The following is a 55,096-nucleotide window of genomic DNA, read 5'->3' on the forward strand; positions in this document are numbered from 1 at the left end:
TGTAAAAAGGTGAATTGGCTATTCATCTGAGTGCGTGAGAAGAGAGGGCGAGCAATCGCTCTCTTTTTTATTTTGTACAAGGGAAACTATAGAGAGTGTCGAACTAAACGGAAAGGAGGGATAATCGTGAAGAATATCGGAAAGAAATTAGAAATACTTAAAGCTATACATAACGTTTATATTGAAGAATTGGACCTGTCTGGTGGCGCTACGATTAAGTTACTAAAAGCTGGGATATTTAAAATTAGTGATATGGATTGGGATAGATTGCAGTACACTAAAGGTATTGGCAAAGCAACTATTTCTGAATTGTCAGCAGCAATCGAAAAAATGTATGCAGAAAATATTCCAGAAATTTAAAGTGATATGATGTGCAAAAATTAAAGCCTCCCACAAATAAAAATGTGGAAGGCTTTTTGTTTACTTTAAATTATCAATAGCGTATTGAGCTTCTTCTGGAGTGAATTTTTCCCCGTATTCTGAAATCAATTGATCATAAATAGCCGAATTTGACATATCCATCATTTCTGCGTATGATTGAGCTTTTTTCAATGCGTTTTCTTTCCAGTCAAAAACAATATTATCGATAGCGTATTGAGCAGCGTCTGCCGGGAAATTCTCTCCGTATTCCGATGTTAGTTGGTCGTAAATACCTGCCTTTGACATATGCATAGTTTTAGCATATGACTCTGCTTTTTTTAACGCTGACTTATGTTCTCTAGGGACACTTTCTTCTTTAGCCTTAGCTTCTGCTTGGGCTTTGGCTTCTGCATCTGCTTTTGCTTTAGCCTCTGCTTCCTCTTTAGTTTTCTGTTCAGCTAAAGCTTTTTCTTCAGCTTCTTTTGCTTCACGTGCAGCCTTTTCTTCCTCTGATTCTTCTTTTGGTTTTTCTTGTTCATCCTCCTGAGTAGAAGATGTTTCAATAATTTCTTCGTCTTTAACTGTCTCTGATGGCTCGGAAGTTGAAATAAACGCTACGAACGAAACTACCATAACAGCTAAAGAAATACCTGTGAATTTCAATTGCTTTTTACCTTTAATGCTATCCTTTTTAACAAATTGTAGAATCGCTAAAACAGCAAATACAAAAATTGCAATTAAGCTTAAACCCCAAATAATAAAAAATAAGCTATTCATAATATCCCTCCTTTTCACCATTTTAGGTAATAAATTGGTAATTGTACATAATAAAAAACAGACAACTTTATTTGTCGTCTGCTTCCTCTATTGTAGTGAATAATTCTCCGATATCTTTTACCTCTAAAGCTACCATGATTTTTTCCATAGCTTCTTTTGGGTACATCTTTATTTTGTTATTAACAATCTCACTGATCAAACGTGTGGTAAGTCCTGTTTTTTCAGCTAAATCTTTTTGACTCATATCACGCTCTGCTAGAAGTACTTTTAATCTCGATTTTAAATACATTCCCACACCTACTCTCATACGAATTAGTTAATTAAATTATAAATCAATAAATAAAATTACGCAATTAGTAATTGACATTATGAATGAAGTAATTTACTATATGAGTAACAAAGTTATTTATAAAGTAATATTATTATTTTTAAGTAAATAATAATAACGAAAGGCGGAATTGGGATGAGAACAAAAGAAGAAAAACAATTAATGCAGTTACGCTACTTAATCAAAGAGTTTTATCCACATGCAAATGACATCTATTTGGATGAAGTGGAAGAAAGAATTTACTTCACAGATTTATATGACGGCTACGAAATGCAAGCACGTATAGATCGCGAGCAAGAAGAAGTGACGTTCCAATATCAACAAGGTGAAGATTGGTATTTAGCTGATACGGCATCGTTTGAAGAGGTTAATGAAGTCAACGAAGTCCCGATTTTTTAAAAACTGAACAGTTGGTATTAAGTCGATTAGTACCAGCGATTGAGTTTTTAAAAATTTACAAAGTGAGGTTATTCAAAATGATTAAAGTAAAAGTATTGTTTGTAGATGATTCTGGATTAAAGGATCGTGAGGAAGTGTTTTCTACAACAGATAAAAAAGAAGCTGCTCTAATGACAGTGGAGAAAATGACAATCAAAGAAATAAAATATCTGCTTAGCTTTGAATTTATGAAAACAAACAATGAACAAGAAGATTATTGTAAAATCTGCGGTACTTGTTTAACGGTTGACGATGACCACAAATTCTTATGTACAGAATGCGAAGCCATTTAAAAATTGAACAGGGAGCATCTTCGATTGGTGCTCTCGATTGAGTTTTTAAATATTAGTGAGGGAGGCGGAATTGAAATGAAGTTCAAAATCGGCCAATTAGTTCAAGTTAAAGCGGGTTTCGGTAGCAACGCAGGAGAGTTAAGAATCATCGTTGGTTATGAAGCAGATAAGCAAGTATACATTTCAAAGAAAGCTACCAAAAAAGGCAACATTGATAAACGTTCATCGGAATGGAATATGAAGTGTCCTGAAAGTCGGCTAGAAGAAGTGGAAATTTAAAAATTGAACAGGGAGCATCACCAACTGGTGCTCTCGATTGAGATTTTAAATTACGCGGAAAGTGAGGTGATTTTATGTCTATGAAATTTGTCAGTAGCAACAATCGTCTTCCTGTAGCGAAGCTTTTAACGGAACAAGAGTACGTGCAATTAATGGAAACATATGCAGCACATAATCGCTCAATGGGTTTATCGATGCGAGAGAAATATTCAATTGGCAACATCGTTAAAGTTAAGCGCGGTCAGAATGGTAATTTGCATGTGCATTATGCTGACGGGGAGTGGTGGCATTATACACCATCTCGTAATTGGTACTAATAACTAAATGGAAGAAAGCGAGGTGAAAACGATGGTATTTGAATACTTAGAGCAATATGTAACATTTGAATCAGTAGCAGATATGGACGTTGCAGTTGAACAGCATATTCAGCAACATTATTTCAATTTAACGGAATCAGAGCGTACCATCGTTTTCGCGCTTGCTAGCCGTTCTCTTATGTATCCAGGAGCTTCGCATCTAAAAGCAGAGACGATTGCGGATCAAGTTGGTGTATCGACTAAAACAGTTTATCGAGCAGTGAAGAAGTTGGTTGAGTTCCGCATCATCGAAAAGGTTGCTGGTACAAAATTAAACGGCATCAAAGGGGCTAGTATTTATTGCATTTTACCTTATGTCCCATCGAGCGTGTCTCAACGAGTGACAGTGGTTGAAGTCAACAACGACGAGGTTTGCCGACAACAATCCGAAAATCAACCATCTAATTCTTTTAATCTTTTAAGTTCTAAACAAGCAAGTAATAATTTATGTGATTTAGAAAATGAATTGGCTTTACAAGCAGAAAAGAAAAAAGAATACATGAATGAGTACCAGAAGCTGCTATTTGATTTCATGCATTCGTTGCCATTGGTAGATAAGTTGAAGGATGAATTACACAGAGTTGTGTTAGCTGTACAAGTAAATTCTGTAGAGGACTTTATCAAAGCTAAAAATGTTCTATTTAAAATTGCTATGGATATTAAAGAAGGTACTTTAACGGTATCGAGTACATTACGTGCTGTGTTTGTGGGCTCGTATAGAAAGGCTGTAGAACGTTTAAATAAGAAGGTAATCAACTCATCATCCGTGCAGGACAAAATGCACAGCGAGCGTCCAGTACCTTTCTATGATTGGTTAAATGAGCGCGAAAGCCATGCATCTGTTGTTAATAATCATTCACCAATTGAGAATTGGTTGACGTGGTAAAGGGATTTTATGTGCCCGATGCAGTACCCGTTTGATTGCTCGGCGAGAATGAAGGTGGGCAGTGATGAGTTATTGTCGTATCAAGGCTTACACATCATTTTTGAAATGCCTGCTTCATGCAACTCTTACTTGTAGTAAGAGAACCGTGGCGCAAATGGTTTTAGAAGTCGATTTGAAAGTGGTGTGAAAATCATTAAAAAATTTCTTTGAAAATTTTCGAAACGAAAAAGAAAACGAAAGGGGATTGTGTTGCTTTTTGAAATTTTAACATCTTCCTTGATGGGTGGAATTGCACTCAAAGCGTATTCTGCCCGAAAAGGCTTATCCACAAATGATAGCGGAAAGATTCAACGCATTATGTCATTGTCTGGACTTAATATTAAAGACGGAAAAGACACTTTGACCACTCAACTTGTTAAGAAAAAACAGTATGAGTGGGGTTGGGAATACAAATATCGCATTCCACTAGGGCGGTCGTTTAGCGATTACGAAGCAAAGCAAAAGGTATTAGAAGATGGTTTGAACAATCGTCGTAAGCACATTACATTTAGTGATTTATGGCAATTAGATTTAGATCATTCTATCATCCCACAACTGCAAGAACTTCATAAGAAAAAACTAACCGAACAAAAAGAAATCGAGCTATCGTATGACGGTTTATTAATCGTTAGAGTGTACGATAAACCACTGGCGAAGGAAGTGACATTTGTAGCAGGGGAAAGATGGAGGGTACCTGTAGGGCTTACGAGAGCACGCAATGAGTTCAAATATCACGACTTCGAAAAGATACCTCATCTTGTACTTGGTGGAGCTACTCGCTATGGAAAATCGAACTTTATAAATTCACTCATTAACAGCCTTTTGCAGAGTGATCCAGACCAAGTTAACTTTTATTTAATTGATTTAAAAGGTGGCGTGGAGCTATGCGATTATGAAAATATTAAGCAGACTGTTTCCATTGCTTATGAGCCACAAGAAGCCCTCCACAGTTTGCAACAGGCTTATGGCAAGATGCGTGAAATACAAGGCAAACTGAAACGATTAGGCAAAAAGAATGTGCAAGAAGCGGGTATTAAAGAGCGTCATTTTGTCATTATCGATGAAGTCGGAGAACTGAATGCTGCAGAAGCTGTTACACGTAGCGAAAAGCTTTTAAAACAAGAATGTCAAACAATCATGAGTCAAATAGCAAGGCTCGGTGCTGGACTTGGTTTTAGATTGGTCGTTGCTACACAGTACCCGGTGGGAGACGTTATACCACGTCAAGTAAAGCAAAATGCCGATGCGAAGCTATGCTTTAGGGTACAATCAGCAGTTGCATCACGTGTTGTTTTGGATGCTGAAGGTGCTGAAATGCTGCCGATGGTCAAAGGTAGAGCTATCTACCAAACAGCTGATAAACGAGAAATACTACAAACTCCATTAATCACTCCAGAAATTATCCAATCCATTATACAACCTCATATCATCGAGAAAGGAGAGCGCGTTGAAGAAGCAGCTATCCAACCGAGACGAACAGATACTGTTACTTTTGAAGAAATTTGATTTCATGACGCGTGACCAACTTAATCGATATTTCAAATTAGGCAAAAAAAGAAATACTAACCGGATACTCAAAGAACTATCTGATTACCTAATGTGCATACGAGGTGAGCATCAAAGTGTATATTACCTGAGTAAAATTGGCCGTGAGTACGTCGGTTGTGATAAAGTGCGCCGTAAAACAAGTCGAGTGCAGCATACCGTTATGCGTAATGAATTTTGGCTGTTCTACAAGTGTCCGATAGATTGGAAGAATGAAGTCAAGATTTCGGATGCAAATACCTCTGTTGTTGTAGATGCTATGTTTTCGAGGAATGGATTTCGGCATTTCTTTGAAGTTGACAATATGCAAACGATGAAAAAGAACCGAGAAAAAATTAAACGCTATAAAGAGCTAATGCCAGGCATCGTGAAGCAAATTGGTTATTATCCGACACTTATATGGCTTACTACGACTGAGTTAAGACGTAAGCAACTAGAAGGTTCGTGTGAAGGGCTAAAATGCCAAGTGTACACACTAGACGATATTAAATGAGGGGGAATCGAAATGTTCTTTAAAAATAAAGTGAGAGTGATTACAGCTGGAGAACAAACGGATTTTACAGAGCGCTTTGAAGCATTAGATAAAATTAGAGAAGAGTCTAAATATGCTACTCATAAAGATGTGTTGATTATGAGTGGGATTCCGACGGTCGGAGCTGTTGGTCTATTCGCGTATAACAAGGCTGCTAATACGCTTCTTGTAGCAAATAGCGCGGCAACGGTACAAAGTATACAACAACCGATTCAAGCGCCTGTAGAACATATTACACCTCTTGTCGATTCATACTCTTCTATAACTATTCCAGTTAATGCGTCTGTTCAAAAAACTGGGCTAATCGCAGACACGTCGTTGGAAATGCTTGCGACGAATACTAGATCCAGTCATACAAATATTAGTAGCAATATCGTTCCCGATAGCCAGCGTAATAATGGTTGGGGCCTGCTTCTTTTTTATGATCGGAAACGGTGAGAAGGCGTGGTCGATGATTATGAATGCCGGGCTTGGCTATGTGCTAATACAGCTATCGCCACTGTTTTTAGACATATTACGTGTTATCGGAGAAGCTGTTTAATATAAATGAGCCTAAACTAAAAAGTTAGGCTCATCATATCTATTTATGCTATTATAAGACACGTTGATAAATTTGAACTGTAATTGAAAGGATGATATAGATTATGAGTTACGAGCGTCCGAAAACCGTATCTCTATATACTTTAGGTTGTAAGGTAAACCATTACGAAACAGAAGCGATTTGGCAATTATTTAAAGAGCAAGGCTACGAGCGTAACGAGTTTGAACAACAAGCTGATGTTTATGTGATTAATACATGTACGGTAACAAACACAGGCGATAAAAAATCTCGCCAAGTCATTCGTCGTGCTGTCCGTCAAAACCCCGATGCTGTTATTTGTGTAACAGGCTGTTATGCACAAACATCACCAGCGGAAATTATGGCGATTCCAGGTGTCGATATTGTCGTGGGTACGCAAGATCGTCATAAATTGTTAGGGTTAATCGATCAGTATCGTGAAGAGCGTCAGCCTATTAACGCTGTACGTAACATTATGAAAAATCGTGTCTATGAGGAACTAGACGTTCCTGCGTTCACAGACCGTACACGTGCTTCTTTGAAAATCCAAGAAGGATGTAACAACTTCTGTACATTTTGTATCATTCCTTGGGCGCGCGGGTTAATGCGTTCGCGTGATCCGCAAGAAGTAATTCGTCAAGCACAGCAATTAGTCGACGCCGGTTACCTAGAGATTGTGTTAACAGGTATTCATACAGGTGGCTACGGTCAAGACTTTAAAGACTATAATTTAGCTCAATTATTACGTGATATGGAAGCGAATGTGAAAGGGTTAAAACGTTTACGTATTTCTTCCATTGAAGCTTCTCAGTTAACAGATGAAGTGATTGAAGTATTGAAAAACTCGAATATTGTCGTCAACCATTTGCATATTCCAATTCAGTCTGGTTCAGATACAGTATTAAAACGTATGCGTCGTAAGTATACGATGGAATTCTTCTCAGAACGACTGCGTAAATTAGAAGATGCATTACCAGATTTAGCGGTAACATCGGACGTCATCGTTGGTTTCCCGGGTGAAACAGAAGAAGAGTTTATGGAAACGTATAATTTCATTAAAGATCATCAATTCTCAGAATTACACGTATTCCCGTTCTCACCACGAACAGGGACACCAGCAGCACGTATGCAAGATCAATTTGTCGATGAAGAAGTGAAAAATGAACGTGTACATCGCTTAATTACATTAAATGATCAACTGGCAAAACAATATGCTTCTCGCTTTGAAGGGGATGTATTAGAAGTAATTCCAGAAGAACGTTTTAAAGACGGCGACAACGAAAATCTGTATGTCGGCTACACGTCTAACTATCTAAAAATCGTCTTCGAAGGTACGGAAGATATGATTGGTAAACTGGTTAAAGTGAAAATTACAAAAGCAGGCTACCCATACAACGAAGGACAATTTGTGCGTATGCTAGATATGGTAGAAGCTTAAATTGAATAGCAACAAAGGGTCCGTCTAACAGACATTGAGACGGAATTTTCGCCACCTCCTATGACTGAGTTGCTCAGTCATAGGTAGGTGGCATTTTTATGCAGCATTTATTCTACCGTAATATGTATTAAATTCGTGTCGAGTTTTAATCGCTTTTTTAGTTCATCTGTAATGTGAAAGGAGAACTGTTGTCCAGCTTTTACATTTGCTAATTCGTAACCTTGTGCGGTATTAACCGTCCCGTCTAAGGCAAGGGGCTCCCAATTTGTGGTGTCAAAATTTAATACATGGTCAATGTAGTTTCCGGTAATTCTGCCTTTAGCAACCCATTCTTCTGGTAAAAAATCGCTCCCAAAAAACATTTCAGATAGCAAAATGGTAATATTCCCTTTTGAAATCGTTAATTGTCCATTTTTAGGGATGGATTGTTCGTTTACTTTTAAATCATAGGAAAACTGATTTTGTGACAATGCCAGCATTTCTTCATCTGATAAATTGTCCATTATTTGCTTTAGCGTTGTGACTAAATACTGATGTCGTTCGTTTAAAATTTCATTTTCTGTTCTTAATAATTCGATTTCACTTTCATCCACTTCTACTATATCTACTATGTTTTTAGCTGGTTCTTCTTTTTGTTCATTACTACAGCCTACTAATGAAAATAGCATGAGTGTGATGACAGGAAGTAATAATTGTTTCAACATTTTTATCCTCTCTAATCATTTTTTAATTAGAAATGTTCCACGTATGTAAGTATAGCATATATTTTGGAATAAAAATGGAAAAAACTTATGTAAGCGTTTAGTGAAATCGTTATAACAAAAGCACTTGCCTCTATACGTTGTGCTTACATAGGCAAGTGCTAGATTAAGTGGCTGTTTCAAGCTTGTAACATTACTTTTTGACATAATGTAGTTCGATAAATTGATTATATACTTTGCTTCCTGTTAATTGCCAAATGGAAGTGTAGTTCCCTTCTGGAAAGAGTGGGATGCCTTCTCCTAATAAGACAGGTGCTACTGTTACAATCATTTCATCGATTGCATGAGCTTCTAAAAATTTGGCGATTAGTTGCCCACCCCCCACAATCCAAATGTCCTTTCCTTCTTGTGATTTTAAGCGTTCTACAAAGGCATTTATATCTTCATTTGTAAAAGTTACATCTTCTGATGGTAGGTGATGTTGGGAAGTGAATACATAGCCTGGCTTATTCGGATAGGGGTACTCTCCGTTCATTTCAGCCATTACCCAATCATACGTTTTTCGCCCCATGACAACCGTATCAATCGTTTCATAAAAAGAGCCATAGCCGTTATCGCCTTCACCTTCTACCTCCATTAACCATTGTAATGCTTCCTCTTTTGTTGCAATATAGCCATCTAAGCTTTGTGCAATAAACATTTTAAACTTTCTCACTATAAAAACTCCTATCTTATAAAAATATTCTACTAATGAAGCTAATCGTAAAGGTAATAACTAACGTGATCAGCGATAAAAACAATACGAAGCTCATCCAGCCAATGAGGTAGGCGTTGTACTGAATGAATGCAAAAACGAATTGGTTTGTATCTAAGCCGATAAACAGGGCTATCAAGTTAATGACAAAAAGTAACAAAGTCATAGTTATAAATCCACTAAACGCTCCTCGCAAATCAGCAGGACTTAATGAAATATGTGTGCAAATGCAAATCGCTAAAAGTAAGAATATCCAAAATCTGATTGATGTAAAATTTTCTACTACAAAGATTGTAGAAATGACTTCGAAAGAGGATTTTACAATCATTATGATATGTTCAATAGTAAGTGCAGATGGTTCAATGGATTTGGTGAAAGTAGAAAATTCAGCGTAACTAGCTGGTAATAACATATACAACAATAATGCAAGTGCCAGTAAGCCTGAAAATAAAGGACCAATGCTAATAAAGAACACGCCAATTCGTTGATAAAGGCTACCGCTATTATAGCGGTGTGCTACATAACCTAATGTGCTAGCGTGCTTATCCTTTGGAAACCATTGAACATCTACTACTTTGTGATTAAAAATTTTACACATCATATAATGACCGAATTCATGAACAGGTGTGCCAATCCATGAAGTAAAAAGAAAGCCTTGTTTACCGAAACTTTGTTGAATAAATTTTACGGATTGCCGTTCAATGATATGAATACAAAATCCGACAATGATAATAATCCCGAACAAGGAACTTAATTGTAGAACAGTGAGGATGATTAAATCCAACATTAACGTCATACTCGCTCTCCTTTCTAGCTATATAAAGCTATTTTGAAGTGGGGAAAGCACAAATTTTACTTATTATGATAATACGTTAAGGCGCATTATAAAACCTTTAAGGATAGCTATTGTTGAAAAAATGAAAGAGTAGTCTGTCTTTTTGTGTCTTTTCGATTCAATGTTATGATATAGTTGTACGTACAACTTATAAATAAAAGGAGTAATTGGACATGACACAAAATTATGCTGCTATGATTGATCACACATTATTAAAGGCGGATGCGACACGTGATCAAATTGAAAAATTATGTGCGGAGGCAAAAAAATATGTATTCGCTTCTGTATGTGTAAATCCTACTTGGGTGAAATATAGTGCTGAATTATTAGCTGGTACAGATGTAAAAGTGTGTACAGTAATTGGTTTCCCGTTAGGTGCGTCTACTCCAGCAACAAAAGCATTTGAAACGAAAGATGCAATTGCTAATGGAGCCGATGAAATTGACATGGTCATTAACATCGGCGCATTAAAAAACGGGGAATACGATGCCGTTCGTGATGATATTCAAGCAGTTGTTGATGCGGCAAATGGGACGTTAGTGAAAGTGATTATTGAGACATGCTTATTAACGGATGAAGAAAAAGTCAAAGCATGTGAATTATCGGTAGAAGCAGGAGCGGATTTTGTGAAAACATCCACAGGCTTCTCTACTGGTGGGGCGACGGCTGAAGATATCGCATTAATGCGTAAAACAGTCGGGCCAGACCTTGGTGTAAAAGCATCAGGTGGTGTTCGTAATCTAGAGGATATGAAAACGATGATTGACAATGGTGCTACACGTATTGGCGCAAGTTCGGGTGTAGCGATTATGGAAGGATTAACAGCTCAATCTGATTATTAGTAGTTAATTTCCTTCAGATGAGGCGTGATGAATATACATGACAAGTACTTTCAAGACAGGCTAATACTTGCATCTTTTAATATTAATAGTTTTTGTTGACTGCTCTAAAACAATGCGTTATAATTTTTTAGTACACATCAATAAGCAGTATTGATGATGTATTGACGTGTGTTCGGAGGGAGGGAAAGAGAGATGTCAAAAACTGTCGTTCGCAAAAACGAATCGCTTGAAGATGCTCTTCGCCGCTTCAAACGTACTGTATCAAAAAGTGGTACAATTCAAGAAGTTAGAAAGCGCGAGTTCTACGAAAAACCTAGCGTAAAACGTAAAAAGAAATCAGAAGCTGCACGTAAACGTAAGTGGTAATTTTCCCTGTAAAAACCCTACGTTCATAACACGCAATTTTATGATTCACTGAGCAGACAAAATATATACGCCAACATTTGCAATTGCAAATGTTGGCGTATTTAGTTTGAGCAAAAGATGTCTAAGGCAATGTTTTATCCCGCGTTAACTGCCTGTAAAAGCCCGATTGGTTAAGGCAACAGAAGTTTCACTTTATGAGTCCTTGTGATTGCCTATAAAATTTCAGACAATCTGAAAAGCCCCGAAATCTTTTTATTTAATTTGCAGCAAATCATACATAGTTATACGTTTTATTTAACAAATACCAACGAAAAAAGAACTCCTTCTGCTCCAAGACAGGGTGAGCCATGTTTTATGCATAGAAATAAGTTATAATGAAAATGAGAAGAAATTCATTTTTTATGAAACTTTAATGCGAGTCGTTCGTAAATTAGGAGAAGCTATAAGAAGGGAGGTCGAAAATATGAAACAAACACGCGTTTTTAGCTGGCTATTTATGATGACGCTTTCATTTTTATTGATCATCCCGAGTTTAACGGCTTTTGCAAATGCGAAAGTATACCATGTCCCTATTGAAGATAATGTGGAAAAGGGACTGCTAGCATTTTTAGAAAGGGCTTTTAAAGAGGCAGAAGAACAACAGGCGGAGGCGATTGTACTTGAAATACATACGCCTGGTGGCTACACGGATGCTGCTGACAAAATCGGCAAACTGCTAGATCAATCCGAGATGAAGGTCATTGCTTATATCAATACAAAAGCCCATTCAGCAGGAGCTTTTATCGCGCTCCATGCAGATAAGATTTATATGTCCCAAAATGCAACGATGGGTGCGGCTGGGATTATTGATGGAGAAGGCAATACGGCGGATGAAAAAGCTGAAAGTGCATGGTTTGCTGCAATGCAAGCAGCAGCGTTATCATCTAACAGGGATCCGAAGTATGCGTTAGCCATGGCTGATAAATCCAAGCATTTCCCTCAATACCGTGCACCAGCAGGTAAATTTTTAACGTTTACGGCTGATGAAGCAGTAGAGGTAAAGTATGCAGAAGGGATAGCAAATACGCTTGAAGAGGTGCTGCAACAGGCGGGGATTGAAGACCCAGACATCATAGATTTGGAACCAACATTAGCTGAAAATATCGCGCGCATTATTACAAATCCGATTGTTGTGCCAATCTTGTTGTCGATTGCGAGTCTTGGGTTAGTATTAGAACTATATTCACCGGGATTTGGGGTGCCAGGAACGATGTCGTTATCTGCATTCGGTTTATTTTTCTTCGGTCATACTATTGCAGGTTTTGCAGGATATGAAACGATTATTATGTTTGTTATTGGGTTAATCTTGCTTATACTAGAATTGTTTGTTCCAGGTGGTATTGTAGGTATTATTGGTGGGGCACTAATGATTATTAGTTTGTTATTTTCAGGAGCAAGTGTCACACATATGGCATACTCAATTATTATTGCAATGTTTATTGCAGTGATGGGAATGGTGATTGTAATGAAGTTCTTCGGTAAAAAGTTGCATGTGTTTAATAAGCTAGTTTTAAAAGATGCAACAACAACAGAAGAAGGCTATGTGTCCAATACAAATCGTATCGAATTAATCGGTCGTATGGGAGAGGCGTTGACACCACTTCGTCCAGCCGGTGTGATTATCGTTGATAAAGAACGAATCGATGCGGTTTCAGAAGGCGGTTATATCGATAAAGGAAAGTCGGTAGAGGTCATTAAGGTAGAAGGCTCACGCATTGTTGTGAGGGAAATTTATAAAAAGATGGAGGAATAACGCATGTTTTTAGATGGAGGTATGGTCGGCTTAATTTTTATTATTGTAGTCGCATTTATCGTACTAGCAGTATTCTTTACGCTTGTTCCAGTTGCACTATGGATTAGTGCTCTTGCGGCAGGTGTTCGTGTAAGTATTTTCACATTAATTGGTATGAGATTACGTCGTGTAATCCCGTCCCGCATTGTCAACCCTTTAATCAAGGCACATAAAGCGGGATTAGATGTAACGATTAATCAACTAGAGTCTCACTATTTAGCAGGTGGTAATGTAGACCGTGTGATTAACGCATTAATCGCGGCACAACGCGCGAATATTGAATTGACGTTTGAGCGCTGTGCAGCGATTGACTTAGCAGGTCGTGACGTATTAGAGGCTGTACAAATGTCGGTAAATCCAAAAGTAATTGAAACGCCATTTATTTCAGGTGTTGCGATGAATGGGATTGAAGTGAAAGCAAAAGCACGTATTACAGTACGTGCGAATATCGATCGATTAGTCGGTGGTGCAGGTGAAGAAACAATCGTTGCCCGTGTTGGTGAAGGAATTGTATCCACTATAGGATCAGTGGATACTCATGCTAAAGTACTAGAAAATCCAGATCTTATTTCACAGACGGTACTTTCAAAAGGGTTAGATTCTGGTACAGCATTTGAGATTTTATCGATTGATATCGCAGATGTAGATATTGGTAAAAACATTGGTGCAGAGCTTCAAATTGAGCAAGCGCAAGCTGATAAAAATATCGCCCAAGCAAAAGCGGAAGAACGTCGTGCGATGGCGGTAGCGAACGAGCAAGAAATGATAGCGAAAGTACAAGAAATGAAAGCAAAAGTAGTAGAAGCAGAAGCAGAAGTACCGAGGGCTATTTCAGAAGCATTACGCTCAGGCAACTTTGGTATTATGGACTACATGAATTATAAAAATATTCAAGCGGATACTTCAATGCGTGATTCGATTGCGAAAGTATCGCAGGACAATCAAAATTCAGGTGACAAATAATCGAGGAAGGGAGTTGATGCTAAGTGGAAGGTCTAATCATTATGATTATTATCGGGATTGTTAGCTCTTTACTATCGAAAAATAAAGAGCAACCAGAACAGAAGCCGACAAAAGCGATGCCACCATTTAGTCAGCAAAAGCCCCCTCGAGAAAATACACAAAGGCGTTCTCACACATCAGAGCGCCCAAAAGTGAAATCACTAGAGGATTTTGCGAATGAAATTTTCGGGCAATTAAACGAAAAAGCGGAACAGAAGCAAGTAACGCATGAACCTATTGTGGAGCAAGTAAAACCTGTCGTACAAGAGGTTGTACGGGAGACACGAAAATCAACACGCCCTGAACTAGGTGCATCAAGACCAATTGTACAGCAGGCAAAAAAAGAGTCGCTTGTCGTTGTTCCACAGACGAAAGAACAGTTAATGCAAGCGATTATTACGTCAGAAATATTAGCGTTGCCAAAAGCAAAGCAACGTAAATAATACATGCCCCCTTTGTTGCATAGACTGTAATGAAAGGGGGCTTTTTTTTGAAATCATTAATGCAGTTAGATGACATGCTAGAATGGATTCAATTTCAGCAAATTCGATGGAATGGTACATACGATGTACATGAAGTGAGTGCTACTATTTTTAGTTGTTCAATCGGAAAGTTCCGCCTGACAATTGAAGGAGAGGGGCTACTCGTGCAATATTTAACAACCGAGGGCTTTCTTTTAGAAGTTAAGACAATACATCAGATTAAAATAGAAAAGCGGGTAGCGTAATGGATCGTCGCACAGTATTAGTAGAAGTTACGCAAGGGTCACATGTCAATCGTTTATTCCATCTTTTACATAAAGAACGTATCATTATACGAAATGTTCGCTTTTCGGAACACAATGTGACGTTCGAAATAAAAAGAAGTGACTTACCTACATTACGACGTATTAGACGTAACACAAAAGCACGCTTGAAGCTCCGCTATGATAAGACAGATGCCGTCCTGCAACTGACGACAAAAACATTGATCGGTATGTTATTATTGCTCGTTATACCCATTATATGCACGCAATTTATATGGCGTCTTGAAGTGACAGGCGCCACACCAGAAACAGGATATAAAGCAGAAAAATTTCTGCGTGACGAAATCGGCATTTCCGTTCCGCTTACGAAAAGTGACTTGCCGACAGACTATGAGCTGCGACAACGACTGATGGCGGCATTTCCTGAGTTATCTTGGGTACACTTTATAAAAAGTGGTGGAGATATTACAATCGATTTGCAGCTCGCACCAGAAACTGAGGTAAAGACGAAATCTGAGGAACCGATGCATTTAATCGCAAATAATAATGGTGTCATTACCCATTATTTTTTAAAGAGTGGTGTAAGGGTAGTTGATACAAATATGACCGTTTATAAAGGAGATACGCTTGTATCAGGTGTTTTAGAAGCAGGAGACAGGCATGTGGTTGTCGGAGCAGAAGGTGAAGTTTATGCAGATTATTGGTTCGAAACAGCGTTTACGTTAAATAAACAAGTAACGTATTATACACCGGTTGAAACATCTTGGAAAGTTGTAACGGATCAGAAATCTTATGCTGATGAAATAAAACTTCCTTCATGGATAAGGCAATATATGCGGATTGTAAAAGAGCAGTCTTATCAAAAACATGAACAGGTATTAACCGAAGATAATCTTGAAACGATTATACTTCCATTACTGCATAAGAAAATTTTACAAAGCTTACCGCCTAAGACGACGATTAAAGCAGAAAAAATTTTGCACGTTACGTTTGATGATGATACAGTTAAAGGGGAAGTCCTATTTTTGGTAAATGAAAATATTGCAACACCCTACCCTATTTATCAAGGAGAATGATCTATGTCAGGAAATATGTCGGAACTTTTAGTCGATAATCCAAATGAAGCGGTCATGCTTTTAGGAATGTCGGATGCGAATTTAAAATTAATTGAAGAAACATTTGAGGTACAAATCATTACACGCGGTGGAATTATTCAAATCGCTGGTGAGAATGATGCTAAAAAAGAATGCGCAACAGCCGTTTTACGCGGTCTTTTGCAAGTTATTCGCAAAGGTATTAACATTGATCAACGCGATGTCGCGACAGCCATTGAAATGGCTGGAAAAGGAACAATTGAATACTTTGCAGAACTTTATGATGAAGAGATTGCCCGTACGACAAAGGGAAAAGCAATTCGTGCCAAAACCATTGGACAACGTGAATATATTAAAGCGATTCGCCATAGGGATTTAGTCTTTTGTGTTGGGCCTGCTGGTACAGGGAAAACGTATTTAGCTGTTGTCATGGCGACACAAGCGCTAAAAAATGGACAGGTCAAACGTATTATTTTAACACGTCCAGCTGTAGAGGCAGGAGAATCACTTGGATTTTTACCAGGGGATTTAAAAGAAAAGGTAGATCCGTATTTACGCCCATTATACGATGCTTTGCATGATGTGTACGGCCAAGAGCAAACGCAACGCCTAATCGAACGTGGAACAATTGAAATTGCCCCGCTCGCTTATATGCGCGGTCGTACGTTGGATGATGCGTTTGTTATTTTGGATGAAGCGCAAAATACAACCCATCAACAAATGAAGATGTTTTTAACACGTCTTGGCTTTGGGTCAAAAATGGTCATCACAGGTGATAAAACACAAATTGATTTACCGAAAAATCAAGAATCAGGTTTAATCATTGCTGAGCGTACACTAAAATACGTCAAGGACATTCATTTCCAAATACTAGAGCAAGGCGATGTAGTACGCCATCCGTTAGTAGCCAAAGTGATCCAAGCGTATGCTGATCAAGAATTGTAATACCATTCCTTCTGCACCGAAAGTGAAACGGCAGGAGCAAGGCGATGTAGTACGTCATCCATTAGTAGCAAAAGTAATTCAAGCATATGCTGATCAAGAATTGTAATACCATTCCTCTGTACCGAAAGTGAAACGGCAGGAGCAAGGCGATGTAGTACGCTATCTGTTAGTAGAGAAAGTAATTCAAGCATATGCTGATCAAGAATTGTAATACCATTCCTCTGCACCGAAAGTGAAACGGCAGGTGCAAGGCGATGTAGTACGCCATCCATTAGTAGCGAAAGTAATTCAAGCGTACGCTGATCAGGAATTATAATATGTTAAAAAAGCAAAATCCGTGTAGGATTTTGCTTTTTTCATGAAATCGCCTGTAGAAATTGGTAAAATGAACGTATGGACACTATAGGAGGTGCTGCATGGAAAAACATTTAAAGCGTTTTATCGACTTAATGGGCTTCCGTTCATTTTTGGTGGCAGTAGTCATCGTAACTGGGACTATACAATTTACATTAATGCTTGATAATGTACGGGGCGTTACATATGATATTTCAATGGGAAGTTTAGCACCAGAAACGATTCGAGCCTCCAAGACGGTAGAGGATACAGAAAAGACCGAGCAAGAGCGGATCAATGCCGAAAATGCTGTCACTCCAATCTATGATTTTAATCAAGGAATCGCAGAACAAAAGTCAACTCTTATAACATTGTTTTTCGATTTAACAATTGAAGCAAGAAATGAAATAGCAAAAGAGGATGACCTTACACAAACAGAAAAGCTAGATTTACTAAAGGCAAAATTAAAAAGTGTGACAGACAATCAAGGCGGTTTATCGTTAACAGATAATGAATTACAAGCATTGTTAGCGGCATCAGAAACACAGGTGATGAATACACGTAATAAACTAGTGAAATATGTCGGGGATGCACTTGCTGAAAGTATACGTAAAGAAAACTTAGTAACTGCACGTGCAAATATCGAAGCAACTATTCGTTCCTCTTCCATTGATAACTCGTTATTATCAGTGGCGATTACATTAGGACGTGGGGCTATTGTTGAAACCGAAATATTAAACGAAGAAAAAACAGCTGTAGCTAGGCAACAAGCACGTAATTCGGTGGAAGCAACAAAAATATTACAAGGTCAGATTATTGTGTTAGAAGGGGAAATTATTGATCGTGAAAAATATCGTCAATTAGAATTGCTAGGGTTTGTCGATAGCCAATCGTCTTTAAAGCCTATAGGTGGATTAGGGATATTTATCGTATTACAGATGTTATTTATGCTGATTTTATTTGATCGTTCAACAATACCGTTTAAAGAAAAGCGTAATTATTTATTAGTGTCAGTCATTGTATATATTGGCACAATTATTATGATGAAATTAGTGAGTATCGTGTCCGATAACTTTGATGTTGTCGTAGCGTTTATTTTTCCAACAGCCTTGGCAACAATGCTAGTAAGGCTACTTGCGAATGAACGTGTTGCAAGTATTGTAACGATCCTTATTGCGTCTTCGGCAGGGATTATGTTCCAAGAAAGCTATGCAGCCATTTTACAAATGGACATCGCACTGTATGTTTTATTTGGTGGATTTGCTTCATTGTTCTTTATGCATAGCGTGGAAAAGCGATCACATATTTTGCAAGCAAGTACGGTCATTATGGCTGTCAACTTAGTGTTTATTGCATTTTATTTATTAATGACACAGTCTGACTATGGCTTATCGGAAATTGCATTTTATATCGGAGCAGGGGTAGTGTCTGGTTTATTATCTGGTGCATTAACGATTGGATTATTGCCATTCTTTGAATCGATGTTTGGTATTTTATCGACAATGCGCTTGATTGAACTGTCGAACCCAAATCATCCGTTATTAAAGAAAATTTTAACAGAAACACCGGGTACATATCACCATAGTGTAATGGTTGCCAACTTAGCTGAGGCGGCTTGTGAGGCAATCGGTGCAGATGGGTTGCTGGCACGAGTAGGTTGTTATTATCATGATGTTGGAAAGACACGTAGGCCCGCATTCTTTATCGAAAACCAAATGGGAATTAACCCTCATGACACATTGCCTCCTGATGCGAGTGCAGATATCATTATTGCCCATACAACAGACGGTGCTGAATTGTTGCGCAACCATAAAATGCCGCAAGAAATTATTGATATTGCGTTACAGCACCACGGGACAAGTTTATTGAAATTTTTCTTGCATAAAGCAAAAGAAGATGGGAAACAAGTAAATGAAGCAGATTTTCGCTACCCTGGACCGAAGCCACAAACAAAAGAAATTGCCGTTATCAGTATTGCTGATAGTGTCGAGGCTGCTGTGCGGTCAATGAAAGAGCCAAATGCGGAAAAAATTCACAAACTGATTCAATCGATTATTCAAGATCGTGTCCAAGACAATCAATTTGACGAGTGTGATATTTCACTAAAAGAGTTAAAAATAATTGAAAAGGTGTTATGTGAAACATTAAATGGCATTTTCCATACACGGATTGAATACCCGAAAGAGAAAACGGAGGAACTATGATTTTAAATATTGATTTTTTAGATGAAACAAATGAAGTGAAGGATGAGCATATCGCGTTAGTTGAAAAATTGCTGCAACATGCAGCGAAAGTAGAAAATATTGAAGAAGGATCTGAAGTGTCTATTACGTTTGTGACAAACGAAGCCATTCATGAAATTAATCGTGAATACCGCGATAAAGATCAGCCAACTGATGTCATTTCGTTTGCGTTGGAGGAAATGGGCGAGGGCGAAATACAAATTATTGGGGAGGGTATCCCGCGCGTTTTAGGCGATATTATTATTTCAACCGATCGTACACGTGAGCAGGCAGAAGAATATGGTCATTCATTTGAGCGGGAATTAGGTTTTTTAGCAGTCCATGGGTTCCTGCATTTACTTGGGTATGACCATATGACAGAGGAAGACGAGAAAGAAATGTTTGGAAAGCAAGATGAAATTCTTAGCTCGTTCGGCTTATCACGTGAGTAATGGATATTCGTAAGTTTATCAAGTCCTTTGGCTATGCTATACAAGGAATCGTTGCGGTGATGCAAGAGCAAAATATGCGATTTCATGTGCTAAGTGCTGTAGTGGTGATTATAGCAGGTACTTTAACAGGTCTTTCTGTAACAGAATGGATCATATTAGTACTAGTGATGGCACTTGTCATCGGTGCAGAAATGTTCAATACTGCGATCGAGCGTGTTGTCGATCTTGCTTCGCCTACGATTCACCCGCTCGCCAAACAAGCGAAAGATATTGCGGCAGGGGCGGTACTTGTATTTGCTGTAGCGAGTGTTATAATCGGATTACTCATTTTTTTACCAAAATGGTTTTAACTTCTTTCAGCGTGTGTTAAAAGTAGTTAGAAGCCTCCAGACGTGTGTTAGCCGAGGCGTAATTGATACTTATTTGAAAGGGGTTGTTCTTCTATGAACATGGAACAGTTATTAGAGCAATCAAAAATTGCACGTGAAAAGGCATATGTACCCTATTCAAAATTCCCAGTGGGGGCTGCATTACTAGCAGAAGATGGCACAGTATACCACGGGTGCAATATTGAAAATGCAGGATATAGTATGACGAATTGTGCAGAGCGTACCGCGTTTTTTAAAGCGGTATCTGAAGGCATAAAGAAATTTAAAGCGTTAGCTATTGTGGCAGATACAGACCGTCCATGTGCACCATGTGGGGCTTGTCGTCAAGTGATGAGCGAATTTTGTGCACCAGATATGCCTGTCTATTTAACAAACTTAAAAGGTGACGTACAACAAACAACAGTGGGTGAGCTATTACCAGGCGCATTCACACCGGAGGATTTAGATTATGCAGCTAGCAAACGATAAAGGGTTCAAATCGGGCTTTATCTCGATTATTGGCCGACCAAACGTTGGGAAATCAACGTTTTTAAACCGCGTGATTGGGCAAAAAATTGCCATCATGTCAGATAAACCACAAACAACACGCAATAAAGTGCAAGGTGTATTAACACAAGGGAATTCACAAATGATTTTCATTGATACGCCAGGAATTCATAAGCCGAAGCATAAGCTTGGCGAGTTCATGTTAAAGGTAGCAAAAAATACATTACGTGAAGTCGATGTTATTATGTTTATGGTCAATGCCGAACAAAAAATTGGCAAAGGCGATGAATTTATTTTAGAAATGCTAGAAGGCAATAAAACACCGGTCTTCTTAGTTATTAATAAAATCGACCAAATACACCCTGATGCGCTGATTGATATTATTGCAGATTATAAGGATAAATACCCGTTTGCAGAAATTGTGCCGATTTCGGCTTTAGAAGGAAATAATGTGGAAAATTTACTTGCAACGATTGACAAGTATTTGCCAGAAGGACCGCAATATTATCCAGCTGATCAAGTGACAGATCATCCAGAACGCTTTATTATTTCAGAGTTAATTCGAGAAAAAGTATTGCATTTAACGCGGGAGGAAATTCCACACTCGATTGCCGTTGTTATTGATAAAATTAAACGTGATGAGGAAAATGGAGATAAAATCCGTGTGCAAGCAACGATTATGGTTGAACGCGACTCTCAAAAAGGGATTGTGATTGGAAAACGTGGTGCATTATTAAAAGAAGTAGGGACACGTGCACGTAAAGATATCGAAATGTTACTTGGCTCCAAAGTATATTTAGAGCTTTGGGTTAAAGTGCAAAAAGATTGGCGTAATAAGCAAACGCATCTTCGTGACTTCGGTTTCCGCGAAGACGAATACTAAAATACCATTAAAACAGATGAAGGATTGCATTAGTCCTTCATCTGTTTTTCTTGTAGAAAGCAGCATTTTTTTATTGCATCAACTCGCATCCTAATAGGGCGAGTTGTATGCTTCTCATGTATAATAGAAACAGAAATCGAGTTAAGGACGGATGGATATGCTACATAAATGGGAAGGTATTGTACTAAAAGCAAGGGCGTACGGTGAATCAAATAAAATTGTTACATTAATGACGCGAGAGGCAGGGAAAGTGGCATGTATGGCGCGCGGTGCAAAAAAGCCAACGAGCCGTCTTGCAGGGGTTACACAGCCGTTTATGCACGGGTCTTTTTTAGTGCAACGAACGAGTGGGATGGGGACATTGCAACAAGGTGAGCATTTTAGTTCGATGCGTACATTGCAAACAGATATTATCGCAACAGCTTATGCGAGCTATATTGTGGAACTTGTTGACCGATTAGTTGAGGAAGGGCGAGAAGAGCCGTATGCGTATGAGGTGTTATTGCAAGCATTAAATGCGATTGATGAAGGCTATGACCCGGAAGCGATTACATTATTTGTGGATTGGAAGATGTTGCCGTATACGGGCGTACAACCAATCCTTCACTGCTGTGCAGGGTGCGGAGCGGTAGAAGGGGAATTTGCGTTTTCATTTACACAAGGTGGATTCCTTTGTCACAGTTGTTTTCATTTAGACCCGTACATTATCAGACTCTCTCCCACGCAGCTAAAGCTGATTCGTATGTTTTACAGTATGTCTATTGACCAAGTAGGTAAAATTGAACTAAAGCCACAAACGAAAAACTTTATAAAAAAAATTGTTACAACGATTTATGAAGAACAGACAGGCATTCGTTTAAAATCAAGAACGTTTATTGAACAATTAGAACGAACACCCCAACTTCAGCCGAGAAGTAAAAATGACGAAGAGTATTAGAAAACGGCGCTCTTGCATCGACATAAAACGATGAGAGAGCGTTATTTTTTTGGATAACAATGGTTTATCCTTAAAGGTGGGGAAATAACGAGCTATTTTATTATTCGAGCTGTGTAAGAAGAGGGATTAAATCTTCCTTTAGGGCATGCCAAAACCCTTCTTCTAATGCAAGCGTCTTAACATGAGTAGAGTAATGTGCATAATAGTCATACATTGTTTCAATCTGTTCCTTTGAAAATCGGAAGTGGTGATTGAAATGTTCTCGTTGTCGTTCATCGCTCAGATGCATATAAGCACGGATGATTAAATAAAGCTGATGATAGTTCTTGTTGGCTTTATCATAGGCTTCTTTTGAAAATGTACCAAGCGATGTTGTCACGTCACATTGCGCATAAAAAAATTCTTTTGCCTCTTTGTACTGCTCTAGTTGTAAGTTAGCCGTATACAATATATGGTGTTTTGAACTATGTTGTGGACATTCTTGATGTAAAGTGGCTGTTATTAATTGTCGTACTTGATCATAAGTATCAACGTCACTTTTCTTTGTTTCTCTTAGCTGAAAGAACATATTTCCCCCTCCTATTTCTAACAGTCCCGTTTATTTGATTATAACGAAGTATTGTTCGTTTGGTTATATATTTTATTGAATTTTCAGTGTTTTTATTGGAGGATAGTTGAAAAGTGGGGAGATTAAGTCTCTAGTGCAATTAGAAGAGTAAGTATTTTTCGATATAAGCTTTTACTTCTGAAATCGGCATGCCAAAAAAGTGCTCCTGCGGTTGTCGCTAGCGCCACAATCCTCGTCGCAAATCCGCATGCATCTAAAAAAGGACTTCGCTCACTGGCGTGAACGAAGTCCCTAGTGCAACTAGAAGAGTAAGTGTTTTTCGATATAAGCTTTTACTTCTGAAATCGGCATGCGGATTTGCTCCATAGAGTCGCGGTGGCGGACTGTTACTTGGCCGTCTTCTGCTGAGTCGAAGTCGTATGTGATACAGAATGGTGTACCGATTTCGTCTTGACGACGGTAGCGTTTACCGATTGATTGTGACTCATCGTAGTCTACTGGGAATGCTTTGCGTAATTCAGCCCAAACAGCTTCTGCTCCTTCTGATAATTTTTTAGAAAGTGGTAATACTGCTGCTTTGAATGGTGCAAGGGCTGGGTGGAAGCGTAATACGTTACGTACATCGCCGCCTTCAAGCTCTTCTTCCTCATAAGCGTCGCATAAGAATGCTAATGTGACACGGTCCGCGCCTAAAGATGGCTCGATACAGTAAGGCACATAACGTTCGTTTGTTACTGGGTCAATGTATGTGAAGTCTTCACCCGAATGTTCCATATGTTGTTTTAAATCATAGTCTGTACGGTCTGCGATCCCCCAAAGTTCGCCCCAACCGAATGGGAAGCGGAACTCGATATCTGTTGTCGCGTTTGAGTAGTGTGATAACTCATCGTCCTCGTGGTCACGAAGGCGCATAGACTCTTCTTTCATACCAAGTGCAAGTAACCAGTTTTTACAGAATTCTTTCCAATAAGCATGCCACTCAAGGTCTTCCCCTGGTTTACAGAAGAATTCAAGCTCCATTTGCTCGAACTCACGTGTACGGAACGTGAAGTTACCTGGTGTAATTTCGTTACGGAATGATTTACCGATTTGTGCGATACCAAATGGTGTACGTTTACGCATTGAACGCTGTACATTTTTAAAGTTTACAAAAATACCTTGCGCTGTTTCAGGACGTAAGTAAATTTCGTTTGAAGAGCTTTCTGTAACGCCTTGGTGTGTTTTAAACATTAAGTTGAACTGACGAATGTCTGTCCAGTCGTTTTTGCCGCAGTCTGGACAATTAACTTCTAATTCGTCCATTTTTGCTTTCATTTGGTCAAAGCTCATACCGTCAACGATAATTTCTTTCCCTGTTTTCGTTAAAGAAGCATCTTCGATTAATTTATCTGCACGATGACGCGCTTTACATGCTTTACAGTCAATCATTGGGTCGTTGAAGTTACCAACGTGACCAGATGCTACCCAAGCACGAGGGTTCATTAAAATGGCAGCATCAAGCCCTACGTTATGCTCAGATTCTTGTACGAATTTTTGCCACCAAGCTTTTTTGACATTGTTTTTTAACTCCACACCTAGTGGACCGTAATCCCAAGTGTTCGCAAGACCGCCATAGATCTCAGAACCAGGGAATACAAATCCTCGTTGTTTCGCTAAGCTTACGATTGTTTCCATTGATTTTTGTGTCATGAAAAATTCCTCCTTGATTATTGCCCGAAAAACAAAAACACTCGTCTCCGGGCGTCATATGTTGCCCGGGGACGAGTGTTTCCACCCGCGGTTCCACCCCGCTTGCTTGCTTGAGAGGGACATCGCATAGAAAAATGCGCACATGCCACTCAAACAAACCTCTTTCGAAACGTTAGCTCACGGGGTGCCGTTTCATTTTTCAGTTGTAGGCTTTCACCATCCCTACTCGCTAGTCGTTTGAAAAATTACTTATTTATCCCGTTCATCGCCTATTCAGTTTATACTGTACATATTGCAATAAAACACTTGAAGTGTCAATAAAGAACATTCTAGTTTTATTCTTCGCAATCATTCATGAAATAGTATATAATATTAGTCGAATAAGTATAACATTATTTGAGGCGGGTGAGTCCAATAGAACTCAATAAACGTCAAGACGCTATTTTACAAATCGTAAAAGAGAACGGCCCTATTACAGGTGAACAAATTGCTGAGCGCCTGAGTTTAACAAGGGCTACGTTAAGACCGGATTTAGCGATTTTAACAATGGCGGGCTTTTTAGACGCAAGACCACGTGTAGGATACTTCTATGCTGGGAAGAAAACAACGGTATCCTTAACAGAATCCATGATGAATTTGAAAGTAAAAGATTTCCAAGCTATGCCGGTTATAGTTTCTGAAAATCTAACGGTATATGATGCTATTCTACGTATGTTTTCAGAAGACGTAGGAACGCTGTTTGTAGTAGATAAAGATAAACATTTGCAAGGTGTATTATCTCGAAAAGATTTGCTACGTACAAGCATTGGTACACAAGATTTAACGAAGATTCCTGTTCATATTATTATGACGCGTATGCCAAATATCGCATACTGCACAAAATATGATTCACTTATTTTAGCCGCTAAAAAATTGATTGATCGTGAAATCGATTCTTTGCCTGTCGTACATGAAAAAGAGTCAGGACTTGAAATTGTAGGACGCTTAACAAAAACGAATATTACAAAGGCGTTTATTTCGCTTGCGGAAACGCATGAGTTGTAGGAAGTGACGTATGAAAACGTTGCGTTTTTTTGTTGTGTCGGATTCAGTCGGTGAAACAGGGGAGGTCGCTGTAAAGGCAGTAGTAAGCCAGTTTAGACCGACATTTGAGCATGTTGCCATTCAGCGATTTCCTCATATTCAAGAAGTAGATCATATTGAACAAATTGTAAAAATGGCCAGGAGACAAGATGCCATCATTATTTTTACGCTTGTGTTACATCAGCTTCGTAGCGTAATGATAGCAGCGAGCCAGCAAGAAGGGGTCACAGTTATTGATTTACTTGGGCCAATGCTTGATGCGGTAGAGAAAAAAATAAATACAAAGCCACTAGAAAAACCTGGTATCGTCCATCAACTAGATGATTACTATTTTAAAAAAATTGAAGCTATTGAGTTTGCAGTAAAATACGACGATGGTCGCGATCCGCGGGGGATTTTATTAGCTGACATTGTGTTGATTGGTGTTTCACGTACATCAAAAACGCCCTTATCGCAATATTTAGCCCACAAACGCTATAAAGTGGCAAATGTGCCGTTAGTGCCTGAAGTAGAGCCGCCGGTCGAATTATTTCATGTTGACCCGAAAAAGTGTTTTGGTTTAGTTATTTCACCAGGACAACTAAATAATATACGGAAAGAGCGGTTAATTGCCCTTGGTTTAACGGAGGGTGCTGTTTATGCACAGCATTCTCGGATTGAAGAGGAGATTCGTCACTTCTATCAAATAGCTGAAAAAGTAGGCTGCGAAGTAATTGATGTAACCAATAAAGCAGTTGAAGAAACAGCGAATTGTATTGTTGAAAAAATTGAACAGGGAAAAATCATATAACGATTATGCAAAACTTAAACCACCTCGACTCTAGGAGGAGGTTTTTTTAACGTGCTATAGTAAAAAAGTATGGAATTATTTTGGAATTTGTTTTATAATAATAAAATTGTGGTAAAAATATTCGCAAAGAGACAAAAGGTATGAAGAATATTAAAATTTTTGTCGAAATTTAGAGGGATTTTTCGTTTTATCTCGAATTGTGTTTAAGGACAAAAAAGAATGGTGATGACATGACTGGGAAAATACCTGAACATTTAATTGAGCAGATTCGTTCGCAGTCTGATATAGTCGACGTCATTAGTGACTATATGCAGTTAACAAGAAGAGGGCGTAACTGGTTCGGATTATGCCCATTTCATGGCGAACAAACACCCTCTTTTTCAGTATCTCAAGATAAGCAAATTTTCCACTGCTTTGGTTGTGGCGCCGGTGGCAATGCTCTTACATTTGTCATGGATATTGAAAATGTTTCATTTCCTGATGCTGTAGTAAAGCTTGCAGAACGTGTCGGCATTCAAGTTGATGTGCAACCACAGAGTGGAGAAGTGGTAAAAGGGCTCTCACCAGCAGAACAAAAAATGCGTGAGGCGCATGAGTTTGCAATAGAGTTTTACCATCACTTACTTATTAACACGGAAGAGGGCGAGCCGGCACTAAATTATTTATTAGAGCGTGGTTTTACACGCGAACTCATTGATACACATAAAATTGGTTGGGCGCTGCCTCAGTGGGATGCACTGACAACGCTGCTGGAACGCAAAGGTTTTACGTTAGAGGATATGGCAATAAGCGGCTTAATTATTCATAAAGAAAACGATAATCGATATTTTGATCGTTTTCGAGGTCGAATTATGTTTCCAATTCGCGATGAAAATGGAAAGGGAATTGCGTTTTCAGGGCGAATTTTAAATAGTGAGGCAGAAGAAGCGAAATATTTAAACAGTCCAGAGTCACCAATATTTCATAAAAGTCAAGTGCTTTACAATTTAGATAAAGCACGTGCATCAATTCGCAAAACACGCAAAATTATCCTGATGGAAGGATTTATGGATGTGTTGGCTGCGAACCGTGCGGGTGTGTACAATGCAGTCGCTACGATGGGAACGTCGTTGACACCACAGCATGTCCAAAAGCTTAAGCGCTTAGCGGAGCAAATTACGATTTGCTATGACGGGGATAATGCTGGTGTTGAAGGGGCGAAACGTGCTGCTGAGCTATTGCATACTGAAAAGATAAAAGTCGAAGTTGCAATATTGCCTGATAAAATGGACCCGGATGATTATATTAATCAGTATGGGGCAGAAAGTTTTACAAATCAAATATTAGAAAAGCCGTATGCGTATATTGCATTTATGATGATGCATGCAAGACGGGGGAAAAATTTTCAATTTGAAAATGATACGTTCCAATACATTCATGAAGTACTCGAGCATTTAGTCGGTAAAACGTCACCAATTGAGCGTGATTTATACATTAATCAGCTTGCGAAAGAGACGAATATTACGAAACAAGCAATTGAAGCCGAGTACCGCAAGTTTGAAGCGGAACAAGTGAAACATCATAAGCAAGCGCAAAAGAAAATAGAGCGTATTGAGCAACAATCGGTGACGCCTAACAAGCGATTAACTGCTACAGAACGTGCCGAGCGATTATTACTTTCACATATGTTGCATAATGTTTATGTTGTTGACAAACTCTTAAAGAGTGAAGACCCAAATCCGTTCATTCGGGATGATTATAAAACGGTTTTTGTGAAACTAATCGGTTTTTACGAGGAGTATGCATCACCTGATTACCATCGCTTTGTAGAATTGTTAGATGATGCTAATCTTCGGAAAATTGTCATGGAAGCTGCATTAGTTGAGCGAGACCCCGATCATAGTGAACAGGAAATTGCAGATTGTTTAAAGCATATAAAGAAACATCGTATTCAATTAGAAATAGATCAGTTAATTCATGAAAGTAAAGAAGCGGAGAAAATGTTTGATTACCTACGAGCTCGTGATTTAGTTACTAAACAAATTGAGTTAAAGCGGCAACTATCGAGCATGTAATCCGATTCGGTTTGCATAGAAGGAGGAAGGTTTATGGCGGACAAGTCAGAACGTTCGAAAGAAACAGGAAATGAACTTACTTTAGATGGGGTGAAGGCGCTTCTGAAAGCGAAGGCAAAACAAGATGGTGAAATTTCTATGAAAGAAATTTCAGATAAGCTTGCAGCATTTGATTTAGATACAGAAGAAGTTTTTAATTTCGCAGATGAAATTGAAAAAAATGATGTGCAAGTTGAAGGTAAGGAAGAGTTTGAAGAAGAAGCATTGTCAAAGCAGGAAGCAAGCGAAGAAGCATTTGATTTAAATGATTTAAGTGTTCCTCCTGGTGTAAAAATTAACGACCCAGTTCGCATGTATTTAAAAGAAATTGGCCGTGTTGATTTACTTTCCGCCGAAGAAGAAATTCGCTTAGCAGAGCGTATCGAGCAAGGTGATGAGGAAGCGCGAAAACGTTTAGCTGAAGCAAACTTGCGTCTAGTAGTATCCATTGCAAAACGTTATGTTGGTCGCGGTATGCTTTTCTTAGACCTGATTCAAGAAGGAAACATGGGGTTAATTAAAGCGGTTGAAAAGTTTGACCACCGAAAAGGATTTAAATTTTCAACGTATGCAACATGGTGGATTCGCCAGGCGATTACGCGTGCGATTGCTGACCAAGCACGTACCATTCGTATTCCAGTGCATATGGTTGAAACAATCAATAAATTAATCCGTGTTCAACGCCAGTTATTGCAAGATTTAGGTCGTGAACCGTCTCCAGAAGAAATCGGTGAGGAAATGGACTTAACACCTGAAAAGGTACGTGAGATTTTAAAAATCGCACAAGAGCCAGTTTCTTTAGAAACACCGATTGGGGAAGAAGATGATTCGCATTTAGGGGACTTCATTGAAGATTCTGAAGCACAATCACCTTCAGACCATGCAGCATATGAATTGTTAAAAGAACAGCTAGAAGATGTGTTAGATACGTTAACAGATCGTGAAGAGAACGTTCTTCGTCTGCGATTTGGATTAGATGACGGCCGTACACGCACGCTTGAAGAAGTAGGAAAAGTGTTTGGTGTAACACGTGAACGTATTCGTCAAATTGAGGCAAAAGCATTGCGTAAATTACGTCATCCATCACGTTCAAAACGCTTAAAAGACTTTTTAGAATAATGATGTCATTTTAATATGTACAAGAGTGTAGAGAACGTCGATCATTTGACTACGATCTACACTCTTTTTATTTGGTAAAAGAGTAGAGCCTTATACATGCTGTAAATGACCCATTTATGTATTTAGTCATATAAAAAAATCGGAATTTTTATGGTGATGTTACTTTTTGTGGATTTCGAATGACTATAGTATCCGTTAGAATAGTTTTATAAATTATATAAATTTTGGAGATGCATGCATGGCAAATCAACGCAAACAAATTATTATTAATGAAATTACATTTTGGCGAAAAAATAAGTTATTACCAGAACACTATTGCGATTTTTTGATGACACTTTATACAGGTGGTAATCATGAAAGTGAAGAACTTATCGGAAAGGCAAAGCAGTCTGTGAAAGGTAAGGAAAAGCAAAAGCGGCAATGGATGCTTGTCCTATTTCCATTACTAGCAATTATATTATTTGCGTTATTATTCACAATTGATACGGTATGGTTCACAGCGATTCCAGCCACAATACTTGCTATAGGTACGCTATTTGCAGCGTTTTATTATGCTAAAAAGAATGAACTGTTAACACCCGTTCTTTATATTAGTGGAGCACTGATACTATTAGGTCTTACAGTTAAATTGTGCTTAACGTATTTACCTAAAAATGATTTAGCTATTTATAGTGTACTGATAGGAAATAGCCTATTTTGGTTTTTGTCGGGATTAAAAATGAAGTTAATTTATTTTACTATATCGGGTTTACTCGGAATGGTGGCGATCATCATTTATAGTGCAATGAATATGTAAAATCAAACTATATAAATTTATGTATTTTATAAAATATGGGAAACTAATGCTCGCAGTGAAGCATTAGCAATTGAAAAGATTGAAGTCATGTTCTCAAACTCCACCTCTGCCATATAGCATGTATGTCTTTGTCTATTAGAGATGTCAGTTATTGACGTATAAATGTCAAAATTGTTACAAACAAAAGAAAAGTTCCCTTTTAGGGCTTTTCGTTTCTCCGTTAATGAAGTACAATAATGATTGTTGAAATGATTCTATATTTATAGAAGCAGTTTTTAAATGAGGGAGGGTATATACGCTATGAAAAACAATCCACTTATTCCTTACGTCCTAATTATGGCATTCGGTATCGGACTTATTTTCTTCATGTCATTACAAGGCGCTGGAAACAAAGATGAAGCAACTGAAGGTGAAAGCGGTGAAGCTACTGCAGAAATCGATGGTGCAGCAATCGTACAATCTTCTTGTATCGGCTGTCACGGTGGTGACTTAGGCGGCGGTATGGGGCCAGCTTTAACTGGTAGTCTAGATGCTGAGCACGTGAAAACTGTAGTAATGAACGGTCAAGGTACAATGCCTGCTGTTATTACAAACGAAGCTGAAGCGCAAGCAGTTGCTGACTATATTGCTGGTTTAGAGTAAGCATCAAACAATCAAAAGTGTAGATAAGCGCATTTTTCGCCAATATCTACACTTTTTTCATTGTCTATCATAAATCCTTAGTTGTAAGGCGACTAAGGGTTTATTTTTTTATATAATAAATGTTGGAATTGGAATTTAGTAAAGTGAGGGTAAACTATGAATGCACAAAAGCTTTCAAAACGTCTAGAAACGGTGGCGTCGTTTGTGCCAACGGGAGCGGTATTAGCAGATATCGGAAGTGACCACGCTTATTTACCTTGTAATTTAGTACATAAAGGTATTGTAAGCCGTGCGATTGCAGGAGAGGTTGTAAAGGGACCGTATGAATCAGCAGTTCGACAAGTTCGAACGGAAGGATTATCGGAAGTAATTACGGTACGTTTAGCGGATGGGCTAGCAGCCATTCATCCTGAAGATAAAGTGAATACTGTGACAATTGCTGGAATGGGTGGTCCGTTAATTGTATCCATTTTAGAGAATAATCCAGAAAGCTTACAAAGTGTCACGCGTCTTATTTTACAACCGAATATTCATGCAAAAGCGATTCGTGAATGGGCGATTCGAAATGGGTGGGCGATTCATGATGAAGCCATTTTAGAGGAAGATGATAAAATCTACGAAATTCTAGTGCTGCAGCGTGGACAGGAAAGTTATACGGAGGCAGAAATTTTACTTGGTAAAAAGCTAATGGCAGAAAAATCTCCTGTATTTATGCAAAAATGGGCACGCGAAATGGCAAACTGGGAGCGTGTATTACAATCTATTGAAAAAGCCGAGGCGACGTCAGAAATTGAAACTAAACGTGCTGAGCTGCATCATTTAATTGCACTTGTACAGGAGGCACTGACATGAAAACTGCAAATGGAAATGAAATCATTCAGTTATTTGAAAGTTGGGCGCCAAAAAAATACGCATGTATGCCAAACGATCCGATTGGATTAGCGATTGGCACATTGAATAAATCGATCAGTAAAGTATTAGTGACACTGGATGTGACAGATGCAGTGGTGGATGAAGCAATTGCAAACGAATGTGAATTAATCATTGCACACCATCCGCCGATTTTCTTTAAGCTAAGTCATCTGCGAACAGATAACCCGCAAGGAAAGCTCTTTGAAAAATGTTTGAAACATGATATAGCGGTTTATGCAGCACATACAAACTTAGATGTTGCACCAGGTGGCGTAAATGATTTATTAGCCGATGCACTTGGATTAGAAAATCGCCAAATTTTGGAGCACACATATAGTGAACAGCTCATGAAGTTAGCTGTATTTACACCAAAAACGCATGTAGACGAGATGCGTACAGCACTCGCAAAAGCTGGAGCAGGACAAATTGGCTTATATGATGCTTGTAGCTTTACATCAAGCGGTGAAGGACGCTTCCGTGCTTTAGAAGGAGCAAATCCTTTTTTAGGCCAAGTTGGTGAAATGGAAGTAGCTGATGAAGAGAAGATTGAAGTTGTTTTTCCTACAAGCGTCAAAAACAAAGTGTTAAAAGCGATGTTAAATACACATCCGTACGAGGAGCCAGCTTATGATGTGTGGACACTGGATTTGCAAGCGAATGAGCAAGGACTAGGGCGCATTGGCAGCCTGGCAAAACCTATGACACTAAAACAGTTTGCGGAGCATGTGAAAGTACAATTAGATGTGCCCGCACTACGTGTTGTAGGAGAGCTTAATAGCATGGTCCGCAAAGTAGCTGTTGTCGGTGGCGATGGCAATAAATATATCCGTACAGCTAAATTTGCAGGAGCGGATGTATTTGTGACAGGGGATATTGGCTTCCATATGGCGCAAGATGCAGAAATAAACGGATTAAATATTGTAGACCCTGGACATCACGTTGAAAAAGTGATGATCAAAGGGGTAGCTGAGAAAATGAGCTCGATGTGTGCAGACAAAAAATTACGTGTCGAATTTATTCAGTCTACAATTCATACAGAACCATTTCAATTTATTTAAGGGGCATGAATGATGGATGAAAAACAAGTCATAAATAACGGCAAGATTTGGATGATTATTGGCATTGCCATCGCTATTCTCGGATTATTATTTACAATTGCAATGAGTGTAGTGAGCAATCAAAATATTAACCGTTTAACAGAGCAGTGTGAAAAAAGTGGCGGTCAAGCCGAAGTAACAGAACATGGTTTTATTGTGACAACAAGTTATGAATTTACATGTGTTAAATAATGAAGTGTACGAGAAATCATTTGATTTCTCGTCTTTTTATTACGTTGATAAATCAGAATATTCTAACCTATTTTATGAATATTGACATAGAACAGTTTGAATGCTATTCTTTATCACGTTAACGATTTAGTAGAGTAAACGTTTGAAGAATTTTCTGTCTATTAAACTACATAGCGATTGAGAGGGATTTAGGGTGAAACGTTTTTTACAATTTGGTCTTATGCTTGTGGCGCTTGTAGCCGTTTTAGCTGCATGTAGCTCTGACGATAAAGGGACAAGCACAGGTACAACAGACAAAGAGTCAACTGAAAAAGAAACTGTAATCATTGGAATCGACGATAAATTTGCACCAATGGGCTTCCGTGATGAGAAAAATGAAATTGTTGGTTTTGATATTGATTTAGCACGCGCTGCTGCTGAAAAAATGGGTATGGAAGCAAAATTCCAACCAATTGATTGGAAAACAAAAGAAGTAGAATTAAATAGTGGTCGTATCGATCTAATTTGGAATGGTTACACAATTACAGATGAGCGTAAAGAGAAAGTGTTATTTACAAAACCTTATTTAGCAAACGCACAAGTAGCTATTACATTAGCCGATTCAGAATTACATGCTTTATCTGATTTAGAAGGTAAAAAAGTAGGGATTCAATCATTATCATCAGCACTGGATGCATTAAATGCGAACCCGATTAGTGAAAAAGTGGGTAGTGTAACAGAATTCGGAGATAATGTATTAGCGTTAACGGACTTAAAAACACGTCGTGTAGACGTAGTGATTATTGATGAAGTTGTCGCTGAGTACTATATGACATTAGAAGAAGGCACATTCAAAATTCTTGATGAATCACTAGCACCAGAAGAATACGGTGTAGGTGTGAAAAAAGGCAACGAGGATTTATTAGAAAAACTACAAGCAGCTTTAGATGAAATGAATGAAGATGGTACTGCTGCTGACATTTCAACTAAGTGGTTTGGAGAAGACAAAGTATTAAAATAATTTGAGAATAATGTATCGATAAGAGTTTCCATGTGAAACTCTTATCTTTTTGGGAGGACATTTCATGGCGGATTATTGGAGTTCCATCGTGTTACCGATGTTAGATGGGGCTAAAATGACGGTCTTATTATTTATCATTGCGATTATCGCGTCAATTCCACTCGGCTTTTTATTAACACTAGCTGTAAAAAGCAGCTTTAAGCCAATTGCTTGGTTTGCACAAACGTATATTTACGTCATGCGTGGAACGCCGCTATTGCTACAATTATTATTAATTTGTTTCGGGTTACCGATGATTCCGGGAATCGGGGAATATTTAGTATTAGATCGTTTTGTTGCAGCATGTTTAGGGTTTATTTTAAATTACGCTGCCTATTTTGCTGAAATTTTCCGTGGTGGTTTACTAGCAATTGATAAAGGGCAATATGAGGCGGCGCAAGTACTTGGTTTATCAAAATGGCAAACGACAACGCGCATTGTTTTACCACAAATGTTCCGTGTTGCATTGCCAGCTGTTTCGAACGAATCGGTTACATTAATTAAGGATACGGCGTTACTGTACGCTGTAGCCGTACCAGAGTTATTACACTTTGCTCAAACAGCAGTGAATCGAGATCTTACTATTATGCCGTACTTTGTGGCAGGGGCAATTTATTTACTTATGACGCTCGTATTAACAGTATTCTTTAAGTGGCTAGAACGTCGCTTTAAGTTTGAATAGAGGTGGAAACGATGGCATTAATCGAAATTACAGATTTAAAAAAATCGTACGGTACACTCGATGTACTAAAGCGTATTTCATTTGAGATTGAAAAAAATGATGTGATTGCCGTCATCGGTCCATCAGGCTCTGGGAAAAGTACGATGTTACGTAGCTTAATTCATCTAGAGGATATCGATGGAGGGAGCATTCGCATCGATGGCGAGTATTTAGTGAAAGATGGCGTGTATCCAAAATTAGAAGAAATCAAGTCGATTACAGGGAAGATGGGGATGGTGTTCCAGCATTTCAACTTATTCCCACATTTAACGGTGAAGCAAAACCTTGAAATTGCACCCAAAATGCTAAAGGCAGAATCGACTCAAGTGATCGAAGCACGTTGTCAAGACTTATTACAAAAGGTAGGTTTAGCAGATAAAGCGGATGCATTTCCGAGCCGTTTATCGGGTGGGCAAAAGCAACGTGTCGCGATTGCACGTGCGCTAATGTTAAACCCACAAATTTTATTATTTGACGAGCCAACATCTGCGCTTGATCCAGAGTTAACGGGTGAAGTGCTCAAGGTGATGAAAGATTTAGCGCAGGAACATATGACGATGATTGTCGTAACGCATGAAATGGGCTTTGCAAAAGAAGTGGCGAATAAAGTGATCTTTATGGACCAAGGCGAAGTTATTGAGGCAAATCATCCCGATGAGTTTTTTACAAACCCACAAAATGAACGTACAAAAGCGTTCTTAATGAAAAATTTGAAGTAATTCATAAGTAGAAGGGGATGTATGAAAAGTGAATGCCACTTTTCATACATCCCCTATTTTTAGTAAGGCATAATTTTTTCTACTGGTTTTGGTTCTTTGATTTTCGGTAAAATTTTGTTCAGTGTGACGGTACGAACAATTTCATGTGTCGTCGGATCATTTTTGTCGAATTTTTCTAGGAAGTTAATAACTTCCTTGACGATTGGTGTTGGTGTTGAAGCACCAGCTGTCACGGCTACCTTTTCAATATTCATTAACCAGTCGATTTTTAGTTCTGAAATATCGCCGATACGATAAGAAGGAGTACCAGCAATTTCTACAGAAACTTGCGTTAAACGGTTGGAGTTGTTTGATTTTGGATCACCTACAACGATTAACAAATCAGCAACGCCAGCTTGTTCGGCTACAGCTTCCTGGCGTACTTGTGTAGCTAAACAAATTTCTTTGTGTACTTCTACATGCGGGAATTTTTCTTTAATGCTATCCATTAAAAAGGCTACATCCCATTGACTCATTGTCGTTTGGTTTGTCACTAAAATATTAGGATTTGTAAGTGTTAATGTATCAATATCTTTCATTGATTGGACAAGGTGGACATGGTCTGGTGCAACGCCGATTGCGCCTTCAGGTTCCGGATGTCCTTTTTTTCCGATATAGATAATATCATAGCCTTGTGCCGATTTTTCACGGATTAAATCATGTGTGACTGTCACGTCTGGGCATGTCGCATCGATGGATACTAGCCCTTTACGTTTGGCGATTTCGCGAATTTCTGGCGACACACCGTGCGCAGTAAAAATAACTGTTCCTTGTTCTACTTGTTCAATAATATCTTTGCGGTTATCTCCATCCAGTGTAATAATGCCTTCTTCCTCAAATGCATCTGTTACATGTTTATTATGAACAATCATACCTAAAATATAGATTGGTCGAGGTAATGTCTTATCTAGCGCGGCATTACGGGCGATCACCATGGCATCAACAACCCCATAGCAATACCCACGCGGATTAATTTTAATAACTTCCATGCTTCAAACTCCTTTCAAGCTCGTCCTTTTATTATAACGGACCATAGAAATTAATACAAAGGAACGTTTCGAAGAATTAGAAGGTGGAAACGACAATAAGTGAAGGAGGCCTCATATGAAGACCTCCTTTACTTAGTAGTGAAGCAGTATGCGTATATAGGAAAGGACCTAGCCCCCTCTATTTGGAATGGGCTGTATCTTTTTAAGGTTGATAAATTTTAGGGAGCGATGGTTTTGTCGTATAATCAGTGGAACGTTTTGGTTTTTGTGATGATCCAACAAATCCTTCTGATTTACGAGGGCTTGCTGAGTCTGTAGATTGTTGCATGTCAGGCATACTTTGGAACCCTTTATAAAGCTTCATAAGTGCCGGTAAGTTTTTAAACATAGGCATTGCTTGTTGTACATAGGGAGCATATGTTTGAGCAGTTTTCATTAATTGACCTGTCGATTGTAAAAATTGCTCTATGCGAGAAGGTGCAGCTCCAGCTACTGCAGCAGCGGCAGCCGCTGCTACGGGTGCTCCAGGTGCTCCTAGAGGTACGGGAGGTACTGGGGATCTTGGTAATCCAGCACCGCCGCCGGGTATTCCAAAGAATCCGGGTGGTCTAATAGGCATCTGTGGGGGGTACATTGGCATTTGATACGGTATATTTCGATAAAACGGATTCGGATACATACTTTTCTCCTTTCGGTCACATTATTAATTGACGCAGTGCTTGATTAAAGCTATCATATGCAAATGATTGCCTTAACGTTCAGTAAATGTAAGTACACAAACTCGTAGACTTCTACATTGAATAGGTTGCTGTACAATTTTTATCTACTTAAAATGAATTTTTTAAGGTGGGGTATTCTGCTATATTTTATGCTCTAATTCATCGTAAAGTGCTTCCTATTCGTCCATTTGCTCATGGAATTTAAAAGTAAATTATTAGCTTTAAGTTTCTTGCTGCTTTGAGTTTTGTATGCAGTATGTTAATGGCTAGGAATGTCTCGTTTTTAAAATGTATAACTACCTCTAAGTTAGTGAATGTCATGTCCTCTATGTACTTCATGGATGGAGCTTTAAAATAACTTATTATCTCCCACCCTTCTTAAACTGTTGCGTTATGGAACAGTCTTAGCAATGAGGGATTGTCCATCGGTGTATAGTATTATCTTGTCGTTTAGTAAAATGAAATCTACACAACTCATTTAAAAAGTTCAGCAATGGTTACTATCCTCTTATTTATAGTTATTACAGCATATGTCGCTGAGATCGTAGAGGTTGGGCTTGAGTTGAATAGGGGAAGGGAACAATATTTCGCTAAGATGATTATACCGTATACGTGTAAACGGAAAGAAAATGATTGCTTTTACCGTCATAGCTACAGGTACGGACTGTGGCGCATCTATATGCTGATCTGTCTAGCGTGTTAAAATTGCTGTAAAATTCAAAATATAATGATTGAACACGCATTTGTTGCATTCCTAATGAATTTTAGAGTAAATTAAGTAAGTTAATAAGCGTAAACAGGTAAAATACTTGTGTAAACCGAACGTTTAGTCAACTAAATGTACATTTCGTGGTACAATAGGAGACGATAGAGGAGTGAAAAGATGTCAAAATATACAGATTATCAATTGAAGCCTTTTTTGCAGGACGCGATTGCAGAGTTAGGCTTTAAAGAACCGACACCCATTCAAAAAGAAATGATTCCATTAATTTTAAAAGGGAAAAGTGCAATTGGACAGGCGCATACTGGTACAGGTAAAACGCATAGTTTCTTGCTACCAATCGTAGAGCGTATTGATGAAGAGCGACAAGAAGTGCAGGCAGTTATTACATCACCAACACGTGAGCTTGCACAGCAAATTTTTGATGCACTACAACAGTTAATTGAGAAAACGAATATTCAAGCGAAATTATTTATCGGCGGTACAGATAAGCAACGTTCAATCGATAAATTAAAAACACAGCCGCAAATCGTTGTAGGGACACCAGGACGTATTAAAGACTTAGTAAAAGAAGGGGCGCTGCTTGTTCATACAGCACCCATTTTAGTTGTCGATGAGGCAGACCTTGCCTTTGATATGGGCTTTATTGAAGAGATTGATGGTTTTGCGAGTCATATGCCAGAAAAGCTTGAAATGTATGTATTTTCAGCAACGATTCCTGAAAAGTTACAGCCATTTTTAAAGAAGTATATGGATTCACCGATTCATATTCATATGAATGATAAACGTCCAGTTGCTGAAAACATTGACTTTTATCTTGTGCCGGTCCGCTCAAAGTCACGTAATTCACGTTTAGTTGATGTTATTAAAGGAATTAATCCATTTTTAGCGGTTATTTTCTGTAATACACGAAAAACGGCCGAACACGTGGCCAATTATTTAGCAGAACAAGGCATTCGTGCCGGGCAAATTCATGGCGATTTAACACCACGTGATCGCAAAAAAATGATGAAGCAAATTCGTGATTTAGAATTTCAATATATTGTAGCGACAGACCTTGCTGCGCGTGGTATCGATATTCAAGGTATTTCGCATGTGATTAACTATGAAATCCCAGAAGATCTTGAATTCTTCATCCACCGTGTTGGTCGTACCGCACGTGCAGGTAATAAAGGAACGGCGATTACGCTATACACACCGGAAGATGAGGATGCATTAGCGCGTGTCGAGAAGATGGGTATTCCATTCGAGCAAAAAGATGTGAAAAACGGTGAGTGGACAGACTTAAAAGATCGCCATCAACGTAAAAATCGCGTCAAACAGGAAAATGAAATTGATGTGAAAGCAAAAGCGCTTGTACGTAAGCCGAAGAAAGTAAAGCCAGGCTATAAGCGTGCGATGAAGTGGGAAATGGATAAAATTAAAAAGCGTGAACGTCGCTTAAAAAATCGTGGTAAAAAATAAATTTACTAGTAAACAGCATAAAAACTTAGAGAAGTCAGCGTGAACAACGCGACTTCTCTTATTTTGGAGGAGACGAGATGTTACTAGGTTCACATGTATCAATGAGCGGTAAAAAAATGTTACTTGGGGCGAGTGAGGAAGCACTTTCTTACGGTGCCAGTACATTTATGATTTACACAGGTGCACCACAAAACACACGTCGTAAATCAATTGCAGAATTAAATATTATGAATGGCTTGCTGCATATGAAGGAGCATGGTATGGAAAAAATCGTCGTACATGCCCCGTATATTATTAATCTTGGTAATACAACAAAACCAGAAACATTCCGACTTGGCGTCGACTTCTTACAAGAAGAAATACAGCGTACCGCAGCATTAGAGGCAACGCAAATTGTCCTCCATCCAGGTGCTCATGTTGGCGCTGGTGTAGATGCGGGAATCGCGAAAATTGTAGAAGGCTTAAATGAAGTATTATCACAAGATTATCCAGTACAAATCGCTCTAGAAACAATGGCAGGGAAGGGCTCTGAAATCGGCCGCACATTTGATGAACTTGCACGTATTATGGATGGCGTAACACATAATGAGCGTTTATCTGTGTGCTTAGATACGTGTCACGTGCATGACGCGGGTTATAATATTGTAGAAGACTTTGATGGTGTATTAAATGAGTTTGATCAAACGATCGGTCTTGACCGCTTAAAAGTCCTACATATTAACGATTCAAAAAATGTATGTGGTGCTGCAAAAGACCGTCATGAAAATATTGGATTTGGTGAGATTGGTTTTGAGGCACTCCAATATATCGTGCATCATCCGCAACTCATGCATGTACCGAAAATTTTAGAGACACCATTTGTAGGACCGGATGCCAAAAACAAAAAAGCGCCATATAAAATAGAGATCGCGATGCTTCGTGATGGTACATTCCGTCCAGAAGAAATTGACGTATTACGCGCATAAGCAATAGTTCTTAGTAAATATTTATTAAAAAGTGAAGGGAGTATCCAGAAAGTTTTTGCTTTCTGGATACTCCTCTTTTTGTATAGAGAAATTACGTGTTCATGAAAATGCATAAAATATGTATTTTTGAACTGAATATGTAAAAACTATATACAAGTAATATAGGGAAAGGGGGGGGATGAAATGAAGAAGGGTTTGATGACGCTATTATTGATGATTATAATGTTCCCGCTAGTTTGGCACCCTTCTCCAGCACACGCTTCGGTGAATATAAGTGATATGATCATGACGAGCTTAGGCGCCACAAATGCAGGTGTTTCGATCAGAGATAGTGAAACAGGTCAAATTTTATATCAATTTAATGGGAATACACCACGTAAGCCTGCTTCTACATTAAAATTACTAACAGGTGCTGCGACGCTTTCTCTTTTAGGTGAACAATACCGTTATCACACTTCACTATACATAGATGGCTCTATTTCTAAAGGGACATTAAATGGAAACGTATATATGAAAGGAAGTGGTGATCCGACGCTACAGTATACGCAACTGCTCGCATTTGCGGATGCGCTAAAAAACAAAGGGATTACAAAAGTGAACGGAAATCTATATGGAGATGAACGCATTTTTTCTGGTTCACCATTAACACCGGGGATTGTAGCGGAGGATGAAAGTGACTATTATGCTGCCCGTACATCAGGTCTTGTATTATCACCTGATAATGACTTTGATGCGGGTACGATGATCGTACGAGTTGCAGGTGAAAAAGTCGGTCAAAAACCGTCTGTCTCATTTATACCAAGTACAATGGGGATGACGATTATAACTAATGCAAAAACGGTGAGCAGTAAAAGTATGAATACAATTACCGTTTCGCGCAAGTATCGCACCAGTGAAGTCATTATTTCAGGAAATATACCGGCAGGCAAGTGGACGCAACAATGGGTCACTGTAAATGATCCGACGATTAATACGGTATATGCGCTGAAAGAAGCAATGAAAACACAGGGGATGACGTTTGTTGAGACATCGGCTATTGATCGCGGAGAAATTCCAGAGAATGCTACTTTCATTGCAACTCATGAATCACAGACGTTAAAAGAAATGTTTCCTGTATTTATGAAGCTCAGTAATAATAGTATGGCCGATATCTTTGTGAAAACATTAGGGGCTGAAGTACACGGAGTAGGGGATACGCAAACGGGGATAAACGTGTTGCGTGATTTTGGGCAAACGATCGGTCTTGATATGAGCAATTGGACATTTGAAGATGGTTCAGGGATTTCGCATAACAACAAAGTTTCGCCTAATGATTTAACAGCGCTTCTTTATCATGTACGTGATATGGAGGCATATCACACATATTATCAAGCATTACCGGTAGGTGGAAATAAGGAGCGTTTAACGGGTGGCTCTCTTCGGGATCGTTACACAAATGCCTCGACGAAGCTCCGTGTTGTGGCAAAAACGGGTGCTCTTACCGGTGTAAATACGTTAGCTGGTTATGTAAAAGCAAAATCAGGTAAAACGTATATTTTTTCTATCATGACAGAAAATCGATCTGCGCCTGCTATCGATGAAATTGACACGGTTGTTTCACATCTTATCAATAAATATTAATAGGTAAAACGAGTGGTTTCTGTAAAGGGAGTCACTTGTTTTTTTATTGAAGATGTATTTGTGACAAAAATGCGTCTAAAAATAAAGCGCTTTACAATTGGTGACACGAAAATTGTGAGCGCTTCCATTGTTGTTAGAACAGTCCGCTTATTATTAATATCGAAACGAGATAAAAACGTTCGAAAATAGCTATGTTATAAAACCTAACATTTAATTGCGAGTAGAAATTACATGCTTTATCGTTAAACGTGTGAAAGGTGAGGTGAATTAAATGAATAAGGAAATAAGAAGAGCTATGCCGGTACTTCCAATCAGTACAGTGATGCAACTGACGAATTTAACCGCAAGACAAATCCGCTACTACGAAAAGCATCATTTAATTGAGCCAGTACGTACGGAGGCAAATCGTCGCATGTTTAGTCTCAACAATATTGATGAATTGCTTGAAATTCAAGAATTACTAGAGCAAGGCATTAATATTGCAGGTATTAAAAAAGTATTTGCTTTAAAGAAAGAAGCAAATAAACGGACATTTCGTGGAGTTGATATTGAAGAATTAGATTTTCGTTCGATTGTGCAAGATGAAATACAACACTTATAATCTAATAGAATTGAGGAGATCCAATGATGATAGCTCAAGTTGAAACAAAGGCGAAATATACAAAGGAACAAATCAAACAGTTAGTTGTTGAAAAGCAAGTGAAATTTATCCGCTTACAATTTACGGATATTTTAGGGACAATTAAAAACGTTGAAATCCCAGTAAGCCAATTAGATAAAGCGTTAGACAATAAAATGATGTTTGATGGTTCTTCTATCGAAGGTTTCGTACGTATTGAGGAATCGGATATGTACCTTCGTCCAGATTTAGATACATTTATGATTTTCCCATGGACAGCAGAAAAAGGGAAGGTAGCTCGGCTCATTTGTGATATTGCTCGTCCAGATGGCACACCGTTCGAAGGAGACCCACGCTCAAACTTAAAGCGTGCATTAAAGAAAATGGAAGAGCTAGGGTTTACAAGTTTCAACCTTGGACCAGAGCCAGAGTTTTTCTTGTTTAAACTAGATGAAAAGGGAAATCCAACATTAGAGCTAAACGATGATGGCGGATATTTTGACTTAGCACCGACAGACCTTGGGGAAAACTGCCGCCGTGATATCGTATTAGAGCTTGAGGAAATGGGTTTTGAAATTGAGGCATCTCACCATGAAGTAGCACCTGGTCAGCATGAAATTGATTTCAAATATGCCAATGCAGTCGAAGCATGTGACAACATTCAGACGTTTAAATTAGTTGTAAAAACAATTGCACGTAAACATGGTTTACACGCAACCTTCATGCCAAAACCACTATTCGGTGTTAACGGTTCAGGAATGCATTTTAACTTATCTTTATTTAAAGAGGAAGATAATGCTTTCTTTGATGACAATGCAGATTTACAATTATCCGACACTGCTCGTTCGTTCATGGCAGGTGTACTAAAGCATATACAGGGGTTTACAGCAATTACAAATCCAACAGTAAACTCCTATAAACGTTTAGTACCAGGTTACGAGGCGCCATGTTATGTAGCATGGTCAGCACAAAACCGTTCACCGTTAATTCGTATTCCAGCATCTCGTGGGTTATCAACGCGTATTGAGTTACGTTCAGTAGATCCATCTGCGAATCCGTATTTAGCAATGACCGTTATTTTAGAAGCAGGTCTTGATGGTGTAGTAAATCAATTAACGCCACCGGCACCAGTCGATCGCAACATTTATGTGATGAATGCCGAAGAGCGCAAACAACACGGTATCGATAATTTACCAGCTTCACTGGAGGAGGCGTTAAATGCACTAGCGCAAGATGAAGTGATAAAAGCAGCTTTGGGTGAACATATTTATGAAAACTTTAAAGAAGCAAAAGAAGTAGAGTATGATATGTTCCGTACAACGGTCCATCAATGGGAACGCGATCAATATATGAAGATGTATTAATAACATGAAAGAGATGGCTTAGCGGCCATCTCTTATTTTAATCGATCCATTAGCTTTTCATATTTCTTCGATCCGACTACCTGCTCAGCATTTTTTAACACACCATCTGGAATCCCCATCAGAAGCCAAGTCGGGTTTGCTTCTGCAAATACGGTGCGCAATTTTTTTATTTCACTTTTGGATAAATCTACATCATACTGTAATAAATATTCCCTTACCTCGCTTTTCGAGCCATGCATTAAAAATTGAAATAATTCATGCTTTTTCAAATCCTCATCCTTTCAAGCGTAAAACCTTTACAAAGGGCGTCATTTCGCTTATACTAAAAAATTGTAAATCGTAATGATTTTGAATTGGAAAGAAGAGAAAGCTATGTCAAAAACAATCATTCAATTAAAAGACGTGTCATTTCAATATGACTATACGCAAGTGTTAAATAACATTTCGTTTCGTGTGCAAGAAGGAGATTTCCTTGCATTACTAGGTCCGAACGGCTCAGGGAAATCTACATTATTAAAATTAATATTAGGTTTATTAAAGCCAATGACTGGTGAAATTGAGCTATTTGGTCACGCATCGAACAGCTTTAAACAGCGAGAATTAATCGGCTACGTTTCCCAAAAATCCAATGCGTTTAACTCCGGTTTTCCTGCCACAGTACAAGAAGTAGTCAAATCTGGGTTAGCCAAAAAAACAGGCTTATTTAAGCGGCTATCGAAAGATGCTGATGAACGAGTGCTCCATGCATTAAAAGCAGTAGGAATGGAACAGTTCGCAAAGCGTAATATTGGGCAATTATCAGGTGGACAACAGCAGCGAGTATTTATTGCACGGGCGCTTGTCGCGGAACCGAAATTACTCATTTTAGATGAACCAACTGTTGGGATTGATCATGAAAATGTGCAGGCATTTTATGATATGCTGGCAAAGTTAAACGAGGAACAAAATATTACAATGATTTTAGTTACACATGATGTGGATACAGTGTCCAATCGCATTAGTCATGTGGCATGCTTAAATCAGAAGATTCATTTCCATGGCTATAAAAATGATTTTGACGCGATTAGTCAAGAAGAGCTTGATGCTTGGTACGGACACGCAGTTCGAAAGATTCACTAAGAGGTATGCATATGATTGAAGCACTATTGAAATATGAATTTTTACAAAATGCCTTTTTATCAGGGATGATCATCGGCATCATTGCACCACTTCTCGGTGTATTTATTGTTGTACGGCGCTTATCTTTAATTGCGGATGCTTTATCCCATGTTACATTAGCCGGTATTGCAGGAAGCTTATATTTAAGCCAATCATTTGTTGGGTTAGCAGCATTAAATCCGATTTATTTTGGTATTGTTGCATCTGTAAGTGGCTCCATTTTAATTGAGCGATTACGCCGTTTGTATAAGCATTATGAAGAGCTGGCCATTCCGATTATTATGTCGGGGGGGCTTGGAATAAGTGCCATTTTTATCTCGCTGGCAAGTGGTTTTAATACAGACTTGATGAGTTATTTATTTGGTTCGGTTTCTGCTGTATCCAGGCAAGATTTATATGTTGTACTTGCCATTGCTGTTGTTGTTTTTATCTTTTTATTTACCTTTTTCAAGGAATTATTTGTGTTATCATTCGATGAAGAGTATGCAAAAGCGAGTGGTTTACCAGCAAAGTGGGTTCACTTTTTATTTATGCTAGTCGTGGCGCTTGTCATTGCTGCAAGTATGCGTATTGTAGGAATTTTACTTGTATCGAGTATGATGACATTGCCAGTAGCAGCGGCAATGCGTATTGCCAAAGGGTTTAAACAAGCGATTGTTTATGCTATTATTTTTGGTGAGTTAGCCGTCGTTGTAGGGTTAGTTAGTGCATTTTATTTAGATTTAGCACCAGGTGGAACGATTGTTGTCACATCTATTCTCATTTTACTTGTTATTATTTTAGCTAAAAAGCTATTCGTACAATTTTCTACAAAAGGGGTGTAAGCAATGAATGTTACACGTGCTTGGGAAATTTTGAAAGACAATGGGTATAAAAAAACAGATAAACGTGAGCTCATTTTAAATATGTTTGCAGCGACAACGAAGTATTTAACAGCGCGTGATTTGCTGACGGTGTTAAAGCCGCAGTTTCCTGGTATGAGCTTTGATACGATTTATCGTAATCTAGCGACGTTTGTAGAGCTGGGTATTTTAGACGAAACGGAGTTAAATGGAGAACGTAACTTCCGCATGCATTGTGAGTCTGATCATCATCACCATCACTTTATTTGTAAAGATTGTGGCGATGTGAAGCAATTATCCGTATGCCCGATGGATTTATTGGGCGAGAAGTTGCCAGGCTACGAAATTGAGGCGCATAAATTTGAAATTTACGGGAAATGTCCGAATTGTCAGTGAAATATTGTGTGATTCAGATTATTTTCCAATAAAGTTGACCAAAATTCTTGTTGTTATGCTAAAATGATTATGCATAAATATTAGGAGGGTATCAACATGGCAAAGAAACCTAAATTAGGTCACATTACAGAGTCACGCCTACAAGAAGCGTTAGATGTTCGCGACCGTTTAATCATCGAAGTATTAGTAAAAGTTTTAGACGAGAAGCTAGTAATCGAGCGTCCAATTTTACGTGAACGTGTAACAAACTTTGTAGAGCTTGGTAACTATGATGATGAGCTAAAAGAAACTTTATACGCAATCATTAATAAGCTATAGTAGCTACATAATGAGAGGCTTCGATATCGGAGTCTCTTTTTTGTTGTTACTTTGTGGAAAAAGGCTTTGTTCAATATTTTTACACGATATTAATGTAAGCTGTAATTTTAATAAGTACCTTGTTGCAATCAAGAGTTATTAGTTAAATCTCGCAATGGGCAAAAATACCAGATAAATAGTAAAAGATATTAAATGAAAGCATAATGGTAGCCTCCGCGCTTTGCCACAGCCTACACAGGAGCTAAAACAGGCGTGGCCTGTTTGGATCTCCTGTTCCTGCTCCTGACGTTGCACTTTCGTCGCAAAGAGAATCTTGGCTCCTGTGGCTATAGCGCGCTACGGCAAAAGTGAGTGCTTCTTAATATTCTAAACAAGTATTTACATTCGCTAAAAGAAATGGTTTTCTTTCCCTTTGCACGTATTGTCTACTTGCTTCTATTGTAATAAATAAGGAGCTTTTATTACTGTTTTGTAACGGATTGATTATTTTATGGAACACTAGTTGCTTGTAGCGGAGGCACGAGACTCCTACGGGAAAAGCGAGACAATCAAGACCCCGCAGGAGCGAAGGATGAGCGACGAGGAGGCTTGATCTCGCCCGTGGAAAGCGAGTGCCGCAGCGGAAAGCAACGGTTACTCAAATGGTAATATATGTTTAGTGGTTTGCTCATTATGAGTTAAATTAAATAGGCTACAGTTGAATTATGATGAAAAAAGGGGGCGGATCGATGCCAGGACGTTGTGTGTTGATTTCAGGCGGTGTACGTAGCGGGAAAAGCGCCTTTGCTGAAAATTATATTATGCAATCGAAACAACAAAGACAAGCGGTTTATATTGCTTCGGGTGTAGCGTTTGATGATGAAATGAAAAAACGCATCAAACGCCACAAGCATGATCGTAGAAATGATGGGTGGATCACGATTGAAGTACCACATGAACTGCCAGCACGACTTAGTGAGTTTAACGAGACACATATACTTTTATGGGATTGTATTACGACATGGTTAACAAATATTTTATTCGAAAATTTGCCCGTAGAAGACATGGTGGAAAAGTTAAAAGAGCAGTTACATCAGTGGCGGAAACGCGGCATGACAGTGGTGATTGTCTCCAATGAAGTACTAGATGCAGGGATTTGTAAATATGAATTTACGGCGAATTATCAACGCCTTTTAGGACAATTAAATCAATGGCTCGTTGCATTTTGTGACGAGGCGTATGAATTAGACTACGGGTTTGTGAAGAGGTGGAAAGGTTGAAGCAAATTGTAATAGGCTATATGTTAGCGTTGCAATTTTTTACGGCGTTACCAATTAGAAAATCGTTTAATATGACGAATAAATCAGCAACGGTTATGTATAGTGCCATTCCAGTCATCGGTTTAATGATGGGGGCTATTTTAGCGGGTTTTGTTACCGTAAATGATCTATATTTTAGTTTGTCTCCACTATTTACCGCTATTTTACTTGTTGTACTTCCTTTTGTGATGACAGGTGGCTTACATATGGATGGGGTTGTTGATACAGGGGATGCATTTTTTTCATATCGTGATCAGAAAAAGCGGCTAGAAATTTTAGACGACCCGCGCATCGGTGCGTTCGGTGCGATGACACTCGTTTTGTTTGTGTTATTAAAAGTCGGGATTTTTTATGAGTTGTTACTGCGAGATGTCCCGCTATTATTCTTCATCTTCATGCCGTTTATTGCGCGACAATCTGTGCTTTTAGTGTTTGTAACGACCAATACATCAAAAGAAACAGGGATTGCAAGCTACTTTAAAAAAACGGTCAATGAACGAGCAATTATGTGGAGCGCGGTTGTCTATATCGCTTTTATCTTCTTACTTGCACTCTTATTCAAGTTGCCTGTGCTAATCGGTTTATGTGTCGCGATGCTATTATTTACGATTGTGTATCGGGCTTGGGCGAAACGAAATTTTGGCGGGATTTCAGGTGATTTACTTGGTACGATTTTTGAAGTGGGGGAATTGTTTTTATGGTTCGTACTATTGTGCATCTTATAAGACATGAGTTAACGCAGGCCAATATCGAACGACGTTATATTGGCTGGACAGATCAAGCGATTAGGCAAGCTGTACAGGCCACTTTACCGCTCCAGCCTACAGTGATATACGGGAGCGATTTAAAACGTTGTCAGCAAACAGCAGCTTGTTATTTTCCTAGTAGCTCGTTTATCGCGGATGAGCGGTTACGCGAGTTACATTTCGGCGATTTTGAAATGAAAACGTATGAAGACTTACAGCATGATGCATTGTACCGCGCATGGATTGATGAACCCTTTCAAGTGACGCCGCCAAATGGGGAGTCATTTAACGTATTCAAGGCGCGCGTGTTACAAGCTTTTGAAGATATTACTAGCAAACAAAACGAATGTACATTTGTTATTCATGGCGGTGTAATTAAAATGATTTTAGCAACGTATTTACAACAGGGATTTCATGATATTCATGCGAAGCATAGAACACTTTATACGTTAAGCTGGGAAGGAGAGAAATCATGCATATCGTTATCGGAGGAGCCTATAATGGTAAACGAAAATACGTTTACGATCGAGTAGAAAAGCCGTATACAGAATTCGAAGGCATCATCCCAGATACATATTTTACGAAAGATGAAACGGTTATTATTTCGGGCTTTGAGCAACTCGTGATGGCGTATCAGACACATGATGAATTGCAAGTAGCAGAAATCATTGTAACAAAGCTCAAAAAGCTGGCGAGTGAAACAAACGTGATTTGTATTTGCAATGATCTTGGGCGTGGCGTTGTCCCAATCGATAAAGAGGAACGTTTTTTACGGGATGCTTGCGGTCGAGTATATCAAAAGCTGTTTCAAGAGGCACAATCAGTAACGCGCGTTTGGTACGGGTTGGGAGAACGTTTGAAATAATACCATTAGTACTTATGTCATTTATTATATGAAATTTTTCAACTATTAATTGTATTGTGACAACGGAGTTCGATCAGAGAGTCGAGCATGGTATACTTACGCATAATGACATGAATAAAGGAGTTTAATTTATGCACGAAATGGAGCAGTATTTTTATAATGGGCAAGTGCATCTGAGTTTGCAAGTAGCAAAACAGGTAAAAGAGGATGCACCAGAAGCACAAACAGCAAAGCAACTAATTGCGCTATATGAACGCTACGGTGTGGCTACGATTCCTTGCTATAGTGAAAAGGGTCAGCAGTCTGTCGAGCGTGCGGATGAGACATACGTAGAAATGGATGAAGTAGCAGAAATTCGTGCGATACAGGATGAAGAAGCCTTTGGAAAACGCATTAAACAATTAGAACAAGTTGCAAAAGAGGGCACATCTGCTGAAAAAGCACAATCATTGTTTACGCAAGGTCAATTGTTTTTATACGCACACCATTATGATGAGAGTGTACATTGCTTTATGCAAGCTGTTAAGCATCATCCAAATAAGGCGGTCTATTATGGGATTGCCGCGCAAACGATGAATCGCTTTAGTTACCCGCCATTTGAGGTGTTAGGTTATTTAGAGCGTGCGATTGACTTAGATCCACAAAATGCACGTTGGTATTGGAATAAGGCACTTGTGTTAACGCAGCTTTACAAAGATCTAAAAAAAGATTTGTTTTTAGAACATGCATTAATGTCGCTTGAACAAGCACAAGAAAATTGCCGCGAAGAACAAAAATCATTAAAGACGGCGATTGAAAACACATTTGAAAATATGCGTGAATATTTATTTCAATAAAAACGAGGTAAAGTAGTTTTTTCTACTTTACCTAATCTACTTTATACGGGAACTTGTTGTATTTTATTTTTTGATCGAAATGACATAACAAGTATCGCCGTGAGAATGGCAGCGGCGACAGCGTATGACGTCAAAACGATTCTCATATCACTATTTGCTACACCAATGCCGATAATAGCCCACACGAAAACGAGCGCAAAATATACGTCATTGGATACGTAAAGCCCGATGATCGCAAGAAGACCAGCAAATATAATGAGTATGATTGTAATCGTGACTTCATCCAGGGGGAACGTGACGTCGTAATATTTTAATGTAAAACTAATACTAGCAATTGTTGCGACTGAAACCCAACCTAAGTAAATGGAGAATGGTAACCGTCCACCAAGGCTATTATTATCTTTAGGATAAGATACGTAAATCAAAATGAGTGTAATTAATAAGAGGATAATGATCACCGTTGAGAGAATAAAACGTTCATAATGAAAAGATATTATCCATCCGATATTTAAAAGACAACTTAAAATAAACAGATGTGCCACCTCATCTGAAACCGCTTTGTCTGATTGGCGGTTTATAAATGCGATGAGTAACCAGATAGCGAGTAATAAATAAATCAAGTTCCAGATAGAAAACACATAGTTGGCAGGTGTGAAAAGAGAGTTTACACTACTTGAAATTTCTTGCGTAGTTTTTCCATTAATGGGCAATGTATTAGACAGTACATTGACTGTAATCATTGCTATATAAGCAATGACCATCGAAATCCACTTTACCATAATCTTTATGCTCCTTCCTTTAATAAATGGCTTATCTGTCCCTTTAAATAAGAAAATTTGGCTACCGTGCTCTGAACATCAAGAAAAAATAGATTAACAAGTGCCTAATTCGTCAATGAATGGTACGATAGGAAGTGCAAATGTAACAGTAAATAAGGGAAGTGAAATGGTTGGAAAATAAGGCGCAACAAGAAGCAAATCGCTACATAGAAACTGTCATGGCACAATTAACAAAACAAGCGAATACTGAGCAATTTGAGCATATTATGAAAGAAAATATTCAAACAAAGAAGGCGTCAGCAAAGGATGAACAAGATTATTTCGATCGTCTTATGCTAAATATTACGTATTTTGTGGAGAATAAAGCAGCATGGATGTCCATGATGCGTGATACCTTTGGCAAAGGGCTTGTACCACAGACAACCGCCATACAGAGTGAAGCTACGGCTCATCAAATGCGTATTCGTCAAGCAATTAGTGAAAAGATGGACGATTATACAAAATTATTTCATAGCCAATATAAAGCATTAAAGGTAACAGAAGAAGCTATTGTTTATGATTATGCTTATGCATCGGTAGAACATTCGTTACGTTTTGATTTTTTAATATATTTAACACTTCAAAAAGATATAAATAATATATTTTTAGGCGACTTCGAGGAAACGCTACGCATAGTTGATGGATATGTTGCATACTATGCCGATCAATGCGTCAATCAAATGGAATTGTTATAAGGGAGAGGATTATGATGCAATCACCATATACTTTTGTGCATAAAGCACCAGCTGTAACAGATGAAAAAAGACCAGCAATTTTTCTATTACATGGTTTAGGTAGTAATGAACACGATTTACTACAGCTAGTAGGCGAATTAGAAAGCAGTTGTCATATTTTTAGCTTACAAGGGCCAATCAAGCATACGCCTGGTTATGCATTTTATACGTTTGAAGAAGAAGGTTTTCCAACACGTGACGTATTTGATAAAGTAATTCAATTTACGCAAGCATTTATTTTTGAAGCGATTCAAGAATTTAATTTAGATGTGGAAAAAATTTATGTCGTTGGGTTTAACCAAGGGGCAGTGGTCGCGCAAACATTAGCTTTAATCATGGGCAGTGCGATTCGTGGGACAGTGGCCTTATCAGGGTATATACCAGAGTTTGTTGCAGTGGAGTACAATAAATTGTCAATGGATAAATCGAAAATCTTCATTTCACACGGGGAATATGATTATGTATTCCCGTTTACGTGGGGCGAGGCAAGTGCAACTTTCTTTAAAGATTTTGGGGCCGATGTAACGTTTAAAGCATACCCAGATGGACATGGCGTGACAGCGGAAAATATACAAGACCTTGTCGCATTTATCGCAAGTGATTTAACGACTGTATTGAATTAAGTGATAGGTTAAATGAAAAAAATCCATTTATATAGGAAAAAGTGTAAAAAGATGAGCTCATCGTATTGAGCTCATCTTTTTATCGTATCCGCAACCTTCTGATTGTAAGAGTTATATATTATATTCGTACATTTTTGTATCTGTAATGATTTTAAAGTGTAAGCCTTTATTGTGGTCACTCACTTCATGACGAATTTCATCTAAATTAACGAGTTGATTTGATCCGACAAATTGAGACAGTGTCTCAAGGAGTTCAGTAAAGGCATTTGAAAACATTTGGCGCATATTGTCAAAATCGATATTGCGGAAGCTACCAGCAATATCGTACACTTCAATGGAATTTAGCTGTTTAGCTGCACCGGCAAAGCGATCATCATAAACTGTATAACTTTCATCTGTAATGACGATCAGATGTAAAATCTCTCCGGTAGCTGTACGTAATTCAATATTCGTTTTGTGTTTTTTGACATCTGTCACTTCGTGAATACCGTGTGTATGTTTAATAAAAAATAACGACATGTTGTGATCCCCCTAAACAGTTGTTATATTACATTTTATTTTAAAACAAAATATAGTAAAAGTTAGTAAAGTACCATTTTTTACATATCATTACTACGTCACACCTAATTAGAGGTGATTTTATTCATCGTATAATAGTCGTATAAGTAGTGCAAAATGTCTTGTCCGTTTTCCTCTAAAAGGGTTTCTGTCTGCTTGACAAGTGTTACTTTCGTTTTCTCTTCATGAATCATATTTTCTTCGACCATCAGTTCAATTGTTACTTCCCCATGAACAGCTAATTCATTGTCGATTTTCTGATCAATGCCGTATGCATCAAATAAGCTAGGTTGCCAAGTACCAGTAATCAGTAATACATTTTCCTGTTGGCTTGGCTCATAATGCCACTGCACATCACGTAGAATGGATTTAAATAGGTCGTTGATTGTAAATGTTTGATCGTTATATGTGACTTCAATTGCTCGAATGGAATGCACGTCTTGTGAGATAGCAGTTGCCGCTTGATCGGCTGCTGAATTAATACCAGATGCAGCATCTTTAATTTGTACAAGAGTATCTGAACACCCTACTAAACAAAGTGTAAGCATACTTGTTGATAATATCGTATATAATTTTCGCATGGTAATTCCTCCGTATTTTATACATCTCATCTTGTACTCATCTTACTAAATCTTTTGCCCTGATAAACACTAACTTTCCAAGTTTATGTGAATATTTTTTAACATCTTTATGCGCTGTTGGTGAATAAATGGAAATCCGAATATGTCGGTAGTGAACATAAAAATAGGGTGTAGGTAGATTAGGGTGGAAATAACTCATAGGAGGGATTTAGTACGATTATGCGTATTGATGATGAAATTCTCGACAAATTAGGTGTTTATTTTGTCTATCATGATATATATGGGCGTTACGGCATTACATTTGAAAGCTTTGTAACGCGTTGGAGTAAAGGAATATTGGATCTTTATTAGGTGTAAAAGGGGTCGTCTGAAAAGACATTTTGAGACGGAACCTTTGCGACGAGGATGGTGGCATTTTGATGTGACCACCGCAGGAGCAATATTTCTTAATGGATCATTATTAAGAAGTAAGAAGTGTCCAGAAAGTTTTTACTTTCTGGACACCCCCATTCTTACCTTCAGTCAATAGCTTTTAAGAAAATAATTATGTGTTGAAAAGATTTTTTTTGGAGGGTGGGGGTACCCCCACCCTCCAAAAAAAATTACGCACGCCAAATAGACCTCACGATTTTTATTTTTTTCGAAAGGTCAATGTGCTATAGTTAAATTACTTTGATTACGATTTCTGAGCTGGTAGTGCGGACTCATAATCGTAC

Annotated in this window: 67 protein-coding genes; 54 read left to right on the forward strand and 13 right to left on the reverse strand. The window is 38.4% G+C overall.

The genetic code is table 11. The annotated features are described in order from the left end of the window. Positions 1–126 precede the first annotated feature (126 nt). Positions 127–360, forward strand: a complete 234-nt coding sequence (locus AAGS61_RS03065; RefSeq protein ID WP_391367113.1) for a hypothetical protein — start codon at positions 127–129, stop codon at positions 358–360. Between the two features lie 60 nt (positions 361–420). On the opposite strand, the gene AAGS61_RS03070 is transcribed toward AAGS61_RS03065, so the two are convergent. Next, the gene (locus AAGS61_RS03070; protein ID WP_425325065.1) at positions 421–1,137 is read right to left on the reverse strand and encodes an Ltp family lipoprotein; all 717 of its coding nucleotides are present in this window, start codon (positions 1,135–1,137) and stop codon (positions 421–423) included. Between the two features lie 67 nt (positions 1,138–1,204). Then, on the reverse strand, positions 1,205–1,426 hold the full coding sequence (locus AAGS61_RS03075; RefSeq protein WP_391367115.1) for a helix-turn-helix domain-containing protein: 222 nt from the start codon (positions 1,424–1,426) through the stop codon (positions 1,205–1,207). A gap of 174 nt (positions 1,427–1,600) precedes the next feature. On the opposite strand from AAGS61_RS03075, the gene AAGS61_RS03080 reads away from it, so the two are divergent. From AAGS61_RS03080 to mtaB, 9 genes are all read left to right on the forward strand, one after another. After that, complete coding sequence (locus AAGS61_RS03080; protein WP_391367117.1) at positions 1,601–1,864, forward strand: hypothetical protein; 264 nt, start codon at positions 1,601–1,603, stop codon at positions 1,862–1,864. A 77-nt stretch (positions 1,865–1,941) separates the two neighbouring features. After that, entirely contained in the window at positions 1,942–2,196 is a 255-nt protein-coding gene (locus tag AAGS61_RS03085; protein WP_391367118.1) for a hypothetical protein, read from the forward strand. A 75-nt stretch (positions 2,197–2,271) separates the two neighbouring features. Beyond that, positions 2,272–2,475 carry a hypothetical protein gene (locus AAGS61_RS03090; RefSeq protein ID WP_391367120.1) on the forward strand — a complete coding sequence of 68 codons (204 nt, stop codon included), beginning with the start codon at positions 2,272–2,274 and terminating at the stop codon, positions 2,473–2,475. Positions 2,476–2,549: 74 nt separating this feature from the next. Beyond that, positions 2,550–2,792 carry a hypothetical protein gene (locus AAGS61_RS03095; protein ID WP_391367122.1) on the forward strand — a complete coding sequence of 81 codons (243 nt, stop codon included), beginning with the start codon at positions 2,550–2,552 and terminating at the stop codon, positions 2,790–2,792. A gap of 31 nt (positions 2,793–2,823) precedes the next feature. Next, complete coding sequence (locus AAGS61_RS03100) at positions 2,824–3,717, forward strand: helix-turn-helix domain-containing protein (protein WP_391367322.1); 894 nt, start codon at positions 2,824–2,826, stop codon at positions 3,715–3,717. Between the two features lie 246 nt (positions 3,718–3,963). Next, on the forward strand, positions 3,964–5,262 hold the full coding sequence (locus AAGS61_RS03105) for an FtsK/SpoIIIE domain-containing protein (RefSeq protein ID WP_391367124.1): 1,299 nt from the start codon (positions 3,964–3,966) through the stop codon (positions 5,260–5,262). A gap of 4 nt (positions 5,263–5,266) precedes the next feature. Beyond that, on the forward strand, positions 5,267–5,794 hold the full coding sequence (locus tag AAGS61_RS03110; RefSeq protein ID WP_391367126.1) for a replication-relaxation family protein: 528 nt from the start codon (positions 5,267–5,269) through the stop codon (positions 5,792–5,794). A 12-nt stretch (positions 5,795–5,806) separates the two neighbouring features. Continuing rightward, entirely contained in the window at positions 5,807–6,271 is a 465-nt protein-coding gene (locus tag AAGS61_RS03115) for a hypothetical protein (protein WP_391367128.1), read from the forward strand. Positions 6,272–6,477: 206 nt separating this feature from the next. Next, entirely contained in the window at positions 6,478–7,830 is a 1,353-nt protein-coding gene (gene mtaB, locus AAGS61_RS03120) for a tRNA (N(6)-L-threonylcarbamoyladenosine(37)-C(2))-methylthiotransferase MtaB (RefSeq protein WP_391367129.1), read from the forward strand. A gap of 107 nt (positions 7,831–7,937) precedes the next feature. On the opposite strand, the gene AAGS61_RS03125 is transcribed toward mtaB, so the two are convergent. The 3 genes from AAGS61_RS03125 to AAGS61_RS03135 all read right to left on the reverse strand — a co-directional run bounded on the left by AAGS61_RS03125 (position 7,938) and on the right by AAGS61_RS03135 (position 10,081). Next, positions 7,938–8,534, reverse strand: a complete 597-nt coding sequence (locus AAGS61_RS03125; protein ID WP_391367131.1) for a hypothetical protein — start codon at positions 8,532–8,534, stop codon at positions 7,938–7,940. 190 nt (positions 8,535–8,724) lie between these two features. Then, complete coding sequence (locus tag AAGS61_RS03130; RefSeq protein ID WP_391367132.1) at positions 8,725–9,246, reverse strand: dihydrofolate reductase family protein; 522 nt, start codon at positions 9,244–9,246, stop codon at positions 8,725–8,727. Positions 9,247–9,262: 16 nt separating this feature from the next. After that, a complete protein-coding gene (locus AAGS61_RS03135; protein ID WP_391367133.1) occupies positions 9,263–10,081 on the reverse strand; it encodes a hypothetical protein in 819 nt (272 codons plus the stop codon). Between the two features lie 212 nt (positions 10,082–10,293). On the opposite strand from AAGS61_RS03135, the gene deoC reads away from it, so the two are divergent. The 15 genes from deoC (at position 10,294) to recO (ending at position 22,647) form a co-directional block, all read left to right on the forward strand. Further along, positions 10,294–10,962 (forward strand): deoxyribose-phosphate aldolase, encoded by a 669-nt coding sequence (gene deoC / locus AAGS61_RS03140; RefSeq protein ID WP_391367135.1) that lies wholly within the window; start codon positions 10,294–10,296, stop codon positions 10,960–10,962. Positions 10,963–11,154: 192 nt separating this feature from the next. Then, a complete protein-coding gene (rpsU, locus tag AAGS61_RS03145) occupies positions 11,155–11,328 on the forward strand; it encodes a 30S ribosomal protein S21 (protein ID WP_004227078.1) in 174 nt (57 codons plus the stop codon). A 463-nt stretch (positions 11,329–11,791) separates the two neighbouring features. Further along, on the forward strand, positions 11,792–13,120 hold the full coding sequence (locus tag AAGS61_RS03150; RefSeq protein WP_391367137.1) for an NfeD family protein: 1,329 nt from the start codon (positions 11,792–11,794) through the stop codon (positions 13,118–13,120). Between the two features lie 3 nt (positions 13,121–13,123). After that, positions 13,124–14,122, forward strand: a complete 999-nt coding sequence (gene floA, locus AAGS61_RS03155) for a flotillin-like protein FloA (RefSeq protein WP_391367139.1) — start codon at positions 13,124–13,126, stop codon at positions 14,120–14,122. Between the two features lie 23 nt (positions 14,123–14,145). Then, positions 14,146–14,604, forward strand: a complete 459-nt coding sequence (locus AAGS61_RS03160) for a hypothetical protein (protein WP_391367141.1) — start codon at positions 14,146–14,148, stop codon at positions 14,602–14,604. A gap of 47 nt (positions 14,605–14,651) precedes the next feature. Continuing rightward, the gene (locus AAGS61_RS03165; RefSeq protein ID WP_391367142.1) at positions 14,652–14,888 is read left to right on the forward strand and encodes a hypothetical protein; all 237 of its coding nucleotides are present in this window, start codon (positions 14,652–14,654) and stop codon (positions 14,886–14,888) included. Then, positions 14,888–15,982: a sporulation protein YqfD gene (locus AAGS61_RS03170; protein WP_391367144.1), complete on the forward strand. Its 1,095-nt coding sequence runs from the start codon at positions 14,888–14,890 to the stop codon at positions 15,980–15,982. Before AAGS61_RS03165 ends, AAGS61_RS03170 begins: the two co-directional genes overlap by 1 nt. Before the next feature lie 3 nt (positions 15,983–15,985). After that, the gene (locus AAGS61_RS03175) at positions 15,986–16,945 is read left to right on the forward strand and encodes a PhoH family protein (RefSeq protein WP_391367146.1); all 960 of its coding nucleotides are present in this window, start codon (positions 15,986–15,988) and stop codon (positions 16,943–16,945) included. Next, positions 16,926–17,051, forward strand: a complete 126-nt coding sequence (locus AAGS61_RS03180; RefSeq protein WP_391367147.1) for a hypothetical protein — start codon at positions 16,926–16,928, stop codon at positions 17,049–17,051. Before AAGS61_RS03175 ends, AAGS61_RS03180 begins: the two co-directional genes overlap by 20 nt. 310 nt (positions 17,052–17,361) lie before the next feature. Further along, entirely contained in the window at positions 17,362–19,482 is a 2,121-nt protein-coding gene (locus tag AAGS61_RS03185) for an HD family phosphohydrolase (RefSeq protein WP_391367150.1), read from the forward strand. Beyond that, the gene (ybeY, locus tag AAGS61_RS03190) at positions 19,479–19,952 is read left to right on the forward strand and encodes an rRNA maturation RNase YbeY (protein WP_391367153.1); all 474 of its coding nucleotides are present in this window, start codon (positions 19,479–19,481) and stop codon (positions 19,950–19,952) included. Before AAGS61_RS03185 ends, ybeY begins: the two co-directional genes overlap by 4 nt. After that, positions 19,952–20,302 carry a diacylglycerol kinase family protein gene (locus tag AAGS61_RS03195; RefSeq protein WP_391367156.1) on the forward strand — a complete coding sequence of 117 codons (351 nt, stop codon included), beginning with the start codon at positions 19,952–19,954 and terminating at the stop codon, positions 20,300–20,302. Before ybeY ends, AAGS61_RS03195 begins: the two co-directional genes overlap by 1 nt. 93 nt (positions 20,303–20,395) lie before the next feature. Continuing rightward, positions 20,396–20,809, forward strand: coding sequence for a cytidine deaminase (locus AAGS61_RS03200; protein WP_391367159.1), 414 nt, complete (start codon positions 20,396–20,398; stop codon positions 20,807–20,809). After that, positions 20,790–21,710: a GTPase Era gene (era, locus tag AAGS61_RS03205; RefSeq protein ID WP_391367162.1), complete on the forward strand. Its 921-nt coding sequence runs from the start codon at positions 20,790–20,792 to the stop codon at positions 21,708–21,710. The genes AAGS61_RS03200 and era overlap by 20 nt, the downstream gene beginning before the upstream one ends. 157 nt (positions 21,711–21,867) lie before the next feature. Beyond that, on the forward strand, positions 21,868–22,647 hold the full coding sequence (gene recO / locus AAGS61_RS03210) for a DNA repair protein RecO (RefSeq protein WP_391367165.1): 780 nt from the start codon (positions 21,868–21,870) through the stop codon (positions 22,645–22,647). Between the two features lie 100 nt (positions 22,648–22,747). Here recO and AAGS61_RS03215 read toward each other — a convergent pair whose 3' ends face one another. Both AAGS61_RS03215 and AAGS61_RS03220 read right to left on the reverse strand, forming a co-directional pair. Next, the gene (locus AAGS61_RS03215; protein WP_391367168.1) at positions 22,748–23,215 is read right to left on the reverse strand and encodes a hypothetical protein; all 468 of its coding nucleotides are present in this window, start codon (positions 23,213–23,215) and stop codon (positions 22,748–22,750) included. Positions 23,216–23,515: 300 nt separating this feature from the next. Further along, on the reverse strand, positions 23,516–24,904 hold the full coding sequence (locus AAGS61_RS03220; protein ID WP_391367171.1) for a glycine--tRNA ligase: 1,389 nt from the start codon (positions 24,902–24,904) through the stop codon (positions 23,516–23,518). Between the two features lie 405 nt (positions 24,905–25,309). Here AAGS61_RS03220 and AAGS61_RS03225 point away from each other — a divergent pair, with 405 nt between their 5' ends. From AAGS61_RS03225 to AAGS61_RS03280, 12 genes are all read left to right on the forward strand, one after another. Beyond that, positions 25,310–25,948 (forward strand): helix-turn-helix transcriptional regulator, encoded by a 639-nt coding sequence (locus AAGS61_RS03225; protein ID WP_391367174.1) that lies wholly within the window; start codon positions 25,310–25,312, stop codon positions 25,946–25,948. A 10-nt stretch (positions 25,949–25,958) separates the two neighbouring features. Beyond that, complete coding sequence (locus tag AAGS61_RS03230; RefSeq protein ID WP_391367177.1) at positions 25,959–26,777, forward strand: pyruvate, water dikinase regulatory protein; 819 nt, start codon at positions 25,959–25,961, stop codon at positions 26,775–26,777. 230 nt (positions 26,778–27,007) lie between these two features. After that, positions 27,008–28,831 carry a DNA primase gene (gene dnaG, locus AAGS61_RS03235; protein WP_391367180.1) on the forward strand — a complete coding sequence of 608 codons (1,824 nt, stop codon included), beginning with the start codon at positions 27,008–27,010 and terminating at the stop codon, positions 28,829–28,831. A 33-nt stretch (positions 28,832–28,864) separates the two neighbouring features. Further along, positions 28,865–29,989, forward strand: coding sequence for an RNA polymerase sigma factor RpoD (gene rpoD / locus AAGS61_RS03240; RefSeq protein ID WP_391367183.1), 1,125 nt, complete (start codon positions 28,865–28,867; stop codon positions 29,987–29,989). A 238-nt stretch (positions 29,990–30,227) separates the two neighbouring features. Beyond that, positions 30,228–30,785 (forward strand): hypothetical protein, encoded by a 558-nt coding sequence (locus tag AAGS61_RS03245; RefSeq protein ID WP_391367185.1) that lies wholly within the window; start codon positions 30,228–30,230, stop codon positions 30,783–30,785. Positions 30,786–31,085: 300 nt separating this feature from the next. Next, on the forward strand, positions 31,086–31,427 hold the full coding sequence (gene cccA / locus AAGS61_RS03250; protein ID WP_391367188.1) for a cytochrome c550: 342 nt from the start codon (positions 31,086–31,088) through the stop codon (positions 31,425–31,427). A 156-nt stretch (positions 31,428–31,583) separates the two neighbouring features. Next, complete coding sequence (locus tag AAGS61_RS03255; RefSeq protein ID WP_391367191.1) at positions 31,584–32,279, forward strand: tRNA (adenine(22)-N(1))-methyltransferase; 696 nt, start codon at positions 31,584–31,586, stop codon at positions 32,277–32,279. Further along, entirely contained in the window at positions 32,276–33,397 is a 1,122-nt protein-coding gene (locus AAGS61_RS03260; RefSeq protein WP_391367193.1) for a Nif3-like dinuclear metal center hexameric protein, read from the forward strand. The genes AAGS61_RS03255 and AAGS61_RS03260 overlap by 4 nt, the downstream gene beginning before the upstream one ends. 12 nt (positions 33,398–33,409) lie before the next feature. Then, entirely contained in the window at positions 33,410–33,628 is a 219-nt protein-coding gene (locus tag AAGS61_RS03265) for a hypothetical protein (RefSeq protein WP_391367195.1), read from the forward strand. Between the two features lie 220 nt (positions 33,629–33,848). Continuing rightward, the gene (locus AAGS61_RS03270; RefSeq protein ID WP_391367324.1) at positions 33,849–34,628 is read left to right on the forward strand and encodes an amino acid ABC transporter substrate-binding protein; all 780 of its coding nucleotides are present in this window, start codon (positions 33,849–33,851) and stop codon (positions 34,626–34,628) included. Between the two features lie 64 nt (positions 34,629–34,692). Continuing rightward, complete coding sequence (locus AAGS61_RS03275; protein WP_391367198.1) at positions 34,693–35,349, forward strand: amino acid ABC transporter permease; 657 nt, start codon at positions 34,693–34,695, stop codon at positions 35,347–35,349. 11 nt (positions 35,350–35,360) lie between these two features. Next, positions 35,361–36,107 carry an amino acid ABC transporter ATP-binding protein gene (locus AAGS61_RS03280; RefSeq protein ID WP_391367201.1) on the forward strand — a complete coding sequence of 249 codons (747 nt, stop codon included), beginning with the start codon at positions 35,361–35,363 and terminating at the stop codon, positions 36,105–36,107. A gap of 59 nt (positions 36,108–36,166) precedes the next feature. On the opposite strand, the gene AAGS61_RS03285 is transcribed toward AAGS61_RS03280, so the two are convergent. Together AAGS61_RS03285 and vrrA are read right to left on the reverse strand one after the other, a co-directional pair. After that, positions 36,167–37,135: a 4-hydroxy-3-methylbut-2-enyl diphosphate reductase gene (locus tag AAGS61_RS03285; RefSeq protein ID WP_391367204.1), complete on the reverse strand. Its 969-nt coding sequence runs from the start codon at positions 37,133–37,135 to the stop codon at positions 36,167–36,169. A 202-nt stretch (positions 37,136–37,337) separates the two neighbouring features. After that, positions 37,338–37,814 (reverse strand): VrrA/YqfQ family protein, encoded by a 477-nt coding sequence (vrrA, locus tag AAGS61_RS03290; protein ID WP_391367207.1) that lies wholly within the window; start codon positions 37,812–37,814, stop codon positions 37,338–37,340. Positions 37,815–38,737: 923 nt separating this feature from the next. Between vrrA and AAGS61_RS03295 the strand changes: the two genes are divergently transcribed. The 5 genes from AAGS61_RS03295 (at position 38,738) to glnA (ending at position 44,607) form a co-directional block, all read left to right on the forward strand. After that, positions 38,738–40,039 (forward strand): DEAD/DEAH box helicase, encoded by a 1,302-nt coding sequence (locus AAGS61_RS03295; protein WP_391367210.1) that lies wholly within the window; start codon positions 38,738–38,740, stop codon positions 40,037–40,039. 77 nt (positions 40,040–40,116) lie between these two features. After that, on the forward strand, positions 40,117–41,004 hold the full coding sequence (locus tag AAGS61_RS03300) for a deoxyribonuclease IV (protein ID WP_391367213.1): 888 nt from the start codon (positions 40,117–40,119) through the stop codon (positions 41,002–41,004). Between the two features lie 183 nt (positions 41,005–41,187). Beyond that, positions 41,188–42,624, forward strand: a complete 1,437-nt coding sequence (dacB, locus tag AAGS61_RS03305; RefSeq protein WP_391367216.1) for a D-alanyl-D-alanine carboxypeptidase/D-alanyl-D-alanine endopeptidase — start codon at positions 41,188–41,190, stop codon at positions 42,622–42,624. Between the two features lie 271 nt (positions 42,625–42,895). Then, complete coding sequence (locus tag AAGS61_RS03310) at positions 42,896–43,225, forward strand: MerR family transcriptional regulator (RefSeq protein WP_391367219.1); 330 nt, start codon at positions 42,896–42,898, stop codon at positions 43,223–43,225. Positions 43,226–43,251: 26 nt separating this feature from the next. Then, positions 43,252–44,607 (forward strand): type I glutamate--ammonia ligase, encoded by a 1,356-nt coding sequence (glnA, locus tag AAGS61_RS03315; RefSeq protein WP_391367222.1) that lies wholly within the window; start codon positions 43,252–43,254, stop codon positions 44,605–44,607. A gap of 32 nt (positions 44,608–44,639) precedes the next feature. Here glnA and AAGS61_RS03320 read toward each other — a convergent pair whose 3' ends face one another. Next, entirely contained in the window at positions 44,640–44,876 is a 237-nt protein-coding gene (locus tag AAGS61_RS03320; protein WP_391367225.1) for a hypothetical protein, read from the reverse strand. A 103-nt stretch (positions 44,877–44,979) separates the two neighbouring features. On the opposite strand from AAGS61_RS03320, the gene AAGS61_RS03325 reads away from it, so the two are divergent. The 9 genes from AAGS61_RS03325 to AAGS61_RS03365 all read left to right on the forward strand — a co-directional run bounded on the left by AAGS61_RS03325 (position 44,980) and on the right by AAGS61_RS03365 (position 51,066). Beyond that, entirely contained in the window at positions 44,980–45,726 is a 747-nt protein-coding gene (locus tag AAGS61_RS03325) for a metal ABC transporter ATP-binding protein (RefSeq protein WP_391367228.1), read from the forward strand. An 11-nt stretch (positions 45,727–45,737) separates the two neighbouring features. After that, positions 45,738–46,589, forward strand: coding sequence for a metal ABC transporter permease (locus AAGS61_RS03330; protein WP_391367231.1), 852 nt, complete (start codon positions 45,738–45,740; stop codon positions 46,587–46,589). Positions 46,590–46,592: 3 nt separating this feature from the next. Then, entirely contained in the window at positions 46,593–47,003 is a 411-nt protein-coding gene (locus tag AAGS61_RS03335; protein ID WP_391367234.1) for a Fur family transcriptional regulator, read from the forward strand. Positions 47,004–47,099: 96 nt separating this feature from the next. Further along, positions 47,100–47,321, forward strand: a complete 222-nt coding sequence (locus AAGS61_RS03340) for a phosphate-starvation-inducible protein PsiE (protein WP_391367237.1) — start codon at positions 47,100–47,102, stop codon at positions 47,319–47,321. Between the two features lie 728 nt (positions 47,322–48,049). Next, positions 48,050–48,580: a bifunctional adenosylcobinamide kinase/adenosylcobinamide-phosphate guanylyltransferase gene (locus tag AAGS61_RS03345; protein WP_391367240.1), complete on the forward strand. Its 531-nt coding sequence runs from the start codon at positions 48,050–48,052 to the stop codon at positions 48,578–48,580. Next, positions 48,577–49,344 carry an adenosylcobinamide-GDP ribazoletransferase gene (gene cobS, locus AAGS61_RS03350; RefSeq protein WP_391367243.1) on the forward strand — a complete coding sequence of 256 codons (768 nt, stop codon included), beginning with the start codon at positions 48,577–48,579 and terminating at the stop codon, positions 49,342–49,344. The genes AAGS61_RS03345 and cobS overlap by 4 nt, the downstream gene beginning before the upstream one ends. Beyond that, positions 49,317–49,898: a histidine phosphatase family protein gene (locus tag AAGS61_RS03355; protein ID WP_391367246.1), complete on the forward strand. Its 582-nt coding sequence runs from the start codon at positions 49,317–49,319 to the stop codon at positions 49,896–49,898. Before cobS ends, AAGS61_RS03355 begins: the two co-directional genes overlap by 28 nt. Continuing rightward, complete coding sequence (locus AAGS61_RS03360) at positions 49,838–50,230, forward strand: bifunctional adenosylcobinamide kinase/adenosylcobinamide-phosphate guanylyltransferase (RefSeq protein WP_391367249.1); 393 nt, start codon at positions 49,838–49,840, stop codon at positions 50,228–50,230. The genes AAGS61_RS03355 and AAGS61_RS03360 overlap by 61 nt, the downstream gene beginning before the upstream one ends. A gap of 131 nt (positions 50,231–50,361) precedes the next feature. Further along, positions 50,362–51,066 carry an O-linked GlcNAc transferase gene (locus tag AAGS61_RS03365; protein ID WP_391367251.1) on the forward strand — a complete coding sequence of 235 codons (705 nt, stop codon included), beginning with the start codon at positions 50,362–50,364 and terminating at the stop codon, positions 51,064–51,066. Between the two features lie 41 nt (positions 51,067–51,107). On the opposite strand, the gene AAGS61_RS03370 is transcribed toward AAGS61_RS03365, so the two are convergent. After that, positions 51,108–51,845, reverse strand: coding sequence for a tryptophan-rich sensory protein (locus AAGS61_RS03370; RefSeq protein WP_391367254.1), 738 nt, complete (start codon positions 51,843–51,845; stop codon positions 51,108–51,110). Between the two features lie 170 nt (positions 51,846–52,015). Here AAGS61_RS03370 and AAGS61_RS03375 point away from each other — a divergent pair, with 170 nt between their 5' ends. Beyond that, the gene (locus AAGS61_RS03375; protein ID WP_391367257.1) at positions 52,016–52,579 is read left to right on the forward strand and encodes a DNA helicase; all 564 of its coding nucleotides are present in this window, start codon (positions 52,016–52,018) and stop codon (positions 52,577–52,579) included. A gap of 14 nt (positions 52,580–52,593) precedes the next feature. Next, a complete protein-coding gene (locus tag AAGS61_RS03380; RefSeq protein ID WP_391367260.1) occupies positions 52,594–53,241 on the forward strand; it encodes an alpha/beta hydrolase in 648 nt (215 codons plus the stop codon). 111 nt (positions 53,242–53,352) lie between these two features. Here the strand turns inward: AAGS61_RS03380 and AAGS61_RS03385 are convergent, their stop codons facing one another. Together AAGS61_RS03385 and AAGS61_RS03390 are read right to left on the reverse strand one after the other, a co-directional pair. Then, positions 53,353–53,760 (reverse strand): hypothetical protein, encoded by a 408-nt coding sequence (locus AAGS61_RS03385; RefSeq protein ID WP_391367262.1) that lies wholly within the window; start codon positions 53,758–53,760, stop codon positions 53,353–53,355. A gap of 104 nt (positions 53,761–53,864) precedes the next feature. Beyond that, entirely contained in the window at positions 53,865–54,380 is a 516-nt protein-coding gene (locus tag AAGS61_RS03390; RefSeq protein WP_391367265.1) for a hypothetical protein, read from the reverse strand. 219 nt (positions 54,381–54,599) lie between these two features. On the opposite strand from AAGS61_RS03390, the gene AAGS61_RS03395 reads away from it, so the two are divergent. After that, positions 54,600–54,731, forward strand: a complete 132-nt coding sequence (locus AAGS61_RS03395) for a hypothetical protein (RefSeq protein WP_391367267.1) — start codon at positions 54,600–54,602, stop codon at positions 54,729–54,731. Positions 54,732–55,096: the final 365 nt, after the last annotated feature.

Source organism: Lysinibacillus sp. KU-BSD001, from assembly GCF_042920265.1.
In the GTDB taxonomy this organism is placed as follows: domain Bacteria; phylum Bacillota; class Bacilli; order Bacillales_A; family Planococcaceae; genus Lysinibacillus_B.

Coding starts and splice junctions, on each gene's coding strand:
- AAGS61_RS03340 (WP_391367237.1), top strand. CDS start 47,100: ATGGCAAAGAAACCTAAATTAGGTCACATTACAGAGTCACGCCTACAA.
- recO (WP_391367165.1), top strand. CDS start 21,868: ATGCTACATAAATGGGAAGGTATTGTACTAAAAGCAAGGGCGTACGGT.
- AAGS61_RS03195 (WP_391367156.1), top strand. CDS start 19,952: ATGGATATTCGTAAGTTTATCAAGTCCTTTGGCTATGCTATACAAGGA.
- AAGS61_RS03270 (WP_391367324.1), top strand. CDS start 33,849: ATGCTTGTGGCGCTTGTAGCCGTTTTAGCTGCATGTAGCTCTGACGAT.
- AAGS61_RS03395 (WP_391367267.1), top strand. CDS start 54,600: ATGCGTATTGATGATGAAATTCTCGACAAATTAGGTGTTTATTTTGTC.
- deoC (WP_391367135.1), top strand. CDS start 10,294: ATGACACAAAATTATGCTGCTATGATTGATCACACATTATTAAAGGCG.
- AAGS61_RS03300 (WP_391367213.1), top strand. CDS start 40,117: ATGTTACTAGGTTCACATGTATCAATGAGCGGTAAAAAAATGTTACTT.
- AAGS61_RS03110 (WP_391367126.1), top strand. CDS start 5,267: ATGACGCGTGACCAACTTAATCGATATTTCAAATTAGGCAAAAAAAGA.
- AAGS61_RS03080 (WP_391367117.1), top strand. CDS start 1,601: ATGAGAACAAAAGAAGAAAAACAATTAATGCAGTTACGCTACTTAATC.
- AAGS61_RS03085 (WP_391367118.1), top strand. CDS start 1,942: ATGATTAAAGTAAAAGTATTGTTTGTAGATGATTCTGGATTAAAGGAT.
- AAGS61_RS03135 (WP_391367133.1), bottom strand. CDS start 10,081: ATGACGTTAATGTTGGATTTAATCATCCTCACTGTTCTACAATTAAGT.
- AAGS61_RS03325 (WP_391367228.1), top strand. CDS start 44,980: ATGTCAAAAACAATCATTCAATTAAAAGACGTGTCATTTCAATATGAC.
- glnA (WP_391367222.1), top strand. CDS start 43,252: ATGATAGCTCAAGTTGAAACAAAGGCGAAATATACAAAGGAACAAATC.
- AAGS61_RS03260 (WP_391367193.1), top strand. CDS start 32,276: ATGAAAACTGCAAATGGAAATGAAATCATTCAGTTATTTGAAAGTTGG.
- AAGS61_RS03180 (WP_391367147.1), top strand. CDS start 16,926: ATGCTGATCAAGAATTGTAATACCATTCCTTCTGCACCGAAAGTGAAA.
- AAGS61_RS03265 (WP_391367195.1), top strand. CDS start 33,410: ATGGATGAAAAACAAGTCATAAATAACGGCAAGATTTGGATGATTATT.
- AAGS61_RS03245 (WP_391367185.1), top strand. CDS start 30,228: ATGGCAAATCAACGCAAACAAATTATTATTAATGAAATTACATTTTGG.
- rpsU (WP_004227078.1), top strand. CDS start 11,155: ATGTCAAAAACTGTCGTTCGCAAAAACGAATCGCTTGAAGATGCTCTT.
- AAGS61_RS03285 (WP_391367204.1), bottom strand. CDS start 37,135: ATGGAAGTTATTAAAATTAATCCGCGTGGGTATTGCTATGGGGTTGTT.
- AAGS61_RS03280 (WP_391367201.1), top strand. CDS start 35,361: ATGGCATTAATCGAAATTACAGATTTAAAAAAATCGTACGGTACACTC.
- AAGS61_RS03170 (WP_391367144.1), top strand. CDS start 14,888: ATGGATCGTCGCACAGTATTAGTAGAAGTTACGCAAGGGTCACATGTC.
- AAGS61_RS03215 (WP_391367168.1), bottom strand. CDS start 23,215: ATGTTCTTTCAGCTAAGAGAAACAAAGAAAAGTGACGTTGATACTTAT.
- AAGS61_RS03360 (WP_391367249.1), top strand. CDS start 49,838: ATGCATATCGTTATCGGAGGAGCCTATAATGGTAAACGAAAATACGTT.
- AAGS61_RS03390 (WP_391367265.1), bottom strand. CDS start 54,380: ATGCGAAAATTATATACGATATTATCAACAAGTATGCTTACACTTTGT.
- AAGS61_RS03075 (WP_391367115.1), bottom strand. CDS start 1,426: ATGTATTTAAAATCGAGATTAAAAGTACTTCTAGCAGAGCGTGATATG.
- AAGS61_RS03370 (WP_391367254.1), bottom strand. CDS start 51,845: ATGGTAAAGTGGATTTCGATGGTCATTGCTTATATAGCAATGATTACA.
- AAGS61_RS03385 (WP_391367262.1), bottom strand. CDS start 53,760: ATGTCGTTATTTTTTATTAAACATACACACGGTATTCACGAAGTGACA.
- era (WP_391367162.1), top strand. CDS start 20,790: ATGCAGCTAGCAAACGATAAAGGGTTCAAATCGGGCTTTATCTCGATT.
- AAGS61_RS03115 (WP_391367128.1), top strand. CDS start 5,807: ATGTTCTTTAAAAATAAAGTGAGAGTGATTACAGCTGGAGAACAAACG.
- AAGS61_RS03345 (WP_391367240.1), top strand. CDS start 48,050: ATGCCAGGACGTTGTGTGTTGATTTCAGGCGGTGTACGTAGCGGGAAA.
- AAGS61_RS03330 (WP_391367231.1), top strand. CDS start 45,738: ATGATTGAAGCACTATTGAAATATGAATTTTTACAAAATGCCTTTTTA.
- cccA (WP_391367188.1), top strand. CDS start 31,086: ATGAAAAACAATCCACTTATTCCTTACGTCCTAATTATGGCATTCGGT.
- AAGS61_RS03100 (WP_391367322.1), top strand. CDS start 2,824: ATGGTATTTGAATACTTAGAGCAATATGTAACATTTGAATCAGTAGCA.
- AAGS61_RS03070 (WP_425325065.1), bottom strand. CDS start 1,137: ATGAATAGCTTATTTTTTATTATTTGGGGTTTAAGCTTAATTGCAATT.
- ybeY (WP_391367153.1), top strand. CDS start 19,479: ATGATTTTAAATATTGATTTTTTAGATGAAACAAATGAAGTGAAGGAT.
- dnaG (WP_391367180.1), top strand. CDS start 27,008: ATGACTGGGAAAATACCTGAACATTTAATTGAGCAGATTCGTTCGCAG.
- AAGS61_RS03200 (WP_391367159.1), top strand. CDS start 20,396: ATGAACATGGAACAGTTATTAGAGCAATCAAAAATTGCACGTGAAAAG.
- AAGS61_RS03185 (WP_391367150.1), top strand. CDS start 17,362: ATGGAAAAACATTTAAAGCGTTTTATCGACTTAATGGGCTTCCGTTCA.
- AAGS61_RS03310 (WP_391367219.1), top strand. CDS start 42,896: ATGAATAAGGAAATAAGAAGAGCTATGCCGGTACTTCCAATCAGTACA.
- dacB (WP_391367216.1), top strand. CDS start 41,188: ATGAAGAAGGGTTTGATGACGCTATTATTGATGATTATAATGTTCCCG.
- AAGS61_RS03125 (WP_391367131.1), bottom strand. CDS start 8,534: ATGTTGAAACAATTATTACTTCCTGTCATCACACTCATGCTATTTTCA.
- AAGS61_RS03355 (WP_391367246.1), top strand. CDS start 49,317: ATGGTTCGTACTATTGTGCATCTTATAAGACATGAGTTAACGCAGGCC.
- rpoD (WP_391367183.1), top strand. CDS start 28,865: ATGGCGGACAAGTCAGAACGTTCGAAAGAAACAGGAAATGAACTTACT.
- AAGS61_RS03295 (WP_391367210.1), top strand. CDS start 38,738: ATGTCAAAATATACAGATTATCAATTGAAGCCTTTTTTGCAGGACGCG.
- floA (WP_391367139.1), top strand. CDS start 13,124: ATGTTTTTAGATGGAGGTATGGTCGGCTTAATTTTTATTATTGTAGTC.
- AAGS61_RS03175 (WP_391367146.1), top strand. CDS start 15,986: ATGTCAGGAAATATGTCGGAACTTTTAGTCGATAATCCAAATGAAGCG.
- AAGS61_RS03255 (WP_391367191.1), top strand. CDS start 31,584: ATGAATGCACAAAAGCTTTCAAAACGTCTAGAAACGGTGGCGTCGTTT.
- AAGS61_RS03090 (WP_391367120.1), top strand. CDS start 2,272: ATGAAGTTCAAAATCGGCCAATTAGTTCAAGTTAAAGCGGGTTTCGGT.
- AAGS61_RS03150 (WP_391367137.1), top strand. CDS start 11,792: ATGAAACAAACACGCGTTTTTAGCTGGCTATTTATGATGACGCTTTCA.
- AAGS61_RS03220 (WP_391367171.1), bottom strand. CDS start 24,904: ATGACACAAAAATCAATGGAAACAATCGTAAGCTTAGCGAAACAACGA.
- mtaB (WP_391367129.1), top strand. CDS start 6,478: ATGAGTTACGAGCGTCCGAAAACCGTATCTCTATATACTTTAGGTTGT.
- AAGS61_RS03365 (WP_391367251.1), top strand. CDS start 50,362: ATGCACGAAATGGAGCAGTATTTTTATAATGGGCAAGTGCATCTGAGT.
- AAGS61_RS03275 (WP_391367198.1), top strand. CDS start 34,693: ATGGCGGATTATTGGAGTTCCATCGTGTTACCGATGTTAGATGGGGCT.
- vrrA (WP_391367207.1), bottom strand. CDS start 37,814: ATGTATCCGAATCCGTTTTATCGAAATATACCGTATCAAATGCCAATG.
- AAGS61_RS03335 (WP_391367234.1), top strand. CDS start 46,593: ATGAATGTTACACGTGCTTGGGAAATTTTGAAAGACAATGGGTATAAA.
- AAGS61_RS03380 (WP_391367260.1), top strand. CDS start 52,594: ATGCAATCACCATATACTTTTGTGCATAAAGCACCAGCTGTAACAGAT.
- AAGS61_RS03095 (WP_391367122.1), top strand. CDS start 2,550: ATGTCTATGAAATTTGTCAGTAGCAACAATCGTCTTCCTGTAGCGAAG.
- AAGS61_RS03230 (WP_391367177.1), top strand. CDS start 25,959: ATGAAAACGTTGCGTTTTTTTGTTGTGTCGGATTCAGTCGGTGAAACA.